Genomic DNA, 57,671 nt, shown 5'->3' on the forward strand with positions numbered 1-57,671 from the left:
GCCAGTACATATGGCCTAATGAACCTCAAGCGAGTAGTTCCAAATCTTGTAGAATGGACATCTACTGATGGGCAGGATTATGATGATTTGGAAGAAATCTATGGCGAACTGGTATTCCAATGGAACAGATACGCCCGTCACGTTTCAACCAACATTGGTGGGGTCTATCAAAACAGGCTTGCTTCTGACCAGGAGGGCTATGTATACACACCAGTATCCAAAGAATACCAAAAGGAAGCAATGGAGTTTTTGATTGAACATGCTTTTTCGACTCCAACCTGGCTGCTTGATGAAGATATACTTCGTCGAATTGAGCATAACGGAGCCATTAATCGGGTTAAGAACCTACAAGCTAGTATTCTAAATGCTACTATGAACCCTGGTGCAATGGCAAGGTTGAGTGAACAGAGTGCATTTGATAGTGATGCTTACTCGCTTTATGAAATGCTGAATGATATCAGAAAAGGAATCTGGAGTGAAGTGTATGAAAGTGAATCTATTGATGCTTTCCGCCGGGCTCTTCAGCGAGAATACATAAGTTATCTACACAACATGTTTGAAACTGACCAATGGGGTTTTGGCTCAAACCAGGTAGATGTTAAAGATTCTGATATCCGGCCTGCACTTCGATATGAACTGGTCCAATTGCGAACAGATATCAGAAATGCTCGTCCTACAATCAGAGATCGAGCAAGCCGATCTCATCTTGATGATATCACTGCGCGCATTAATGAGATTCTTGACGAAGATTAAAAACATAAAAAAGGCTCCTTTTGGAGCCTTTTTAGTATTTCTCAGATTTAGCAAGACCTTTTTTAGTAATCGAAACATGACCATATAGAAAAGGCCCCCCAATGGTTTCAATCTTAACACATCCCTTATTCTCAAGATACTCAAGAAGGTTTTTTACTTCATTACGGTCAAATTCGAGGGCTTCATTTAGTCCTTTCACAGTAACTTGTACTTCAATCTGTTTATCCGACTGACTCGCCAACTCCTTAAGTAACCGCTTTCCTTTCCGGTTAAATTCTCCGCCGATTAGCATGAACTAGTTTTTTATAACAATCTCACTTTCAGCTCACGAAAAAGTTAATTTTATATTAAGCTATTGTTATCTCCGAAAAAAAAGCCTCATTTGTAAAACCCAACATAAGATGATTCTAATCGCATTTGATGAGATATAACGTCAAATTTGGTAGTTGAATAATTATGTACAGAAAGCTAACCCTACGATATCGAATTTTCCTCATCACCTCGTGCCTGATACTTGTCGCGTATGCACTGGTGTTGATATTCGTACGCCCTAAATATCGGGAAGCTATTATAAATGAACGTACAACGATTGTATCACAGCTTCAGGAATACTCACTAAGAAGGACAGATGAGACTATTCGTAATTGGTTGAATGCGACTACTATTCTTGCAGAAGATATTCGTAGTGCTCCGGGCCAAACCGAAGAAATTGTTCGAAGAGCAATTAATTATACTCCCGGATTGGTGAGGATTACTTTGTCAGAATCAGGTTCTACTGATATGCTTGATTTCACAAGAACTATCTATCAAAACATCGACTTTCCAACCGCAGTGGATGAATGGTATCCATCTCGTCTTGATCAGCGGTTGAATATGGCCTGGTTACCCGATACTCTTGAAGCTGTCGACATCTTTATCGCACAACGCACTATCCAAATTGACTCTTTTGATGGTTCCGGCTCTCCTATTGAGTTGATATTTACCCTGGATATGTTCTTTGATGCTAAACGGCTGACCTTTGAACTGACCGACATTCCTCTTGGAACCGGTAATTACGAAGCAAATATAGTGAGCGATTTAGGTGACCATATAGCGAACTCAGAGTTTATTTTCCCAAGTGAATTAATTGGTGATGCAAGTTTTTCAGAAGAAAAAGAAGTTTCTATAGACGGAGAAAACTGGTTTTTAATGTCCTCCCGGTTCGAGACTATTCCGTTTTGGCACCTTATTGCAGTAGAGGATGATTTTATTTTAAAACCGGTAAGAGACTTACTACTCTTTTCCTTGTTTACAGGACTTGGAATCCTGGGCATCATGGTATTTTTTAGCTGGTACATCAGTAACCGGATGAATAAACCCATCAACCAAATCTTGTTGGATGTTGAGCACATAAGTAATCTCGAGTTTGATAAATCCATTCGCGAAGTAGATCTGCCGGAGTTTGGAATTATGAGAGAAACGCTCGAGAATATTAGGATTACCCTCCTCCGCTATCAAAAGATTAATGTTGAGAAGATTATTTTAGAAGAATGGAAGAACCGATATATGATGACGTATTCAGAAGATTTAATTGGGATTCTGGATAACGATGGTGGCTTCAGATTCGCGAATAATCACTTTGTTCAATTTATAGAGTCATTTGGATACAACCCTAAAGAAGTAAAATTTGATCAGCTACTTGATACCCAAAAACTTGAGCTCAGTAAGAATAGTCAAACTGTACATTATCCGAATCCTTATACAATTAAGATCAATCAGGCTGAACTGGCACATTTTAAAGATGAAAATCTCACCTACTTTTATGACTACCAGTACGTAGCCTTTATTGATGAGCAAGGCAATTCGCAAGGAGCTCTTATAGTTCTTCACGACAAAACCAATGACAGGCTTATAGATCTCAAGCGTACTGATATGATCAATATCATTGTTCACGAGCTTAAAAATCCAATAAGTGGCGTAGTTGGCCTTTCAAAGCTTATGCTCGATAACCCCTCAATGGATGAGGAAGAGTACAAAGAATTAGTCAAGGAAATCTATTTGTCAGGAGAACGGATGAATGATCTGGTAAACAGGTTCCTGGATGTACAAAGACTGGAACATGGCCGTATACCTGTAGAATTCAACCAGGTGGATTTATTCCAATTAGTGAATGATGTGAAAACGATTACTAACCCTCTGTTGTCACAGAAAAATCTGAAAATGAATATTTCCGCAAAAGGAACGAGTTTCATAGTTTCAGGTAGTAAAGACCTTTTGTTTGATGCGGTTCAAAATCTGGTAAGTAATGCCATTAAATATGGTGATCCAGATAGGGTTATTGAAGTTGAACTGATGGACAAAGACGGTCAAACTGAGCTTAGTGTAATTGATTATGGTTTTGGTATTAGTATCGAAGATCAGCAGAAAGTATTTGAGAAATTCTTCCGCGTCCGGTCGAATCTCAAATCTGCAAAAGAAAAAGGTACTGGTCTTGGCCTGGCTTATGTGAAAGAGATCATGCACAAGCACAATGGAGATATACAATTAGAATCGAACGAAGAAATTGGCAGTAAATTCACCCTCATTTTCCCTCCTTATGAGAAAAAGGACTAATTCTATTGTTCTTTCTTTGGTTTTTGTGAGTCTATTTTTTGTCGAAGCTTCTTTCGCACAAAACGGATCTGTAACCTTCCCTTCTTCCGAGTTACAACAAATGGCATTGCGCTACTCCGGAAATAGCCTGAATTGGCCGGTTTTAGTGAACCTTGCCGACCATGATATCTCTTCTAATAGTTTTACTCTTACACGATCCGATCTATTGCAGCTTGAGTCTTTTTCCAGAACTTCTTCATCAGTAACAGAAAGCCAGGAAAAAATTAAGTCACTGATATCTTCAGGAGCTACCATTTTTGCTAAAGAAGAATTGAATCAAACCAATACTCTTATCAAAGAGTATATCGATGCGGTACAAACTGGTGAAATAGAAACCGCAATTGAAGTTGGAAATGCAATTCCGGAAGCAATTGTAGAATTGGAATCCACTTTGAATGCCAATCGGCTTGTTCAAATACAAGCACAGCTTGCAGAAAAAACAGGTAATGTTGATAAGAGGCTTGGTCTCTTGGGCGGCTGGGAAGACGCATTTGAAGGTGACCTTTTTAAAGAGTCTGATGGCTTACGGACATTTATTGAAAGTTATGCTAGCCTTGAGTTTACAGATGGAAGCTCAATTACTGTTGAACCAAGTACGGTGGCTGTAATAAGGAAATCACGAATTGATAAATTGGACGAAAGTGCTGATACGGAAATAAGCCTCGTTCAGGGCGGCTTGCTTGCAAAATTATCTGCTGCCGGTAAGGAACGGAGTAAATACATCCTTAATGCGGGTGCTTCTACTTCGGAACTTAAGACTCAAAATTTTTATGCTGAATCCGATGGTCAGGAGACCGTAAAACTCACGAATTACGATGGAACAGCAAATGTGAGTGCCAATGATGTGACTATTACCATCCGTAAAAATGAAGGTACTATTGTACGTGAAGGAGAACCCCCTGCTCCTCCTATTGAGTTATTACCTTCTCCTGAACTAGCATGGGCTTCCAGCGATACAGTTATTTATAATGAGAGTATCATTTTCCCATTTAGACAGGTTGAAGATGCTGTGTCCTATCGCATCGAATACAGTACCTCTTCTTCATTTAGTGCCGAAATAAAAGAAATCACGCTCACATCCAATTCCGCCCGGATAGGAGATTTACCACTTGGAACAACCTTTATTCGTGTACAGGCAATCGACAACCTTGGTCTCAGGGGCCCGTTTTCAGAAGTTACTCGTGTAATTAGAAATGTAGATAATCAACCCCCTGCTATCTTCCTTGAGGAAGTGGCTGGCAATATTGTCTTTACTCTTGAAAATTCCTTCTTAGTACAAGGTGTTACTGAACCTGATGCTAGAGTAGAGATTAATAATGTTCGGGTACCAGTTCAGGCTTCCGGTCGTTTTATCTACCAGGTTCAAAATCTTGGAGTAGATCAAACTGCATCAATAAAATCTATTGATGGATCAGGAAACGTTAATGAATCGAAACTTAGAATTGTTCGCTTAACAGAGGATGTTCTCTTTAACCTCTCGCTTACGGGTTCAATATCCGGTAATAGCATTCGAGTAAATCAGCCTACGGTGACTATGTCTTCAAAGGCATATCCTGAATTGGAAGTCATTATTATTAATGAAGGTACCACCCGTACAGTACAAACAGATTCGCAGGGAAGGTGGGGTATCACAATGAATATGCAAGAAGGCGAACTTTCTATTACATTTAAGGGTATTCGCTCTGGGGTGAACTCCTTAACAAAATCATTTACAGTAGAAGCTAATTAACGGAACATGTTTAAACGAATAACACTTGTTATCGCTTTTTTTGTTTCTGGGTTTTCTGGGTATAGCCAGGAGATGTACCTCTCTATCTCCGGACAAAATGTAGATATTCAAAGTGGCGATAATCGCCACTTATATGATATATGGATTAAACCCGGAGCTAATGCTCAGAATGGAAGCCTTCAGATTTTTGATGCTGGTTTGGGAGGCGCCGTTGATTTAATAACTCAAGAAGATGCGAATACGGTTACTACGTTCGAATTATTCCGATTTGATGAATTATATCGAACCACAGGTAATTCAGTAGCAACGCTTTCAGGTTCACCAACCGCACAAAATAGTCTTGTTACCAAAAGCGAAGAACGTTTTAAAAATAGATGGGTTCCCTTAGCCGATATTTCACCTGGCCCAAATGGGTATATAGTTCGAGTTACTACAGATGAGGGAGATGATGTAAATAGTTTTAATTTCCGGGTTGTATCACCAACAGGACAAGTATTAAGTGGCAGCGCCTGGAAAGTGGTGGCTATCGACCTTTCAGTAGGTGTTTATCGCTCCAGTGCTAATACACTGTTTCAGTTAAAACCTCACATTCTTGATCCTGGAGCTGATGCCCCAAACCTCTCAATAAATGGTCAGGAAGACTCTCGCATAACTATTATCGATGCTTTTGGAGAAACCTACCCAGTAGCAGATTCTGATATGCCTTCTCAACGATTTGGTATTGATAATAACTGGGGACTTCAAATTGGAGGCTCTCAAAGCTGGCTAAATACCCTCACTGTATTTGGGCAACAAGAACCTGTACTCTGGGAATTCGAGCCCATTGCACTCAATGAATTAGAGAAACCTTCTCTAAGCATTAATGAAATTGAAGCCACTCGCTGTACCAATAAAAGGTTTGAGCTTTCTGGTAACGTTTTTACTCAACGTGATCTTGGAAGTGCTCAATGGATATTAAACAGTGAGGTAATAAGTACAGGTAGTGGCCCTACCATCGCATTTGAAGATCGAGGGCAAATCCCGGTTGATGTTCTTATCCCTAATGAGCGTTCTTATTTCCCGGAATATTGGGCGTATACAAAAATCGTTTTTGTTAACACCCCTCCTATTGCCCGCTTAGAATCCCCAAAAGAAATTATATCTCCTTCAGAAGTTCTCACATTATCCGCTGCTGAATCTTATGATCTTGAAGGACAAGAAGTTGATATAACATGGTTCGTAAATGGAACTCGCCGTAATACTGGTCCAAGTTTTGATTTCTCAAACACTGTCTCAGGACTTTACACTATTTCTATACAAGTAGCTGATGGAGGCACCTCATTAAATTGTAGTATTTCTGAACAAGAAGTTCAGGTACGTGTAAATACTCAGCCCTATGCCGAGATAGATGTGGCACCCGTTTCTGGTACTGACGATGAGATCGTATTGAAAGTATCAAATCAAACCGACTCGGATAATGATCAGCTGACATACCTTTGGGCTGGAATTGGAATTCCTCAAAATTCAACTGCTGAGAGCATCGTAGTTCAGCACCAACAGCCTGGTGTTTACCCAGTGCGATTGACAGTAAATGATGGTTCAGGAGCTCAAAATGCAGCCTACTCTGTCAATCAGGTGTATGAAGTTAATGCAGCACCTGTTCCTGAGTTTTCAGTACCTGGTTATGTAGCACCGGGTGATATTTTCGCTTTAAACGGCGTTGAATCAGAAGATCCTAATCAGGATCCATTAATATATATATGGACTGTAAACGATGAAGAAGTAGCTCGAGGTGATGTTTCCACTCTATCACTAAGTAATCCAGGCGATTATGAAATCAAACTTACTGTTGATGATCAGCGAGGAGTAAGCAACTCTGTTCAAAGTCTTACCCAAGTTGTTCATGTAAATGCCCCCCCAAGCCCAATTATTACAGCAGTACCAATTACTTCTACTGCAAAAGTTACTTTTGCTGCCACTCAAAGTTCTGACGCTGAATCAGAATTAGCCTCTTATGACTGGGATTTTGGTGATGGAAACAGAGCATCAGGTCCTCAGGTTGATCATACCTACCAAAGAACGGGAAGCTATACCGTAAGACTGACCGTCGATGATGGCTCAAATCTTAGAAACAGTGTTCAAACTTCAGAACACGTAATTGTTGTTAACAGCTACCCTGTCGCTTCTTTTGAAATACCTGAAGTAGTTGCACCTGGAATAGCATTTACAGCTGATGCAAGCACCAGTACCGACGCTGATGGAGCCATTAGCAAATATGAATGGGAAGCCAATGGATCGGCTGCGGGTATAGGAAGAACGAATACTATTACATTAACTGAATCTGGTTTGCATACCATTTCATTATATGTAACTGATGACTCCGGATTTGATCAGGCAAAAGGCTTTAGCTCAAAACAAGTACGAGTGAACCAGCCCCCTATTCCGGGTTGGAGAACTGAGCCTACTGAAATCGTACCTAATACCGAAATCAAATTCTTTGCTGATCAATCAGTTGATCCTGACGGTAATATAGACAGTTACTTATGGCGTTTTGAGGACGGTACAGAGCTCAAAGGAATGCAAATTCAGCGAATATTTTCGGAAGGCGGGATAAAGAGATTTACTATTACTGTTACCGATAATGACGGACTGGAAAATTCTACTTCTACAGTTGAAGGATTCGTTAACGTAAATCATCAACCTTATATCGTTACCGAAACCGTGGTACGGTCAAATTCGACAACTGTGCGGTTGGATGCTTCTGAAAGCTACGATCTGGACAATGATGCCATTACTTATGAATGGACGTTACCTGATGGCACAAAACGAAAGGAATCATCTTTTAGTTGGACTGCTCCATCTCCAGGGATTCATTTCATTGGCCTTACTTTAGACGATGGACTAGGACTTTCTAATAGTGTCAACAGTGAATCTATCAGGGTAATGGTTAACCGACCTGTTCAGGCGGTTGTTGATTCGGTTATAACTTCATGTAGTGGCCAGACGGTTTTGTTTAATAGTTCAAGGAGTTTCGATCCTGATGGTGATGCATTTAGAGCACAATGGGATTTTGGAAATGGAGTTACCTCCGACGAAGCTAATCCTTCCTATGTTTATGAAACTCCGGGCGTTTATGAAGCAAAACTTACTTTATCCGATGGATTTTCGGGTCAAAGTTCAGTAGCTAAGATTCCCGTCATTATTGAGGGCTCGCCAGTAGCAAAATTGAATTTAGCAGAAGCCACCATCTGTGTGAATACCGCGCTCATGTTCGATGGATCTGAAAGTACTGATCCATCAGGGTCCCTGCCTGCCATGAGTTGGGATATGGGTGATGGAAATTCAGCTACAGGTGCACGATTTGAGCATATCTTCACTGAGCCAGGTGAATACACGGTTACTCTTACCGTTGTAGGTTCAGGATCAGGACAGTGTAGTAATATCAGCCAGGCTACTGCAAAGGTTACTGTTGTAGAAGGCCCGGTTGCCTCCTTCGACTTACCAGAATGGATAGCACCTGGTGAACCGATCATCCTTGATGGATCTGCCTCGTCAGCAGATGGAGGATTTAGAACAGCTAAGTGGATGATTGATACTGAATCGGGAAGCCAGGAGCTGGATGGCCTCACTACTACACATACCTTTAATGAGCCCGGGGAATACTTCGTTACCCTTTACCTGGAAACAAATACAGATACTGATTGCAATACGGTTAGTCTCACAAAATCCATAAAAGTGAATGCTCCTCCCACAATTGTATGGGAACTACCAGACAATATTGTAGCAGGTGAAGATTTAGAACTTAATGCTTTTGCAAGTAGTGACCCTGATGGATTCATCAAGCAGTTCAAGTGGTATATTGATGATGGTTTTGTGAGCTATAATGCAAGCGAACTGGTAAAAGCTATTACTCCAGGACGTCATAAAGTGAATTTAGAAATCCGCGATAATTCTGCTGCATCAAATAACGTGGTTACTATGGAGAAGTATTTCTTCGCTAATAGCAGTCCTCTACCTACCATAGAAGGACCAGCTATTATTTATCAAAACCAGCAGGTAAATCTACGATCCGGACTTGGACAAGACAGGGATGGAGATTTATTAACCACCACTTGGAAATTGGATGGACAAGCCCTTCCATTCCCTCAGTTTACTGTTGATGAGCCGAGAACCTATAGAGTAACTCTGATACAGAATGATGGACGCGGACTACCAAACTCAGCTGACTCAACCATCCTAGAAATAAATCCGGTAAGAGTACCCGATGTCTCCCCTTCCTATCCTGAAAAAATTGTTGTGGGTGGAGTCTTATCTATTCCAACTATGGGTGTATCTGATTCATGGACATTCGCGAACCAGAATTTTTATGAGACTTCCTGGAGAGCAAGTGCTGCTGGAGAACAAACCTTCCATTTAGCCTGGACTCCTTTGGGAATGGAATTAAGTAGGCGTCCTTTCACGATTAATGTAGTTGAGCCTTTGAAATTCACAGAACCTGCTACTCCGTTGATTGTAGACTGGAACCCGGTGAATCCAACTACAGTAGTCAAAATCCCTGCTTTAAATCGTCCGTTATCGGAAGTTCAAATAATCTGGAAACAAGCTGGTGAAGAGATCGGAAGAGGTTCTCAATTGAGCCCTAGATTAATCCGAGGACAAAATAGATTTACTGTTGAGGTTTCTGATTTAAAGGTAAGTCAATCCAGACCGATCAGTGTTGATGTAATTGTTACTACTCAATAAGTACCTGCTTTACATTCTTTTATTTGAAATAAAAACATGGTAGCTTTTTTGGTTAGTGTGAATTGAGATAAGAAATCTGATCAAGATTCTAATATGATTTAAGTGTCATTCCTGCGAAGGCAGGAATCTAAATTTGGATGAAGAGAAAGATTTGAGTCTTCAAAACCAATCTAGATTCCTGACATACGTCGCGGAATGACCCCTTTAGTATTTATGGGTTGTTTCTTAGTTTGAATTCACCTTTTATCAACTCACTCAACTCGATTTCATTTGAAGATCGTAATTATAGGAGCCGGAGAAATTGGATATGATCTGGCTAGTGTTTTATCCAAAGAAAAGCATGACGTAACGGTTTTAGACCGAGAGAAAGAATGCCTCACCAGAGTGATCGAATCTTTAGACGTTCTTACCGTTGAGGGTAATGCTACCTCAGGTAAAGACCTGGTAAAAGCAGGAGTTGGGACCGCAGATGTTGTTATTTCTGCAACCAGTATTGATGAAGTAAATATGATTACTTCCATGATCAGTAAAAGGCTTGGAGCCAAAATGGTTATAGCCAGGGTTCGGAGCGATGAATTTACCCAGCATAATGCCCCTGTTACCTCCAGGGATTTGGGTATCGATGTTATGATACATCCGGAGTTGAGTGCTGCCCAGGAAATTGTACAGCTCTTAAAACGATCGGCAGCAAGTGATCTTATTAACCTTGCTGAAGGCCAGATGCAATTAATCGGTGTCCGGCTCGAACGTTCCTCCCCTCTTAGCGGAAAATCTTTAGAGCAGTATGCTGCTGAGTATCCTGACATCATTTTCAGGGTGGTAGCCATTGGTCGAAGAGGCTTAACATTGATTCCAAGAGGATCGATGAAATTGCAGGCCTACGATCAGATTTTTGTACTGGCTAAAACCGAAGATATCCCGGATGTAATCAAGACAACAGGAAAAAAGGAAACCGAATTAAACCGGGTTATGGTTGCAGGAGGCTCTACCATGGGAGCCATGATTGCCCGGCTGTTGTGCAAAGATCCTAAGAAAAACTGGAGCGTTAAAGTAATTGAGCCCGACTATGATCTAGCAGAAGAATTAGCCATAGAACTTAAAAATGCAATGATTCTTCACGGGAACCCTACCGACCCTGACTTACTGGCAACAGAAGGAATCACTGATATGGATGCCTTTATAGCCGTTACCGATGACGAGGAGTCGAATATCATTTCTTGTTTAATGGCTAAACATCTGGAAGTAAAAAAGACAGTAGCTTTAGTTTCTAAGCCAGATTTTATCCCCCTCAGTCAAACTATTGGACTGGACGCAGTAGTGAACAAAAAAGTAGCGGCTTCAAACGAGATTCACCGATTTGTTCGTAAAGGAAAGGTTATTTCTGTTACTGAGCTTCGTGGAATTAAAGCTGAAGTAATCGAGCTACAAATATCTTCTAGATCGAAAGTAGTTGGAAAAGAAATCCGAAAGCTCAAACTCCCTAATGGGTGTGTAATAGGTGGCGTTTTATGTGAAGGTTCGGTAGAAATAGCCACTGGTTTTACAGTTATAAAAGCAAATGACCGTGTTATGGTATTCTGCCTCCCTGAGGCTATTGATAAAGTAACCAATTTGTTTCAATAGTGGCTCAACGAGGCTCCATAAGCACCCTAAGCCGCCCTCTTATCGACTTCAAAGTTGTTTTTGGCATCCTTGGTTCTTTTATCTTTTTCATGGGTTTTGCCTTTCTGCTTCCATTGATAATCGATCTGATTTATGTAGAGCATCATTGGGATTCATGGCTGATCTCTTCTGGCATTGCTTTCGCAGTCGGAGGGGGGCTCTGGTATTTCTTTAAGCCTAAAGAAGAAGCCCGTATTAGAGAAGGCTTCATGGTAGTAAGTTTAACCTGGCTCCTTCTTTCTTTGGTGGGCGCATTGCCATTCATCATAGCTAAAGTGCTTCCTCACTACACCGATGCTGTTTTCGAGACCATGAGTGGATTAACTACCACAGGCTCAACTATAATGGGAGGCATCACCAGTAATGGTTTTGCCAACCCAATGATTGAAGAATTACCAAAAAGCTTTCTCTTTTGGCGTTCTTTTTCACATTGGCTTGGAGGCATGGGAATCATCGTTCTATCTCTGGCCATTCTTCCTTTATTGGGGATTGGAGGAATGCAGCTCTTCCAGGCTGAATCTCCCGGACCAACCGCAGACAAACTGACTCCACGTGTACAGGAAACAGCAAAGTTACTTTGGGTAGTGTATGTAGCGTTAACAGGACTAGAATTTGTTCTTCTCTGGATCCACCCGGCGATGGATTGGTTCGAAGCACTCAATCATGCCTTTGCCACCCTTGCTACTGGTGGTTTCTCAACCAAAAATGCCAATATCGCAGCTTTTGATTCTGCTTATATAGACATCATCATCGCCATATTCATGTTCCTTGCCGGGATAAACTTTGCGATGCATTTTCGGTTATTGAATGGAGACAGCAAGACCTTTTTCAGCAATAGAGAAACCCGGTTCTATGCGTTAATAACACTTATTGGAATCCTGGGCATCTCTTTTTCACTGTGGCATTTTGATGGAAGATCCTTGTTAGAAGCTCTTCGGTATGGATCCTTCCAGGTAGTAGCAATTATAACCAGTACTGGTTTTGGCACAGATGATTATGAGCTTTGGTATTCTTTTGGAGCATTCATACTGTTCCTTCTTTTCTTTACCGGAGGAAGCGCAGGTTCAACCAGCGGAGGGATTAAAATGATTCGCTGGATGATCTTAATTCGAAATACAGGAAGAGAAATCAAACAAATCATTCACCCTAAAGCGATTCTTCCTGTTCGAATTGGAGAACAGGCTATCGATGCTAATATTCAACGTACCGTACTGAGCTTTTTTATTTTATATCTATTCATATTTGCAATCGGAGCTTTTGCAATCAGTTTATTTGGGTACGATCTCCTTTCTTCAGTGGGTGCAAGTATCTCAGCTCTCGGCAATATTGGACCGGGTTGGGGTGACTTTGGGCCTACAGATAGCTTCGCACAGCTTCCATTTCTCGCAAAATGGGTACTTATACTATTAATGATGATTGGCCGACTTGAAATCATTACAGTATTGATTATTTTTTCGCCAAGCTTCTGGAAGCAATAATTTTAATCTATGCCCCCTGTCTATATAATTTTTGGAGTGAGTGGTTCTGGTAAAACTACCATTGCCCAAAAACTATCTACAGCATTAAGTATCCCCTTTTTTGATGCAGATGACTTCCATCCTGTTTCAAATGTAGAAAAGATGAAAGCTGGAGTTCCGCTTAATGATGATGACCGTTTCCCATGGCTGGAAACTCTCTCGAACAAAATAGCAGAATGGAATGAGGCTCGGGGTGCAGTATTAGCCTGCTCAGCACTAAAAGAAAAATACCGGGATATTCTTGAAGGCTCATCCAATTTGGTTCGATGGGTTTTTCTGGAAGGCTCTCATCAACTTATTGTTCAACGCATGGAAGCCAGAAAAGGACACTTTATGCCCCCTGCTCTGCTAAAATCACAATTTGAAAGCCTTGAAGAACCAATAGAATGCCTGAAAGTTTCCATTGAAAATACCCCAACTGAAATCGTGGGAGAAATCATCGAATATTTTAAAGAACATGAGTAAATCTAAACTAGGAGTGTATGGGCTCGGAGTGATGGGTAGCAGCCTGGCACTCAATATGCTGGAAAAAGGCTTTTCCATTTCAGTATTCAATCGTGATGAGGGCTCCGAAAAAGGGACAGTTTCTTCCTTTCTTGAAAAGAATTCGGGTTACGATCAATTATCAGGCTTCACAAATGAAGCAGGATTTATCGCTTCGCTTGAAAGGCCAAGAAGAATCCTGATAATGGTTAAAGCTGGTCCTGTTATTGATCTTGTAATACAACAACTTCTCCCATTTTTGGAAGAGGGTGATATACTGATTGACGGCGGTAATTCACACTTCAAAGATACCCAGCGAAGAATGGACGAGCTCTCTAAAACCCGCAATATTCATTTTCTGGGAGTGGGAATTTCGGGGGGAGAAAAAGGCGCTCGATACGGTGCTTCTTTAATGCCCGGGGGTATGAAAGAAGCGTATGAAATGGTGTCGCAGATACTCACATCCATAGCCGCAAAAGACACCTCTCAAAATCCCTGTTGTACTTTTATTGGTGAACAAGGCAGTGGGCATTTTGTAAAGATGGTGCATAATGGAATCGAGTATGTAGAAATGCAGCTTATCGCTGAATCGTACTCCATCTTAAAGCAGAACTACTCCAATGAACAGATTTCTGAAATATTCTCGGAATGGAATAAAGGTGAATTAGAAAGTTATCTTTTGGAGATCACTGCTGAAATTCTCCTGCATCAGAATGAACACGGTTATCTTATAGACCAAATTTTAGACGCAGCCGGCAGTAAAGGAACCGGATCATGGTCTACCATTGCTGCACTAGAAACCGGAGTTGTAAACACAATGATGTCTTCCTCAGTTTTTGCTCGATATGTTTCCAATAAAAAGGAAGAGAGGATATCACTATCAAAAAAAGTAAGCTCAGAATCCGTAAACTCATCATTAGAAATTCAGACGCTAAAAACCGCTTATAAAGCTGCACGGATTGTTAATCACCACCAGGGATTTGAATTAATAAGAGCGTCAGCCAAGGAATACAATTGGAGCTTAGATTTTTCTGAGTTAGCCAGAATATGGACCAATGGCTGTATTATCCGTTCCAGACTTATGGAAGAACTGTCCGAAATTTTTAAGCAATCTGACTCCCTTCTCAATCACTCTGAATCTTTTCAAGTGATCCGGGATGCTGAAAAGGCTTTATCTGAAGTCGTAAAATCAGGTATAGATGCAAGGATACCTACTCCAGCCTTTTCCTCCGGGTTCGAGTACTGGATTTCTATTACTTCAGAAAACCTTTCGTCTAATATGATACAGGCACAACGAGATTTTTTTGGAGCTCATACCTATCAACTAAAAAACGACCCAACCGGCTCGTTTTATCACACAAACTGGGAAAACAATGATTGATTGGACACTTATTGCAGCTGTATTGGGAGGCATTGGCCTGTTACTCCTTCTTATTCTTCGTTTTAAAATTCAGGCATTTATCTCCCTTCTTATTTCAAGTATTGTAGTGGGAATCCTTGCCGGACTCTCCCCTTCCGAAATGATTTCAACAATTCAGGAAGGGATGGGGAGTACATTAGGATTTGTAGCTACCGTTGTAGGACTAGGAGCTATGTTTGGAGCTATCCTGGAATATTCAGGAGGTGCCGAGGCACTAGCTAAGAGTATGATTTCCAGGTTTGGGGAGGAACGTGCTTCCTGGTCATTAATGGCAACCGGATTTATCGTAGCTATACCGGTTTTCTTTGATGTGGCCTTCATCATTCTCGTTCCAATCGTTTATGCTCTTCAGCGAAAAACCGGCAAGTCCTTGCTCATGTATGGAATTCCTTTATTGAGTGGACTTGCAATTACCCATGCCTTCATCCCCCCAACCCCTGGCCCGGTAGCTGTCGCAGATATTCTGGGAGCAGATTTGGGATGGATTATCCTATTCGGCTTTTTGGTAGGTATCCCTGCCGCCATATTGAGCGGACCTTTATTCGCAAAGTTCATAGCAAATAAGATTCAAGTCGCGGCTCCCGAATTTACCGATGAACAGGTTGAAGTAGAAAATGCTCCTTCCATTGGCATTATTCTCTCCATTATTGGAGTACCGATAGTACTCATTCTAATTAATACTTTGATCAATAGTCCTTTACTCGGTGAAGCTGCTATCCCATCGTCTATTAAAGAGTGGATGAAGATGATTGGGCACCCATTCACCGCTCTCATCATTGCAAACCTGTTGGCCTGGTATATACTTGGGATAAAGAGAGATACCCCAAGAGATAAAATGCTGGATATAATGACCCGTTCAATGGCACCAGCCGGGATTATTATTTTGCTAACCGGTGCGGGCGGGGTATTCAAACAAGTATTAGTAGACACCGGAATTGGAGAAATGCTGGCTACCTATTTTGCGGAGCAAGGCATCAGTCTTTTAGTGTTTGCATACCTTGCGGCCGTATTGGTAAGGATTTTACAGGGTTCAGCAACGGTTGCTATGATCACTGCAGCCGGTCTTACTGCCCCACTTATACTTTCAGAAACAGAAATAGAAAAAGCTCTGCTTGTGATTGCAATTGCTTCGGGTGCATCCATTCTCTCGCATGTCAACGACAGCGGATTCTGGTTGGTAAGTAAATATCTGGGACTATCAGAAAAGGAAACCTTTAAAAGCTGGACCATTTCCACCACCATTCTTTCGCTTACTGGTTTTGTAACTGTACTGCTTATTTCCCTCTTCGTGTAGACATGAGATTTTTTCTCACAAAATCGCTCTTTAATGCGCAAAAAAGCGCTTTAATTATTGATTGAAACGCAGTAGGTTAAGCCAACTTATCAGCTTTCGAGTAACCTTAACTAAACCAACCTAGATGGAAAATACCATAAACAGAGATCGGCTATTTTTGGGTAGTTGCCTGGCTCTCACTGTTACCTCACTTACATTTGCCGTACGCGCTGAAATTGAAGGAGTATTTAGCTCCGATTTTGGACTAACGGCAGCAGAAATTGGATGGGCATTTGGACCTGCTTTTTGGGGATTCACCATAGCGATGTTTGCCGGTGGATTAATTATCGACCTTGTAAAAACAAAGAATGTAATCTGGATGGCCTTCTTTATGCAGCTTATAGGATTGGTTCTTATGCTCATTTCCCGCGATAAAACTATGCTATTTGTCTCTAATGTGTTTGTTGGTCTTGGAAATGGATTTGTAGAAGCAGCATTTAATCCTCTTGTTGCAACACTCTATCCTGATGCAAAAACGAAAATGTTAAATCGCTTCCATGTTTGGTTTCCCGGGGGAATTGTAATTGGTGGCTTATTGGCCTACCTGCTTGTTGATACACTTGGATTAAGCTGGCTGGTACTTGTTGGTACCTTGTTCATCCCATTAATCTGGTATGGAGTATTATTCATGGGGCAGGAAATTCCTGAAACCGAAAGGGTTACCAGTGGAGTCTCCTATAAAGACATGTTGAAAAATACGGCAGCTCCGTATACGATCATTCTTATTGTTTCTGTGATGATTGCTTTTGCTTCTATTCCAAGCCTAAGCATCGACTTTGGTTCTAATATTACTTACATCATCGTAGTTGGATTTCTGGCGCTAATAGTCATCGAAGGTAAAGTTGTAAATAAGATTGGGTTACTCTTCCCTTTCATCTTCATTTGTATGTTCTTAACGGCAAGCTCCGAATTAGGAACCAACCAGTTCATTAACGCATTGTTGACCGATGGTGGAGTAAATCCAATCCTTATCCTGGTATTAATTACCGGAATTATGGCGGTTGGTAGATTCTTTGCCGGGCCAATCATTCACCGCTTAAATCCTACAGGCGTGTTACTAGGATCTGCAATTCTTTCTACAGCTGGCTTATACTTACTGAGTACGGTAAGCGGAGTAGCGCCAACTTTGATATCTGCAGTAGTATTCGCACTTGGTATTTGTTATTTCTGGCCAACCATGATTGGTTTCGTTGCAGAATATGTGCCAAAAAGTGGTGCACTTGGTCTTTCCATTATGGGTGGAACCGGGATGGTAGCTACCTCTCTCATTCTACCAATTATGGGAGAATCTATTGATACTGCCGGGCCACAGGCTACTCTTGGTTATATGACCATTCTTCCCGCCATACTTATCGTCCTGTTTGCAGGATTATTTGTATACATGAGAGGAAAAACCGGAGAAGGCGAAGCAGCCCACTAGGGTAAACTCTCATACTATTTAAATGAAAGGCAGCTAAGCAATTAGCTGCCTTTTTTATTTTGAGATAATAGTAATTCTATACACTTTTAGTCATTGTCTCAAGAGATTTACAAGAGACTCAATTTTAAACAAGATATACGAAAGAGAGTCAAGCATTTCCGATTTCTATATCACAAAAACACTGGGAAAAACCATGAGAACTAAACTTTTTCTACTCACCCTGCTTTCAACTTTCTGCTTTAAAACTGTATCTGCTCAAAGCCTTTGGGATTCTACAGGGACTAACATCTATTACAATGCCGGAAATGTTGGAATTGGAACCAGTAGTCCTTCAAAACCCTTTCATATAATTAGCTCAACAGAACATCACCAGATTCGACTACAAGGAACTAACGATAAACATGCCTGGATTCAATATTACCCAAGTGGCAGTGATGTTTTAAATTGGCAGACAGGAGTAAATACGTATGGTTTTAGTATATATGATGTTTCTAATACCGAGTATAGATTAACAATAAATAATTCTGGAAATATAGGGATTGGTACTGCAACTCCAGAAAGTATACTTCACTTATATGGTACAGGAGGATCAGCTTCCGGTTACAGAGTTTCAAATAGTTTTGATAATGTAAATGGGTATTTCTCTAACGATTCTGACAATTCTAATTACATAATATCCTACCAAAATACCGGAGCAACAGAAATTGAATTGCAATCAGATGGGGATGTAATTCTGGGGCAAGCTGGAAATGTGGGTATTGGAACTAGTACACCTAACTCTATTTTGCATATAAAAAGTGATACTCCTGATGCACCGGGAACCTTAATTGTCCAAGGTAAGCAAAACGATAGTACTTATAATTCAGCAGAAATTGTTCTCAGTACAGAATTTAATACAGCAAATACTCAGACAGGAACGCAGGCTGGAAGGAAAGCACTCATCAAAGCGACGGCTAACTCGAGTTGGGGTCAAAGGGTAAGTTTAGGTTTTTACACTTCGGGAGTTGCGTCAAGCTACCCGGAAGAAAGAATGGTTATTTCTCCAGATGGAAATATCGGAATCGGAACTGATTCACCTGAGAATGAACTCGAAGTCAACGGTACCATCCGCTCTAAAGAAGTAGTTGTAGAAGCCACAGGCTGGCCGGATTTTGTATTTTACTCTAATTACAATCTCCTTCCCCTAGAAGAAGTGGAACAATACATTGCTGAAAACAACCATCTTCCTGAGGTACCAAGCGAAGCAGAAGTATTAGAACATGGAGTCAAGCTTGGAGAAATGGACGCTACCATTCTTCAAAAAATCGAAGAGTTAACCTTGTACATGATTGAGCAGAATAAGATCAACAAGCAACAGCAAAAGTTGATTGATGTCCAATCAACAATGATTGAAGAGTTAAAAAAGGAAGTCTCGGAACTCAAAAAGAACTGAGTTAAAAAAGGCAGCTAAATACTTAGCTGCCTTTTTTTATTTAAATGGTCTCAAACAAATTATGATCAAAGAAGGACCACCTCAATCATTCAAAAGTTTGAGAATAGCCTCACCCACTGCCGTAGATGATTTATTATTCTGACCGGTTATTAGCTCCCGGTCTATTACCAAATGAGGGGCCCAATCCTGCTCACCTTTAGAGTAATCTCCTCCGGCATTGGTTAACGCATCCTCTGGCCAGTAAAACAACTCATCTCCTCCCAGGTAATACCTAGTAGCAATAGTTTCTTCTGAGTTACTAAAGACAGTCATTTTATAACCTTCATAAATCCATCCTTCGCCTGGCTTTGCCTTTTTTCCAGCTCTCATTTCGACCTCGAACTCTTTGCTATTTGGCAAAGCAGATAAGAGTGCTACCGGCCCATGACATACCAGGCCTGTTGGCTTTGACTCAGCGTGAAAGTGATTCAGAAACTTACTTAGATATTCGTTTGCCACTAAGTCGCCCAATGGAGCATGACCACCTGGAACAAATATAGCGTCAAAGTTCTCAATACCTATTTGATCAATACGAGCAAAACTTACAACCGGACTATGCTCCTTATCGGTTAGCATTAATCGATTGAACAGCGCTCTATGCGCATTATAATTTTCCTGACTCGTATCCAAAAAATGATCCGGCGTATCTGACACCGGATCTAATGTCGGAGCCAGACCTGTAGGCGTGGCAAAAGTCACCGTATATCCTGCATCTAAAAAGATCTTGACAGGTTCCATCAATTCGTTCAGGTAAAACCCAGTTTGGTAATCGTATCCTCCTTTTAGTTTCATTTCTGAAACCTCAGATATTATTACCAGGATATTTCCTGCAAATACTACTTGAACATTAATAAGAACGGTTAATACTATTAGAAATAATTTTTTCATAACGTCATAATTTTGTTATTAATTGGTTGGGATGATTCTTTGGCTAAATGGCTAACCAAAGAAGCCTGAATTTCTACCAGGCTATTTCTTCTCCATCGTGCACAAACTTTCCCGTAAAATCGGCAGATGATAAACTCACTGAAGTCTTCGCTCCCTCCGGTGCTTCCAGCGGAGCATTTTTACCTCCTAAATCCGTCTTCACCCATCCAGGATGAGCCGAATTCACTTTAATGTTTGAATCCTTCAAAGCTGCCGCTAAATGCACTGTGAATGAATTCAAAGCAGATTTGGATGCATTATAAGCGAAGGGCTTAATTCCACTCCATGGAGAGCTTTCATCACTTTGGACGGTATTAGATCCTAAAATGCTTGAGACATTTACGATCCTGGCTTCCTTACTTTTTTTGAGTAGTGGTAATAGTTTTTGAGTAAGGCTTACAAGGCCGAAGAAATTCACATCGAATGTTTCTTTTAATACTTCGGCTTTCACAATTTCAGAAGAATTAACACCTGTTGGCTCTCCGCTATGCATGATCCCTGCATTATTTACCAACACATCAAGCTTACCATAGGTAGTATCGATATGCTGTACTAAGGAATCTACTTCAGCTTCGCTAGTAACTTCTAGTTGTACTAATTCCACATCTAATCCTTCTTCTTTCAATTTTTGAACTGCTTCTTTGCCTCTTTCCTTGTTTCTTGAAGCCATTAAAACAGTCAAACCTTCTTTTGCTAATTGTCGAGCAGTCTCAAGGCCTAAGCCTTTATTGGCTCCTGTAACTAATGCTATTGTATTCATTTGACTATAGTTTTTTAAAGTTGACGGAGCAAGATTATTGAATTGATGATATCAAATGAAATAGCTTATTTTGCCTCATGTTATAATTATTTTTATATCTATGGTTAATCTTGAATGGTATAGAACCTTTAAAGCAGTCTACAAACACCGCAACTACTCAAAGGCTGCGGAGGAGTTATTCATGAGCCAGCCAGCGGTGACTAATCAGATGAGTAAGCTAGAGGCTTATGTTGGGCACAAATTGTTTATCAGAAAATCAAAAGGTGTTGAAGCTACTGAGAACGCTAAATTCCTTAATAACTTGATTATTGAATCTCTTGATACTTTGGAAGAAGTGGAATCAATGTACAGCCGAAACGTAAGGAAAGAGGAAAAACTGTACGTTCTTGGAATCAGTGAACACCTATATAAAAGTTTCCTTTCCAACAAGTTCACCGACTTCAAACACTTGTCTATTCGATTTGAAGAGAGAAATGAAATTCTAACCGACCTGGTCAATCAACAAGAAATTGACGCCGCGATAATTCATCATGAGGTACAAACCTTTGATATACTCTCTCATAAAATTCTAAGCTCTCCATTAGTAATTGTTGGTCACCCCAATATTGACACCAACGAAATTAGTATTCACACTGAGAATCAAGACCTTCGAAAAATTCAACATTGGCTGGAACAACAGATCTGGTTCTCGCACATGTCTACCAATCCCTTCATTAAATTGTTCTGGTTGCATTGCTTTAATAAGAAAAGGCCTAAAGTTTTCACCAACTATATCATTCCCAATGAATATTTCATGCTTCAAGAACTGACCAAAACAGAAGGGATTTGTGTGACCTTATTGAAAAATGCAAACGAGTTCCTTGAGGATGGAACATTACAACTCATTTGGCAATCAGATTCATATCCGGAAAGAAATTATTTTTTAATAGCTCATAAAAAGCAAAAACACCTTTTTGAGTTATTAAAAAACCTATTTGGAGAAACTGCCCGCTACAAATGAAGTGGTAAGTGATATATCCAGATTTAGTCACCGTTTTATTTTGAGATAATTGTAATTCTATAGACTTTAAGGCCAGTGTCTCAAGAGGTTCAAGAGACTTAATTTTAACGATGATATAAGAAAGAGAGTCAAGCTTTTTTCTATTTCTATATCGCCAAACACTAGGATAAAACCATGAAAACGAAACTTTCTCTATTCGCACTACTTTCAATTTTTTGCTTTCAAACTGTATCCGCTCAAAATGTGGGGTGGTTCTATGGATCTACAGATGGGTCTGATGCCATTGACTTAAAACTGGGCTACCGGAACTCTGGTAGTTCAAACAACTTCACGCTTTCCAGTAGATATGTGAATGGAGCTGCATACTTAGACTATAGATCATCTGCATGGAGTAACTGGACAACCTGGGAACGAAATAGCTCGACAGGAACAAAAAATATTTTAAGATTTGGTGGCTCCGATGGATTAGGCCATTACCTAACCATTTTTGATAAGGATAGTGGAGCAACAAGTATGGTCAAGTTAAATGCTAATGGAGATTCATTTTTTAGTAATGATCTTGGTATCGGTACTACTTCTCCTAGTTCAACGCTTCATATACATGGCGATGGAGGTTCTGCTTCTGGCTATAGCATCTCTAATAGTTCTGAAAGTGTTAGAGGTTATTTCCGTGATAATACTGCTGATGCAGATTATGTAATCACTTATTTGGGTTCTGGAGAAGCAGAAATTGAGCTACAATCGGATGGAGATGTAATTCTGGCACAAGCTGGAAATGTTGGGATTGGTACTACAACACCCGGAAATGAACTTGAAGTCAACGGCACCATCCGTTCAAAAGAAGTTATTGTTGAAGCTACTGGCTGGCCGGATTTCGTTTTCTACCCTGACTATGATCTCCTTCCTCTCGAAGACTTAGAGCAATTCATAGTTAAAAACAATCATCTTCCTGAAGTACCAAGTGAAGCAGAAGTGAACGAAAATGGCGTCAAGCTTGGAGAAATGGATGCTACACTTCTTCAAAAAATTGAGGAATTAACCCTGTACATGATTGAGCAGAATAAGATCAATAAGCAGCAGCAAGAGTTGATTGATGTCCAGTCAGAAATGATCGAAAAGTTAAAGCAAGAAGTCTCAGAGCTCCACGATAAATAACAGAAAACTCAAGGCAGCTAAGCAATTAGCTGCCTTTTTTATTTTGAGATAATAGTAATTCTATAGACTTTAGCTAGTCATGTACCCATGAAAGGATGAAAAAACTATTTCTTGATGATATTAGAACTATTGACATGATTTATGACAAATCCATGGAACAGGAATTTGACATAGTTAGAACTTATAGAGCCTTTGTTGACTATATCAAAATAAATGGACTGCCTGACTTTATTAGTTTCGATAATGATTTAGGACTTGATGAGAATGGTGAATTAGCACCTGATGGTTATGCTGCCGCTAAATGGCTTGTTTATGAGTCTGGGCTCGATTTAAGGAATTTGGAATTCAAAGTACATTCTGCAAATCCGGTAGCCGCTAAACAAATTGATGGGTTATTAACTAATTATATCAATCATTTAAAAGAGAAATGAGTTGGGACATTATACTATTTAACTCGAAAGAGACCATAAGTTCCATCGAACAACTGGATGAAGAGAAATTAGAGCCTATTGACTTCACAGAAATCTTCGAAAATTCATTTGATGATATAGTCAAAGATGACAAATATCGAGAAATAAAAGGGAAAGATTATTCGATTACATTCTATACTGATAGTGAATTAGTAAGTAATAAAATGTTGAGTCTATATGGAGAAAATGGATTATTTGAGTTGATAGAACTGGCAAAACGACAAGGTTGGCAAATTTTCGATACAGGATTGGGAAATATGATTGATTTGGATAACCCAGGGAATAATGGATATGAAAACCACAGGAAGTATGTGGAGCAAATAATAAAAAAATAAAAACGGTGTACAACAAGGTGTGGTTGCACTTCGGATATGCCCATACGCAGACTGTTAAAACCTAATCCAGTCTTTATCCTCTAACAATTGGATAAGGGCTGGCAAAAAGGTAACGGATGTAAGAAGAGTCATACCTATTCCAATTACCGCCATCACTCCAAGCGACTGTAAGCCCGGATGAGCAGTAAAGAGCAGTCCTGCAAAACCGAGCATAGTGGTGAAAGACCCCATGGTAATATGTTGTCCTGTACTTGAGAGTACCTCCCACATGCTGTTCTTACCCTCATCCCGGTAGCGATGTGCTAAGTGAACCCCACTGTCCTCCCCTATTCCAAGGATAGCTGGAAGTACAACCAGGTTATAGAAGTTGAACTGAAGATCGAAAATCATCATGATACCAAACATCCATAGTAAACCAACCAATAATGGTAACATGGAGATCAGTGACCATCGAAAAGATCGGAAAGTAAAAATCATAAAAAGGTATATGATCAGGAAGGTAGCTCCCACCATATAAGGACTTTCTGTCCTCATCAAATCTAGCATAGACGCTGCAACAATACTGGTACTTGCCGCATGATAGGTTTTACCTCCGTCCAGTCTTACTTCTCCTACATCATCTTTGAAGGCAATAGATAAGCGACCATCCGAAAGCCCTACCGAAGGATATATGATTACAAAACGCCCTACTTCTCCATCTTTGGTGATAAACCTCGATTTCAGATAATCGGGGATTTGATCAATAGTGAGCGGTTCGGTGGTCTGAGAGGCACGACGAAGTTTATCAAGGTCTTCATCTTCTTCATTTACTATAAATGGATCCTGAAGTAAATCTCTGATATTTGCAATTGTTGCAAGCTTGGCTTCCTCTTCCTCTGAAGTAGATGGAAATCGCTCCTGTAACGACTCAATACTCAAAATGGTAGGCGAGGTCGTGTCTTGATCTTTGATCTCCTGTAAAGCAAACATGAGCTCTTTGACCTCTTCATCTGAATCAGCAATGATGTAGGCTGGATTTCTTTTGTCCGAGTCTTCCGCCTGTCGGGCTACTTCGCGAAACTTCTCATACTCAGGAAATCGTGGCTCAAGTTCACCTGTATCATATTGAAAGCTAAGATTTCCACTTAAAGCAATTACCACTCCTGAAATGAGCAAACCAATGACTACCACTGTGCGAGCAAATGGGTATCTACGCTTTTGAATGTTATGGAATTCTTCGTCATGACTGAACAGGATCAGGTTAAAGCGTTCAAAAATGACTAGCAAAGATGGGAGCACATACAGCATCGCAACCAGTGCAAGCATAATCCCAGTACCTGAAATAAAGCCAAATTCTGAGAAGCCTCTGAAATCAGCAAACATAAGCACATACAATGCACAGGCTGTAGTGAACGCGCTTACCAATATGGCTTCACCGGTTTTATCATTGGTAGCATAAATAGCAGTTTCCACGTCCATCCCACTTGAGCGTAATTCTATGTACCGGGCGTAATAATGAATTCCATAATCGATCCCAAGACCAAAAAGAATTACAAAAAGCACTGAGGTCATGGTATTCAGCATTCCCAGATAGAAATAGGTAATACCAAAAGTCCAAAGAAGACTAATAAGCAAGGGCACTCCAATGATGAGAACAGGAATAGGCATCCGAATGATATGGCTCCATAACGAATACTCCTGATCTCCGTTTGAGCCTCTTCTGTAATGAATGTATTTCTTGATAAAGAAGTACAACATCACCAGCAACACAACACTGCTGATACCGGATGCAAAACTTCCAAGCACATCATTCATAATAGAAGTCAATTCTTCTAGATGTCGCTTTAACCTGCCTCCATATTGTACCTGCATCTCAGGATGGAAGGAAGCAGGATTGAGCGCTGTAATCAACGAGTCGTACGTCTCAAACATGTCTTCCAGATACTTAATATCACTCTTGGAGCCTGTAGGGAAGAACTTAAGCACCATTATGGTACTGTCTTCACTAATGGGGTATTCTGATGGAACTAAAGTCTCATAACTTTCCTGGAAGCCCTCTGCCCTGGTATCCTCTTCTTCATCATCTTCTTCAAAATCAATATAAAGAGGGCTCGCTTCTAATTTAGCCTGTTCGATTTCGTCTTCGAGCCACTGAGTAATATCCACCAGTTCCTGGTTACTGGCCAGATATAAGGCATTATCTTTTAATACTTCTGTGTCTTTCTTGTACTCAGCTCTTTTAAAATAAACATCCTGATACCTTTGGTAATAAAGTTCTAGTGTTTTCGGGATGAGCGCTTCTGCAAAAGCTTTGTTCGCTTCAAAACTTGGAGAATTGATCGCCACCTGCATTTCCGTCTCCCCACCAACGGTTTCTTTTAATTCCTCCAGAGCCAGGACATTGGGGTGATCGGCAGGTAGTAAATTCGCTATGTCAGTATCAACCTTAAGTTGTGAAGCATAATATCCGCTGAGAGCCGCCAGTGCTAAAGAGAAGATAATCACTAAAAAAGGATGGCGGATATTAAATGTTAAAAGAGGCCTGAACAGCCCAAGAAGTTGCTTCATTTATATATTTAACTGACTAAATCGTTGATAATACGGATTTGATTTAATTATCGGGAGAAGAGCTTAAGAAAATGTCGTCATAATCTGCTTTTGAATTTTTATTCGTGCTATCACCATCACTCAAGATCAATATTGCTAATGGGGTATTAGGTGGACGATCAGCGAATAGACGTCTGTAATCTTCCACTATATTCCGTTGAAAGGAATGCCATTCTCCCAGCCCTTCTTCACCTGTTCCCATAACTACAATCTTTTGGTTGCCGTGAAATATGGATGCTTCCTCACCCACAGGAAGGCTGGAACTCCAGGTATATCGAATGGATTTAGGAACTTTTCGGAATAATACTTTTCCCAAATCAAAAACTACATAGATACTTGCAGCGGTATCATTTTTTTTCTTGTCCGTTTCCTTGGCTCCATCGGGGATGTCATGAATACGCCATTTCCAGTTCAGGATTGGAGTTTCATAAATATCTACATCAGACTTAGCTAATGGATAATTTAAATGTTTACCTCTTACACCGTCAAAACGTAGGAACTTATTCGTTCCCTCCTCCATAACTGTATAGTTATATGTTTTGCGCAAATCTCCTGTGTAGGTAATTGGCCTTGCCTCTCCTTTTTGGTTGTACCAATTTTCCGGAAGATCACCAATAAGCTCATTTTCAAAATCCTCTATATCAAAGAAGATCACTTCTCCCGAATCTGATTGAGAGAATGCCGGCATCGAAAAGAGCAATGCAAGAACAAAAATTATGGCCGCTTTTTTACCCATGTAGATGTTGTAGATCATATTGAATTAACAGAAGAAAGAATATAAATATTAATTCCTCGATTTATTGTATCTCTAAAAACCTTAACTTCGCATATCCATTATTTATTTCATGATTATTAATGTCTAATCAAAAGCGGATGATGAGAATAACGCTCATCACTTTTCTACTTTCCGGGATTCTACTCGCCACTCATGAAGGAGAATACTGGCCCTTCAGTATATATCCTATGTTTTCTAAAGCTGGTAATCCATGGACCCGTGCAATCGTAACCGATGTCTCAAATGTTGATTCCTCTGATGTTTGGCAAACTACCTCACTAAATGAAATCAATGGAACTGTTGAGAGTATCCTAGATGCCGGTGTAGATCAGATTGATTTCTCAAATTTTGTGTCCAAAACAAAGAACTGGGATGAAAAAAGAGTTCAGGCTCTGCGAACAATGCTTGGAGAGCAACATTTCCAAAATGAAGACTGGATGATTTTTAAAGTGAGAGGTCAGATGGTTGGCGATGATAGTGTAACCGTTCAGGTTACCCCTTATCTGCTCTTTAAATCAGATACCACTCTTTTCAACCCTAATTTGTCAAACGAGGATTATTTTAGCGAATGAAATTAGGAGCATATATAGTAAAGAATCTCTTTGGAGAGCCGGAAGAACTCACCAAAGCTCACGTCATTTATTTCAAGATTTTTGAGCTATTTATGGTATATGAGGTTATTTGGCACTCATGGTACTGGGGAATTTATACCCTTAAGATTAGAGATGTAGTTCTCCCTCTTGGCCTTGCACGATTGGTTGATATCTCGTTTATGCATAATGAGTTCATGCCGATTATCGTGGCCTCTTTGACCACTATTATTGTTTTGGTAGCCTTTTTTAGAATCGGCTCAAAGTGGCTATATGCCATAGCGCTGTTGCTATTTCATATTTTATATGTGGCCCGTTTCTCTATTGGAGAAATTCCTCATAGTGCAAACTTAGTTGGAATGGCATTATTTAGTTTTGCTATAGGATTGGGATTCTTCGATAAGAAAAATGAGCGATATCGATTCATTATTGGTATCACCATCTTTTATATCGGAGCAGGTTATTTCTCTGCTTCCATATCAAAATTAATTGGTACTGGAATTACATGGGTAGATGGCAGGCATTTGTGGCTTTGGATTGCTGAAAAGGGAACAGACATACTTTCTAGGGAAGGAGAATTCCAATACACCTTTGTTCAAACCCTGGCACTAAATAGTATCCCTATAGCTACTATGATCTTGATTGTCGGTATTCTGACCGAGTTTTTCGGAATTCTTTTCTGGTTCAACAAAGCAAGACCATTTATCGCTTTATTTTTAATTGGAATGCATTTTGGAGTTACGCTTAGTATGAATATCCGCTTTGATGCTTTCATGATTGAGCTCTTTATTCTTGGCTTTCCCTGGCCCGAATGGTATAATCGGTACCAGCATAAAATCCGCGGCTTTTTCGAACCGGATAAAATTCCCATTTAAGTTTTCTTTATGGCATATTTTGATGAGTTGAACCTCAAGATAGTTGACAATAAGTACATCTATCCCCCGGTAATTATACTTGCTGTATTATTTGGAGTACTATTCTCTTTTGTAGATTTCCATCTTGCAGTAGTTATTACTCTACCGTTAGTAGTACTGTATTTCTCATTGCTTATTTTTCATACTTATCGAGGAATAATTAAGGAAATCAGATACCAGGACGAGCGTAATCAGGCTCTTTTTAACATTTACTCTTTAGTTAAACCAACAGCGCCTCTTCCCTATTTATCTGGCTGGGCAGCTTTCCCGGAATTGATAAATACGATTCTGGGCGAAGTAAAGACATTAAAGCCAGATTATATAATCGAAATTGGAAGTGGTTCTTCAACCATTATTACTTCTTACCTATTGCAAGAGCATGGACAAGGATTCATTCACTCCCTTGATCATGATGAGTTTTATGGAGGTAAGACCAAAGCTCAATTAGCTCAACATGGACTCTCTGATTACGCTGAGATTCATTTTACCCCCCTGGTTGATCAATCTGTGGGAAGTAACAAGTACACCTGGTATGATCTCTCAGCTTTTAAATTAGAGGAAAACAGTGTTCAACTTCTTGTAGTTGATGGTCCTCCTGAGAAAACTCAACGTCACGCTCGCTATCCAGCGTTACCTCTTTTAGAGAAGTATTTGGATAAAAATGCAGTAGTAATTCTGGATGATGCCGGAAGAAAAGAGGAACAGGAAAGCGTGCAAATGTGGCTAAAAGAGTTCCCAGGATTTGAGCATGAATTCATTCCTACCGAAAAAGGAATTTCCATTCTCAGAAGAAAAGCCTAGTTACTTCCATAAGAAACTGAGCTTCATCATCTCTTTCACATTATTCCAGTCTTCCTTCTTAATCGTTTTAGTTACACTGCCTAATAGAGAATAGCCTGTTAAAAAGAATGCCGAGCTAATAAGGATATTTGGAATCCATTCCACATAGGTATCCAGACTATTACTTAAAAAGTAAGTCATTGCTCCTACAATAATGGAAACCAGGGTAATTCTACCATATTGAGGTAGCGGAAGTACTTTATAAGCTGGGATATTTAGATGGGTACCTATTCTTCTTAGCAGGAATACCCAGTTAATTATATTTGCGAGCAAGGTTCCAAAAGCTGTTCCATTGATACCATAGAAATAGGTAAGCGGAATACTAAAGAGGATGTTCAATACTACAAGGAGAATACTTAATCGTAACACTCCTTTCGTATCCCCAAAGGCTTGAAGTATACTCCCGTAATGGGCTACCCTGATGAGGATGATGAGATTATAAATCTGGAATGGGATTATCGCATTTCTATAACTGGTCTCATCTGTCTCAAAGATATTAATGAAGTAAGGAGCAAGCACAACAGCCAGAATAGTTAAGGGAATAACAACCAATGCTACTTTATTTATCCCTTTATGCCATATATGAATGAGTTCATTAAAACTTCCTTTAATCTTTAGTTGTACATATCTGCTAATTAAAACTGTTCCAACTGCAAAAGGGATAACTTTAATTATTGGAACTTCCTGTGCACCAACAGAGTATTCCGCAAAAGCTACATCTGTTAAGAAAAAAGCTACGATAAATTTATCCGCATATTTATTAAACTGATTGACGAGCGAAGATATTCCAAGAGGGATTGAAAAATAAACCTGCTCCTTAAGATTTCCTGAGGGGGTACGAATTTCTCCCGGGGGGATAACTAATAGCATCCAAATCATAGACCCAATAAACCGGATTATAGCGTACCCTACTAACGAATAAATGGCTACCTCGATAGAATACCCCAGAGAAATAGGAACAATAAGCGCCAAGAAAGAAATCAAACTAGTTAAAATCTGATACCACCCGGCTTCTTTTTGTCTATCCAAAGCAAGTAATATATTATGAACAGGCCAAGTAGGAATTTCGAACACAGCCATAATGGCTATAAAGGGCAACAAGCTTTGAATTGCAATAATAGCTGTTTTATCAAAACCACTTATTAGCTCAGGAGCGAATAGTTGCACTATCATAATTACTCCACCAGCCAAGAGCCCAGTTAGTACCAGTAAACCAGTTGTTTGAAGCGCAAAAGCTTTCCTGAAATTTTTTGCAAGATGCTCAAAGTAATAAAAGACGCTTTCCGGAAACCCAAGTGTAGCGAGATTACGTGCCACCTCATATATCATTAATAGATATCCAAGTATTGCATATTCTGTTTTCCCTAATACCCTTACGACAATAACAGCAGTTGTTAAGTCAATGAGTGAAGTAAGTATCCTCGAAAAAACCACAACCATGGTTTTTTGTTTCAAAGAGTTATTACTCATTACTTATCACCTCATCTAAGAGTTCTGCAAGTTGTTTCGAAGTATGTAGTGCAGAAAATTTAATAACAGCTTTTACCTCTGTTTTAACTGAAAAAGAGATCTTCTCTCCTTTTTGTAAAGCTTCGACCGATTTAATTAATAGGTCAGCAGCTTCAACTAATCTATCTTTAGAAAACTGCACTCCCCTACCTGTCTCTTCTAAAATAGTCGCAATTTCATCGTTTTGAACAAGAGAAAGAATGGGCCTATTGGATACTAGGTAGTCTAATAACTTGGCAGGTACAATCTCTTTTCTATCGGGATGTGTGCTTAATAATAGGATATCGGCATTTGCAATTTCTTTCTGAACTAATTCGAAGGGAACTTTATCCCTTACAATAAAACGATCATGAACACCGGCTTCGATTGCTGCATCTAAATCTTCTCCTGATAACTCAGCGTAGGAATGAATATTGATATACTTAAGTACTTCTGGATTTTTTTCTTTTACAATAGCCAAGACCTCAATAATTAAAGAGGCTGTAGACAATTCCCGAAAACTTCCCATAAAGAAAACCTCCAAATTCTTAGAAAGAATTGCAGGTATTGACTGATAGGGCTGCCCTTGAAAGCTATTATAAATGGTAGTAGTTCTTCCCTTTAGTTTAGGGTATTCGTTGAGATAGAGCTTCTCTGTTTTCTTTGCCGTAAATGTCATGTAATCCGCTTTCCTAACCATCCAGGCTTCAGCCCTTTTCTCAATGTTGCGGGCAAAAAATCCTTTTTTAGGGAACCTCACTTTGCATAATGTCCATGGATCTCTGAAGTCTGCTACCCAGGGCAGTTTTAATTTCTTTGCTATTTTTCCGGCTATATACCCTCCAGACCAAGGATCAGAAGTAGTCCAAACTACATCGGGTTTAACTTCTTCGATGACCGATTTGATCTCACCCTTCATAGCCCAAAAAAATGGCAACCACGTATCTACAGGGAAATTTGAATCTATCCAATCCGCAAATGAATTGTTCTTTTTCTTTTTGACTTCGTTTGCTGACTTCGGGCTTTTGTTATCCTTGTAGGTTCTATCTATCGGAGATCTGAGTTTAAAGATCGGAATATCTTTTAGCTCCTCTTGTTCGTTTTTTGTCAGTTCAGAGCTCGAGTCATCAATGCATAGTACAGATGGTTCCCATCCATACTTCTTTAAATGTATTGCAAATTTATAAGGCCTAAGTGATCCAACCCTCCTTCTGGGGACGAAATATGGGGCTATTATAAGTACGCGCTTCAAAACAGGGTCTCTTTACCCTAATGACTTAACTAGTGGCCTGTTCCTGCACTTCATGAGGTGCAGAGTTCTGAGCTCTTAGATTAAGATCATTATTCACAAGCCTTTTCCATACCTGTTCTGAAAAACTAAAGAATGGAGTTTTCTGATGATACCAACCAAAGTGTAGACAATAAGGAGTAGTCATAAGATAATCACCGCTGCCGGGTATCAAGGTAAAAACACTAGTCAGAAAATTTCTAAATGTAGATGATTTCAATCCTCTAAAGGAGTACACAAAATCATTGTTATAGTATTTACATTTCACGTATTGGAATTCATCATCGTGCTCGGTGAGATCGTCGATATAATCCAGTTGAGGGCTATTATGCCCCTGCAACCATGGGTAAATAGGAATATTCAGCTTTGACATAGCCATCGCCAGACTCCATTCACATGACTCTTCGGTTCGACCTTGTTCCATTTTTCGGCTTCTGAAATGTGTTTCATCCTTTTTCGAAAGCATTTCACCAGCCATCAAACACACTTTCTTTGTTAGGTCATAATCCTTGGCATACATCATTCCTGACTGTACACGGCTCAAATAGGTTAATCCAAACTTCTTCAGCGTTTTCCTTCTTCTTCCAAAAAAAACATCCTTCAATACTCCGACTCCTTTTGCAGCTCCAAAAAAGCTGTCTGAAATCAGATTACCGGTAATAGTAAAATCAAACGAAGCGAACGACTGCCAGAGATTGTCGGGATTTTTACACCAAACAATATCGCTATCAAGAAATATGTTACGCTCGAAGAATAAGTAGTGATAAATGTTGTGCTTGAACCCAACAATAGAGGCATGTTCCTCAGGCAATGGATGGATTATATCAAAAAGATGAGTAAGACCTTTCTCCTCAAGAATAGCACGTTGCTTTTCACCACAAGCTAATGCGACCGGTCTTTCCCTGTCATATCTTCTTAGACTAACAACCGAAGCTACTGCGTGCTTTAAATATTTTGGATGCCCATAGCTAACATAAACGTAGCCTTCTTTACCCGCTTTTTCTTTTTTGTATGATTGTAGCACTGTCTGTTTTTTTGAAAAGATACGGCTTATCCAAACGCATTGAAAGCGTTGAATAATTACTGGGCCGCCCTTTTCCTAAGGCTATCCATAAGTGCATCAAAACCTCTTCGTGCAATGATTCGCTGGAATTGATTTTTATAGGATTCTGCAGTCCAAAGATCATCGACACTCATATCAGTAATAACCCATTCTTCTCCTTCAAGTACCATCTTATAATCTACAGGGGTGCGAACCTCGTCTAACTCAGCCATCGTTTTAACAAGAGCTGAGCCATCCTCAACTTCGATAGAGTTATAGGTAACTACTGCCCGGTATATTTCGAGCTTATTCATTGAATGATCTCTAACAATAGTGCTGAACAAATCGATAAACTCTGTTCTACTTTCTGCAGAAATTTCATTATAAGTATCAGCAAGAGCCGTTTTGGCCATAGCTTCAAAATCGATGATACCATTTATAATCTCCTTGAGATTTTCTCTTTGCTCTTCAGAATATTCCTGCCCCTCCGGCCCAAGTAGTTCTTTTATTTGATCATCACGTTCAGTTAGAAGAGTTCTGATCCCTTGCTCATTTTCTTGAGCAATTACCTGCATTGAACTTATTCCAATACAGAAAACAGCAAATATAGTTGTGATTACCTTTCTCATAAATCCGTAATTAATTATTCCTCGTGGCTGTTAACGGTATACCAGCTGATTTATTTAACTTTGCAACTGTTGAGTTTAATTCAAAAATGCCTTCCATTTCTGATAGTCGAAGTTCTAATTCTTGCCTAACAGCATCAACCAGATCTTTTGAGTCACCGAATCCAAAATCATAGTCTAATTGCTCCATTCTGAGCCATTCTTTTGCAACTTGAAGCGCTTCTCCCGTCTTTTCGACCTTAACTTCAGCAAGAGCAGCCTTTCGATATGCATCATTTACTTCAAGAATAATCAGATCTTGTTGAGAATCCTTAAGATAATTTAACCGGCTAACTTCCAGTTTGCTGCGCTCAAAAGAAGTTTTTGCCTGAAAGAAGTTCAGGTTTTGACGAATGGTAAATCCAATCGCCGTATTAAATGTATTCTCCGGAGTAGAGATAAATGGATTGGGTTGTCTGGGTCGGATAGGAGTACTCGCAAATGTAGTGGTAAAACCCAGATACAAACCCGGAAGGTTTTGGGACTTTAGTGACTCGATATATTCTGTTAGTGCTTCTTTCCCTAATTCTAAAGCAAGTAGTTCCGGGCGATTGTCTTTTGCACTCTTTTGATAGAACCCAAGATGCTCCATTTTTAATTGTACCGGATCCAAAAACCTCACTTGAGGCTCATAAATAATTCCCAAAGCATTCCTAAGTGCATAGTTCCAGGTCTCTTTAACGTAATGTAAACTTTGAGCTACTTCCTCTCTTTGAATATCAAATTGGGCCTTAAAAATGCGAAATTTATATTCATCGGTATCATCCGCCTCTTCCGGGTTCTCTTCTCTTTGTTTTTCGAGAGCACGTTCTATTTGCTCAATTTTATCTTCAGCATCAGTGAGAAGCCGTTCAATTTCTAAAGCAAATACATAGCTATAATATAAATCATAGAGTATTAGCTCGATCTCAGCCTGTGTGGCATTATACTCTTCTTCTGTAGCACGAGCAGCTATTTTAGCAGCATTAATTGCTTTGTTTATTGCTCCCCAGGTAAATACAGGCTGTACCCCTTGTAAACGTACGCGGGTGTAGAGCCCTACTTTACTCCAATCATTAGTTGCATCTGGGTCGAGATATATTTGGTCATCGGCATAATCTCCCGGTGAATCAACACTTGGAACTATAGCATGCTCACTTCTTAAAGACAATGAAGGTAAAAACCTTTGATCCTTGGCCATCTGAGTTTGGTTTTCGGCCAGCTCAATATTAGTACCAACAACCTTCATTTGCCCCGAATTCTCAAGAGCAATAGCCAGGAACTCAGGAAAACCTATTCTAAGTGTATCTTGCGAAAAACCTGATCCAGAACTAACCAGTATCAGTGTAAGTAAGAAGAAAAGCGTTTTAACTTTCATAATGATGGCGTTTTAACGCACCCCTTTAGCTTTTATTTAAAACAAAAATAGCCCCTTTGGGGCTATTTAATGCGGAGAGTGAGGGATTCGAACCCCCGGTACCTTGCGGTACAACGGTTTTCAAGACCGCCGCATTCGACCACTCTGCCAACTCTCCAATAAATCAATTACCGCTTAACGCCTGAGCTCCAGAAACAATTTCTGAAATTTCAGTAGTAATAGCACTCTGTCTAGCCTGGTTGTACTTGAGCCGAAGATCTTTTTCAAGGTCCTTTGCATTTTCTGTAGCACTATCCATAGCCGACATCCTAGCACCCTGCTCTGAAGCATTAGATTCTAACACTGCTTTCCAAAGCTGCATATTTAAATGCAAAGGTAACAGCTTTTCCAGAATGGCTTCTGCATCAGGCTCGAAAATATAATCAATCGCTTCTTTAGAAACACCATCGTCGGTGCCAGCAATAGCTTCAGGATCGATAGGAAGTACTTTCTCCACCTTTCTGTTCTGAGCGATCACTGATTTGAATTCATTATATGCCAGATATACCTGATCAAACTCTTCATTAATGAAACGATCAGTTACTTCACTCATGATTGTTGAAGTTGGAGCATATTCCAGACTATCAAAAAAACCGGGATGGCTTTCGACTACATTATATTTTCTTTTCTCAAAGTATGCTGTCGCTTTCTTACCAATTGTGATTAATGATAATGTGCCTTGATCTCGGTGTGCCGAAAGATTGGTTTCAATAGATTTTTCTACTTCTTTGAAGAGATTATTATTGAAACCACCACACAAACCTCTATCCGAACCGACAACAATCATTACTACCTGCTTCACATCTTCAGGGTTTCTCATGATTGGATTATTAGCAGAATTACTCCCTACTAACCTTCCAACAACATCCTGAATCTTTGAAGCATAAGGGCGAGTACGAACCATTCGTTCCTGAGCTTTCCTAAGCTTAGCAGCAGCAACCATTTTCATGGCTTTGGTAATCTGCTGGGTATTATTTACCGTACTAATTCTGTTTCGTATGTCGCGTAAATTTGGCATCTATCAGGCTTCCTGAGCAGCTAAAAGTTGATCGATTACTGTATTTGCTGTAGCAATTACTTCAGCTCCAAACTCATCACTAAGCACACCGCTTACTGCCAATGCTTCCATCTCTTTATTGTATTTGGTTAATACATTTTCGAGGAATTGAGATTGGAATTCGCTGATCTCGCTTACAGGAAGCTTATCTAATAATCCTTCGGAATTTACTTTCAAAAGAACAATTTCTTGCTCTACAGGAAGTGGCTGGTATACATCCTGCTTCAACAATTCAGCAGTACGCTCACCACGACGTAATTGAGCCTGGGTAGCCGGATCAAGATCAGAACCGAACTTAGCAAAAGCTTCAAGTTCTCTGTACTGAGCCAAATCAAGTTTTAATGTACCAGAAAGTTTCTTCATTGACTTCACCTGAGCAGATCCCCCTACCCTCGATACCGAGATACCTACGTCAATTGCAGGGCGGATACCTGAGTTGAATAAATCGGTGTCAAGGAATATCTGACCATCAGTAATCGAAATTACGTTAGTCGGGATATAAGCAGAAACATCACCTGCCTGCGTTTCAATTACAGGAAGTGCTGTAAGAGATCCACCACCCTTTACTTTTGGCTTTAATGAGTCAGGAATGTTATTCATCGACTGAGCAACACCATCATCATCAATAATTTTTGCTGCACGCTCTAATAATCGACTGTGAAGATAGAATACATCACCAGGATATGCTTCACGGCCAGGAGGTCGCTTAAGTAGTAGTGACAACTCACGGTAAGCCACTGCCTGCTTTGATAAATCATCATAAATAACCAGGGCATGACGGCCTGTATCTCGGAAGTACTCACCTACCGTTGCTCCTGCGAATGGAGCGATATATTGCATCGGAGCAGCTGAACTTGCTGGTGCGCTGATAATTACTGAATATTCGAGCGCTCCGTTTTCTTCTAGTACCTTTTTGATTCCCGCAACAGTAGAAGCCTTTTGGCCTACAGCTACATAAATACAGAATACTGGCTTTTCAGAATCCTGAGTAGCTTTTTGATTTAAGATAGTATCAATAGCTACTGAAGTTTTTCCAGTTTGACGGTCTCCAATAATAAGCTCTCGTTGACCTCGTCCAATAGGAATAAGTGAGTCAATCGCCTTAATACCAGTTTGAAGTGGCTCAGCTACAGGCTCACGGTAGATTACTCCGGGAGCTTTTCTTTCAAGTGGAAGCTGAATGGTTTCACCAGTAATAGGTCCTTTACCATCTACCGGATTTCCAAGTGGATCAATTACGCGACCTAATACTCCTTCACCAACACTGATAGAAGCAATATCTTTAGTTCGCTTTACGGTATCCCCTTCCTCTACAGCACTTGAAGATCCAAAAAGTACAATACCAACATTGTCTTCTTCAAGGTTAAGTACCATACCGGTAGCTGCGTTACCATTTTCATCCTTCGAATCTGGAAGAACTACTAATTCTCCGGCTTCTACTTGAGAAAGTCCATATACACGTGCAATACCATCACCTACTTCAAGTACGGTACCTACATCATATACATCGGCTTCATTGTCAAAGCCTGATAGTTGTTTACGTAATATGGCTGAAACTTCGTCGGGTCTGACTTGGCTCATTGTTTTTTAATTTCTGAATCGTTCTAATTCAATTCCATGGAGGTTTCCAGGAATGTTTGTTGAAGTTGCTCGAGCTTATGTTTTACAGTTCCGTCAATAACTGTATCATCGATTTTCACCATCAACCCACCTTTTAATTCAGGTTGTTCTTTCAAATCTAACTCTACTTTTTTCGATGTAGAGTTCTCAAGCGCTTTTTTTAGATTGGTAACCTGTTTTGCATCTAGTGAAGTAGCGGTTCTCACTTCTACCTCAATAATACCAGCGTATTGATTGTATTGATGGATAAAGGCAACGGTAATCTCGTGGAGAATAGCCGCACGTTCCTTCGAAGCAATCAATGATATAAATTCAGCAGTAAGTTTGTTCACTTCCTTGCTGAATAATGTTGAAAGAGCGGCTTTCTTGTCGTCAGGTTTTATAATTGGGCTTTTAAGAAATGCTATTAATTCCTTAGAGCCATCAATCGTATTTTTGACAAACAAGATATCTTTAAGGATGGGATCAACCACCTTTTGCTCTTTTGCTGTTTCTAATAAAGCTGTAGCGTAACGTCGAGCTGCTTTAGATACCAACATAGGTTATCAAATTAATTTTTTGACAAATCGTCGATAAAGTTATCGACCAATTTGTTGTTCTTTGTTGCGTCTAATTCTGAATCAAGAATAGTTTCTGCAGCTTTGATAGCCAGATTGGCTACTTCTTGCCTAAGTTCGGTAAGCGCTTGCTTCTTTTCTTGTTCGATAGACGCTCTTGCTTGTTCTACAATTTGAGCGGCATCTTCTTTGGCTTTCGCAATTAGGTCGTCACGGAGGTCATTTGCCTCTTCTTTCGCCTTTTTGCGGATTTGCTGTGCATTTGCTTCAGCTTCACGGAGTGCTTTCTCATTATCTTTTGAGATTTGCTCCGCTTTGGCCAATGCTTGTTCAGCAGATTCCAAAGAATCTTTAATCTTGGCTTCCCGCTCATTTAGCGATTTCATGATTGGCGGTACTGCATACTTCATCATCACCAGGATAAATATAATCATGGAAATCAAAATCCAGATCGCAAAACCAGGGTTAAATGATAGGATACCGCCTCCGCCTGCTAAAAGGAAAGTCATGGAAATGCCTTATTTATTGTCCGATTCCAAGAGCAAGAAGGATACAAATCACCGCACCAAGAAGGGCAACACCCTCGATGAAAGCGGCAGTAAGAATCATAGCGCCACGAATTTCGCCTGACGCTTCTGGTTGTCGTGCAATACTTTCAGTTGCACCTTTACCGATCATTCCAATTCCAATTCCAGCTCCTAAAGCTACGATTCCAGCTCCAATGCCAGCTGCTAAAAGTCCCATAGTGTTCTATTTTATTTTGTTATGGTTATTTATGAATAAAATTTCTTACGCAACATGTTCTGCGTTGTAGTGCTCTTCTGCATGATCATGATCTTCAGCTGCCATACCGATAAATACAGCTGAAAGAAGTGTAAAAATATAGGCTTGTAATAAAGCTACAAACACTTTCAATGCATATAGTACCACAGTTAGAGTAACCGAAAATACACTAACACTGATCCCTGCTACATTGCCAAATATGTCAGCAAAAATGAAGATCAACCCTAAAATCGCGATGATCATAATCTTTCCTGAAAGCATATTTGCAAATAGTCGGATTGCCAGAGCAAATGGTTTAGTGAAAACCCCCAAAATTTCTACTGGAGTAAGAATAGCTCTTACCCATGTTGGTACTCCCGGGAACCAAAAAATATGTCCCCAATAATCTTTTGTTCCACTAAACTGAGTGATGAAGAAAGTCATAACAGCTAAAGTAGCTGTCACAGTAAGATCAGCAGTCGCGGTAGCCGCCCATGGCAGCAAACCAAATAAATTCATAAAAGCAATACCCATGAATACTGTGAACAGATAAGGCATATATCTATCAGCTTTATGGGGATCAATGTTTGAACGAGCCACGTCATCTCTGATGAAGACAAATAGTACTTCAAAAATGTTTTGAAGTGCGCCTTTTGGCTCTACGTCTCTTCCAACTCCTTTTTTATATCTGTTGGCCATTGATACGGTAAGCCAAACGGCCAGAATCATACCTAGCCAAAAGTAGATCAAATGCGATGTAATGGAAAAATCCATGATAATGCTACCTCCATCTGCAGGCGTAGCTACCTGATCAACATCTATAAAATTACCCTTTTTTATAAGTGCCTTTGTACTCATTGCCGCATCAAAACGTGTAGCTCCTTGCGCGTCTTCCCAAACAATCATCCTTGGCAGGTAAACTTTGCCCCAGGGCACCTTTAAATAATCGTGATCAACAACTGTCCCCATAACATCTAAAACGGGCTCCTCGTCTCCGTTCGCTGCGTCTGCTGCCAAGATGTTTACGTGATTAATTGCTAAAAATAGTAGGGTAAGAAATAGGCGACGCAGGGTCTTGATCATTACTTTTTACTGCTTTTTTCTACTAGTAGTTTATTGAAGAAAATCATTTCCGTCATAGAATAACAAAGATAGGAAATTATGAAACTAACTGTAAAGTAGATTTCATCAATTTTTGTCGCTCCAAGCAGAATTGAGAAGACTATCAGAACTAAAAAGAACCTACCAATTACAGAAAGAAAAAAAACCTTATTGAAAACCTCCCATTCTCTTTCAAAGAAAGAATCTATTACCCATGCACTTACTAGAATGGACCCCAATCCTAAAAAGATGCCCGACACTACTCCGATAGATTGTGTTTTATTCAATAAAAAAAATGCTGCTACAATAAGTGGCAACATTAATAAGCTTACCTTTAAAAGTTTAGGAAGCATTTTTGCTATTCTTTTTTATTCAGTTTTCTCGCTATTCGAAAAATACTATTAAAGAAGAGTAAAATTCCGACAAAAGCTCCAGCCAGTAGTAACCATGGACTGGTTCCGAAATATTGGTCGAAGAGATACCCGACAAAAAGAGGAACTGCGAGCGTAGCCGCTATTTCCGCTCCTAGCCCAATGTATTCTCTGTATTTTTTGGGAAGATAGCGCTCGCTCAACCTGTAGCTTTTGCTTTTAATTGGGTCCCTTTCTCGTAGTCTGCGTCGCTGGACTGAGAAAGTACTTTGGTATTATCACCCATTCTACAAGCTCCATTAACCTGGGCCCCCTCTTCAACAACCAAGGTTTTGGTATGTATATTTCCATCTACTACTGCATCTTTTCTAAGAATCAAACGGTTCGAAACTCTGACCTCACCTTCAACTCTACCAGCGATATCTGCATCAGAAGAAGTAACATTTCCAACTACTTTTCCTTTACCTGTAATTATCAACTTACCTTTTGAAATGGCCTCCCCTTCAACAGTACCTCCAATTCGAATATCAGAATGGGCGTGAATATTACCTTTAAGCTTGGTTCCTTCACTTATTATGTTAACTGAGGGTGATGTATTTTGTTGATTATTCACTTTGGTAGAGTTTTTATTTCCGTTAAACATGATACTACTGAATTAAATAAATTGTTGGGTCTTGAGGAAATCCATTTTTCCAAATCTCAAGATGTAAATGAGGGCCGGTACTCGAAACCCCCACATCGCCAGTGGTCCCCAGTATATCCCCTTTTATAATAGCATCTCCTACTTTTTTAGTAATAGAGGAGCAATGCTTATACATACTCATAAGCCCACCTGAGTGCTGAACTGCAATTACATATCCATCATTAATAGTCCAGTTCGCTGTAATAATTGTGCCATCTGCGAGCGCTGATATTGGTTCATTTTTACTCGTGGCGATATCAATTCCGTAGTGAGATTCTTCAGGTTCAAATCCCCTTGTGAGAGTGCCTTGAACAGGATATGCAGTGGGAAAGTCTGGAGCCCTCTCAAAAATGTTGGAAAAGAAAACACCCGAGGTATTTAGCTCTGTAGCTGAGAGCTCATTATTGAATGTAGTAAGAGGAACTTCCAAATTTTGTTCTTCATCGAATAAAGAAGAGAATCGATTGTCTAGTACAAGAGTAGTATCTAAGCTTAGGCGAATTACACGTTTCATTTCAGACAATTGATTGTCTCGTGTAATGAGAGAATCTTGCAGCGCTATTACTCTTTCAGTAATTCCTTCGACTCGAGATCTAAGCTCATCATCTTTATTGCTGTATAAAAGCGAACCTAATGGAGTAAACATAAATAAAAGAGCAACGAACATAGAAACTGCTACACATGTAACACCAAAAAAAAAGAATAATCGATTAGGAACCAGTTTAAAAGATTCATCCTCTCCTGGTTTACTATCATCTAACAGTATGATTGTTAACCGTTTAAATCTCCGTTGATATAATTGCTTTAGTAGATCTAGCATAATGTGATTATCCGCTCTTCAATATGCATTAATCATTTTGAAATTTCATTAAATAACTCGGCTAATTGAGCAGTTAATACTTTTCTGTCAAACTTTAAGACAAACTCATCATTCGTTTGTGGCATTGTTTCTTCTTCTAAGTGCTTAATAACCTTTTCAATGTTTGAATAAACATCGTTAACACTTTCCGGATTGGAAATAAATGCCTTGCCATAGTTTTTTAACGTTTCTTTAGCGTCTCCTTCAGGCAGAAGAGCCAAGACAGGTTTTTTTGAGGCCATATATTCATAAGTCTTTCCAAAAGATATAGCTTCAGGCCGTTTTTTGTGATTGTTATTCATCCAAAGCACATCAGCTATTAAAAGGTTTTTTACTGCTTCTTTATGATTTACCTGACCATAGTACACAGTCACATCACTTAGCCCTTTTGCTTCGATAAGTTTTCGATCCCTCTCCGAAAGAAATCCCTGAAAATGAAGCTCAATAACAGAACTATATTTTGGATTCTCCTCGATAAATCTTGACATGGCCTCCAGAAAAATTCCAGGACCGCTTTGAACATAAAATGTACCGCTATAAAGAAATGATATTTTTTTTGGATCAGAATTGAGTTTCGGGAGTACAGAAAAGTCTTCAGAATCAAATCCCTGGGGAATGATTTCTATTCTTGTTGAACATCTTGATGAAAGTGAATCAGCGATATACTTATTTATGGTTATTAGGCAATCTGCATTTTCTATCGTTTTACTTTCAAGACTTCTCATTCTTGAATAATGAAACCTGCTTGGATAGTTAATGAAATGACTGTTAAGCCAGTCATCCCTAAAATCCATTATTAATGGGATATCGAAAATTCTCTTGAGCTTATCGGCTAACATTAAGTTTGAATATGGAGGTGCTGATGCAAAAATCAGATCGATATCTCCTTTTCTTAAAAGCTGTTGTGCCTTTTTATACCCCTCGTTAATCCAACCTTTCTTATTGTCGGGAAGCCAAAAGAAAAGCGAAATCTTTCGGAGAAATGATTCTAGCCAGGTAGGAAAAACTAGTTTTCGTTTTCCTGTTCTATGAAGGGGAGTATTCCCTCTAACTCTATGGATTTCGATCTCCATTTCGTCCAGTTCTTTCTGGAGGGATTCATCAAAAGAATGGTATGCCCCCGGCTCCGGACAAATAACTATGGGATTCCATCCGAACTCTCTTAAATACTTGATGAATTTCAGCGGACGTTGCACGCCACTCCCACCCATTGGAGGAAAGTAGTAGAGAATAAATAATACGCTTTTCATCCCTACCCTAATTACACAGAGTAATTAGGTGCCTCTTTAGTAATTTGAACCGAGTGTGGATGACTTTCTTTATAAGAAGCCGCAGATATCTGAACGAATTCAGCTTTCGTTTTTAACTCATCAATAGATGACGTCCCACAATAACCCATTGCCGCCCTTAGTCCACCTGACATTTGATGTACCACTTCTCCCAGGTATCCTTTATAGGGTACTCTTCCTTCGATACCCTCTGGTACCAGTTTGTTTATATCATCTTCAACATCCTGGAAGTACCGGTCCTTCGAACCTTTTTTCATTGCCCCAATACTTCCCATCCCCCTATAGGATTTATACTTCCTTGATTCGTAAATAATAGTTTCGCCCGGGCTTTCATCCACTCCCGCGAACATTGACCCCATCATTACCACATCTGCACCTCCGGCTATTGCTTTCGGAATGTCACCTGTTTGCTTGATTCCCCCATCTGCAATAACACCAATTCCGTTATTCTTGCAAAAATCTGCGACTTCCATAACTGCACTTAATTGCGGTACACCTACTCCGGTAACTACCCGCGTAGTACAAATTGAGCCAGGGCCTACGCCAACCTTTACTACATCCGCTCCAGCATCAGCAAGTGCTTCAGCCGCATCTCTGGTTGCAATGTTACCACCGATAACATCAAGGTCAGAAAACTTTTTCTTTATAGCAGATACTGTATTAAGTACTCCTTGTGAGTGACCATGGGCAGTATCAACGGTAATAATATCAACACCTGCATTAACAAGTGCTTCAACTCGATCAATGGTATCAGGTGTTACCCCTACTGCAGCACCTACTCTTAGTCTTCCCATTTCATCTTTACAGGCGTTAGGGAAGTTCATTTTCTTTTCTATATCCTTAAATGTGATAAGTCCGACAAGCTTATAGTTTGCATCTACTATTGGAAGTTTTTCAACTTTGAATTCTTGGAGAATTTCTTCTGCCTGGTGAAGGCTGGTACCTTGTTTTCCGGTAACAAGGTTTTCTTTTGTCATGATATCACCCAGTTTTCTGGTCATCTCAGACTCGAAGCGCAAATCGCGGTTGGTAACTATCCCAATTAAGATCCCTTTTTTATCTACAATCGGAATACCCCCAATTTTATGAACCCTCATCAAATTTCTTGCATCCTGAACAGTAGCGTTTTCACCTAAGGTCACGGGATCAACGATCATACCACTTTCACTTCTCTTAACTAGCCGGACATGCTCCGCCTGGTCTTCTATGGACATATTCTTATGCAACATTGCAATACCCCCTTCTCTGGCAAGTGCAATAGCCAATCGATATTCTGATACGGTGTCCATTGCCGCACTCATTATGGGAACATTCAATGTAAGCTTTGAAGTGAGTTTTACTGATAAATCAACTTCTCGGGGTAATACTTGGGAATAGCCAGGAACAAGAAGCACATCGTCGTATGTGAGGCCTTGCCTTGTGATGCGCTCGAATGAAGACGAGTCATTCATTTTATACATGAAACAAGAGAATTTTGCTTGCGGTTTTTCAAAGATAAGGATATCTGTATGGAAGTGCTTTATCGATTAAACTATTTTTTGGCACTAGCGTAGCAAACACCGAAAAATTTAACAGTGGCATTTTGAGCGAATTGTATTCAAAAAAAGAGATTAGCAAAATTCTTTCCAGAGCTTCTGAAATCCAACAGAGAAAGGATTTATATGGAGATAAAGAGGGGCTCACGGAAAGTGAATTGGTCGAGTTGGCGGCTGAAGTGGGAATTGAAAAGGATTCATTACTTGAGGCCCTTGAAAATGTAAAGCTTCCCAATTCAAAAAATGAGTTCAACTGGTTCAAAGGAACTGCTGCCGTTCAGGATATCCAATTAATTGACGGTGAAATAACTGTTCAAAACTGGGATCAGATCATAAGAGAAGTTCGAAGAACCACAGGTGGAGTTGGAGAATCAAGCAAACAAGGAGATTCCTTTGAATGGGTACAGCGATTTAAAGAGATTGGATTTCGTCATATTTCCTTTACTCCTACAAATGGAAAAACTAAAGTCCAGTATGTATATAAGTGGAATGGCTTAAAGTTTATGACCGGTTTTTTCAGTTTTATGTTTGCTTTTGCTATAGCCGTAATTGCATTTGAAAACTCTACATTCTCTAAAACTTTGAGCTTACCCATCGCTTTTGCTATAGGAGGAATAGGTTCATACCTCAACCGCCTTTATCTCAAACCTTATTTCGAAAAGAAAAAAGCAACAATGCATAGAGTTATGGATGTTATTAGGACTGCATTAAAGAAACAATCTTCCCCTGAGATTGTGATTGAGGATCAGGAAGTCTATAACTCAGAGGAATCTGATGGAATCAATATCAATAAGGTTTCTACTAAAGAGGCTTAATCTTTAGGGCCTTAGTTAGTCGGTCATTTTATTCAATTACCAAAAACGGTAAGGCTAAAGTATCTCGTATGAAAGCATAGTCTGTACTTCCCTCCACCCAAAAGAATATTGAGATAACAATATTTGTTTCACCCGGATCAAGAGCCTTTATGTTAAGGTTTATTTCTTCTCCTCTCATTATTTCAAAATCCGGGTATTCAAAAGAGGAATAATTTTGCCCCCCACTCAAATTTGCCTCAACTATGGAAGGGTCTTGAACCATCATTGAATAATAATCGGCTGGAAAAATCCCTTCATTGCATACACAATCAGGATTTCCGGTACACTCAACATCAAGCTCTACATATTCATCTAACCGAATAGAAGTAAATTCATCACGCTCTAATATAATTTCATTAACAGGCTGTTTTACTACAAGGCTTACACTCGTAGTTGAAGTGGCTCCAAAAAGCCCACAAGAACCTGAGCAACTATTATTTAAAACAGCATAAAATAGAAACACCAAAAGAAGTAAGAATTCTTGAAATCTATGGCAATTCATAAGTATAAAAATGACATATATAGCATCAATCTTTCTAATGAAATAAAATAGAGTTTGCTACATAACAATACACTACGCGCTTTGAAAAACTCTACTAAAGAGGCTTGATCTTTAAGGCATCGATTGCCGCTTTTAGTGTACAGATTCCATCCTGAAAACTGCTCACCCAAAAGTAAATACTATTTCTTCTTTGCTCTACATAAGGATCATTTGTGCAAAAAAGTCCTTTTAATTCCTGAACCATGAACTTCACATCTTCATAGATTTCAATTTTTAGTTCGTCAGGAAGTTTAGACCAACCAAGTAGCGAAAACGCTTCCTGCATCTCTGAATACTCTTCTGAACTCTCTTTTTTAATTCGCTGAAGTAGTGGGGTTACAAAAAGTTTAACTGAACTGGTAGAACTTGTGTTGTAGTTGCTAAGTGCGTTTGCTGGTGTCATGATTGTTTGGCTTTGTTTTTTTGATTTGACCAAACTTAAACATCTGGAGTGACATCATTATGTCACTCAATTTCAAGGAAAAATCTCACATCTAAATGCTAGATATAAGTAAGACGTAATCTCTTTTAATAAAGAAGCTTTGTACTACTAATTAAATGGAGATCATTATGTTTTTATCAAAACGTGAACGAGATGGAGCTTCTATTAACGGCTCATCAATGGCAGATATCGCCTTTCTTCTTCTCATTTTCTTCCTGGTAACTACCACCATCAATGTTGATACCGGTATAGCTATGGTTCTTCCTCCACCACCTGAGGATATTGAAATAGATATACCCGACCGCAATCTTTTGACCATTTTCGTCAATTCGAAAGGTGAAATCTTACTGGATAATCGAAGGGTTGAGTTTGAACATTTGAAACCAGAACTAAAACTATTTATCAATAACTGGGGTACGGATCCTGAGCTTTCCGATTCCCCAGAACGAGCTATTATCTCATTGAAAACTCAGAAAGAAACTCCCTACAAAATCTATATTGATATGCTGGATGAGCTAATGGGGGTGTATGTGGAACTTAGGAATGAAGCTTCTCTAGCCAGGTATGGAGTAGAATTCTCAAGATTATCGGAAGGAAGTGCAAGTAGAAATTATATTAAGGAGCTATATCCTAAAAGAATTTCTTTAGCACAGTAATTATTCTGATTAAATAAGAAAAGGATCCTTTTGCGAGCGTAGCGAAGCAATCTCAAAAACAGGGAGAGTAAATCAGGAGATTGCTTCGTCGATTTCCGCAGTTATATTTAATTTTATCCGCGACTCCTCGCAAAGACCTTTCCTAATCAATCAGGGTAAATACTCTTCTTGGCTGCGAGGAGAGTATTTTTCATGAGCATGGCTACTGTCATTGGACCTACCCCACCAGGTACAGGAGTAATCCAGCTCGCTTTTTTCTTAACGGCTTCATAGTCCACATCCCCGACTAGTTTATACCCTTTTGGTGATGTTTCATCGGCAATACGATTAATACCAACATCAATCACCACTATCCCTTCTTTTACCATTTCCGGCTTAATCAAATGAGGCTGGCCTGCAGCAACTATCAGTATATCTGCATTGATGGTATGCGCAGTAAGGTCTCGAGTATATTTATGGCAAATGGTGGTCGTAGCTTTCCCGGCTGAGTTTTCACGAGATAACATCACAGCCATTGGAGATCCTACGATATTGCTTGCTCCTACTACCACTGCATGTTTTGACTTGACTGGAATGCTATAGTATTTGAAAAGCTCCATAACTCCTGCCGGAGTACAACTTCTGAAACACGGTTGATCAACCGATAATCGCCCTACATTCATAGGATGAAAACCATCTACATCTTTTCGGTGATCAATACTTTCAATTACATCATATTGAGAAAGGTGTGAAGGAAGTGGCATTTGAACCAGTATACCATCTACTGAATCATCATTATTTAGGTCTCGAATTACCTCCTTAAGCTCCTTTGCTGAAATAGTGTCCTGCAATTCAAGGGTATTGGTCTCTATTCCCACGTCTTGACAGGCTTTGGTTTTGGTACCTGTATATACAATAGAGGCAGGGTCATCTCCGACTAACACCACTTGAAGGAAAGGCCGACGATTCCCTTTCGACACCCATTGCTCCACATCCTCACGAACGCTTTGACGAACTAGCTCAGCTACTTTTTTACCGTCTATAATTTCTGCACTCATAATTACCGCTCGATATTATATTTTTTCATTTTATTGTACATATGGCTCCGCTGGATTCCAATTGCTTCTGCCGTCTTCGAAATATTCCAGTCGTTTTTTTCCAATTGTCTTGTAAGGAAGATTTTTTCAGATCTATCTTTGAATTCCTGAAAATCATTTACAGAATCAGATAGCCCCTTTAATTCCTCACTTTTTGATTCTTTAGTGAGGAACATCTGTTTAATTATTTTCGCTGAAATTTGATCTTCAGGTGTTAAAATAGCCAGTCGTTCCACTGCATTCTGTAATTCACGCACATTTCCGGTCCAACTATATTCTGTGAGTTCTTTTAACCCATCTTCAGTAAAATTTACAGCCGAAAGGGAGATATCTTCAGCTTTAAGTTTCTTTAGATATTCACTGGCTATGGTTGCTATGTCCTCCTTTCGCTCCCTTAATGGAGGCACCTGTACAGGAATTACACTAATTCGATGAAATAAATCTTCTCTGAAGTTTTTTTGCCTTATTTCTTCTTCCAGATTTTTGTTAGTAGCAGCAAGTACACGTGTATCTATAGAAATAACCTCACTTCCTCCTACTCTGGTAATTCTGTGTTCTTGTAATGCCCTAAGTACTTTTGCCTGGGCATCCAATGGCATATCCCCTATTTCATCAAGAAATAAGGTACCACCAGTAGCTTGTTCAAACTTCCCTGCCCGGGCAAAATCAGCTCCTGTAAAAGCTCCCTTTTCATGTCCGAATAATTCACTTTCTATTAACTCTGATGGAATGGCTGCACAATTTACTTCTACAAAAGGACCATTACTCTTTGCGCTCTTCTCATGGATCCAGCGAGCTACCAATTCTTTTCCCGTACCGTTTTCTCCTGTAATAAATACCCTCGATTTTGTAGGTGCTACTTTGTCGATAACCTCTTTTACTTTGGTAATAGCTTTACTGGATCCTATGATTTCCTGGACTTTAGGAAGCTTCTTTTTTATCTGTTTAACTTCCTGGCTTAAGTCTCTGAGCGACAATGCGTTTCTTACAGCAACTAATAAGTGATTTAAATCAGGGGGCTTTTCCAGGAAATCATGAGCTCCTTGCTTGGTAGCTTCTACCGCAATTTCAATAGTACCATGTCCCGATATCATAATGACCGGGAATTCATGCCCTTTTTCTCTAATTCCTTTTAGGGTTTCAAGACCATCCATTCCCTGCATTTTAATATCGAGTAAAACAAGGTCTACTCGTTCTCTTTCAACTAATTCAAGTGCCTGAGCCCCACTTTCAGCGATTGAAACCTTGTAACCTTCGAACTCCAGAATCTCTTTCAGAGTACTTCGAATAGCTCGTTCATCATCGGTAACAAGAATATGTGCTTTTGAATCAGCCATCCTCAAAGCTAATCAATATTTCTCATACAGGTAGTTCAAAATCCGTTCATGTACGGCATCAATAGGCCTAACCTTACCGATAAAGTTATTTGCCGCCATACTAACAATCAGTTCTCTACCGGATGAAGTAGTCATATACCCACTTAGTGTCCTAACACCTCCCACGTATCCGGACTTCCCTTTAAAATTATTTTGAAGAGTTGTTCCTCTCATCCGATGACCAATGGTTCCATCTACTCCAGCAATGGACATACTATTATAAAAAGCTGAGAACTCGGGGTGATTCTGCATCTTATAAAGGAATTCAGATAGGATTGAAGTCTTTGTAAAATTTCCTGAGGCCATTCCGGACCCATCCTTCATGATTACATAGGTAGTATCAATTTCCAGATTAGCCAGAAAATTTCTTACCTCTTTGACTCCATCATCGAAAGTTCCTGGGACCCCAAACTTCTCTGCTGCGAGCGTTTTAAGAAGCATCTCGGTATAGAAATTATCGCTTTCTTTGTTAGTCCATTCTATTAACCGAGAGAGAGGTTCTGAGGTGTGAGAAGCCAGTGTAACCAAGTCTGAGAAGCTTTCAGTAGCAACATTTTCTCCATACACTTCTTGTGGGTTCAGATTTAGCATATAAGCTTGCCTTAAGAAACCCTCGAATGAATCAATAAAAAATACTTGAGCTTGGTTAATAGACAGCGATTCTTCTTCTAGATAGCCCTGAGGGAGTTTACTTTTTAATAGAATTCTGTGGCTGCCCAGTTCTCTCCTGTAAAACTCATCATATTCTCGATCAGCTTCTACTATTTCTTGTTCGTTTATAAATTCAAATAGACTCCCATACTCTGGAAACCAGGATATTCTAGGTTTTGCACCGATTTCACCATCTGCGTCAACGACCAAATCAACAGCATTGTTATTAAAAGACAGAGGCGAAATTTCTACTCCATAGTAGAAGCTCAAATCATCCCAATCCCAACCTTTAGGATATCGTTGATTATCAAAGTAGCTTACATCAACTTTAATGTTTCCACTGTAAGACTTGATACCGTTATTCGTTAACTGTCTCAAAAAAGAGTCAAAAACATACTCTCTGTCTCCATCATACATAAAGCCACTAATACTAGGATCACCAGAACCTTTTATAATCAAATCCCCTTCCCAAACTGAATCCTTCAAACTACCCTGCCCATAAATGTTGGTAGTAAATCTGAAATCACTTCCTAATCCATCAAGAATAGCAGCCGTTGTAAATAACTTTTGATTGGAGGCCGGAATTATAAGTTTGCCTGAATTGAATTCCTCTAGAATAATCCCATCACTATCCCTCACACTTATCGACCAAAAAGCTTCCTGATTGGCAGCATTTTCAAGTATCGAAGTTAAATCCTGAGCCAGAGACAGATTCGCAACAGAAAGAAGGAATACAAAGAATGAGTTGCGAACTAAATGAATCATAGATTAGTGAACGAAATACTTTTCTTCTTCCTCTTTAAATGCTTCCAGAATTACTTCTTTTGTAGTAGAAGAAAGAATTTTTTCTCTGAATGAAGCACTATTCATCAGCCTCGAAATTCTGCTCAACAATTTGATATGGTGGCTATGCTTAGAATCAGGGCCTACTAATAGAAAGATGAGCTCTACAGGTTCATTATCAATTGAGTCGTAGTCTAACGGAGTACTTAATTTTGCAAAGGCAGCATAATTGTCATCAATCGCTTTTGTTTTGCAATGTGGAATCGCAAGTCCTTTGCCCACTCCTGTACTCATAACGAATTCTCTTTCAAACACTCCTTCCCTAACCTGCTCTAATGCATCTTCATCCATCTTAGAAGAAAGTAGATCAATCATAGAATTAATTACCTGCTTCTTGTTCTCCACTTCTAGATTAGGAACCACTGTGTCTGCATCAAGTAAAGAAAATAAATTCATTAAGTTATGGATGGAATTAAAGAGTTAACGTTTCAATCAACAGGACTTAGAATATAGGGAGTGAATAGTTATTCAAACAACGGCTTTTTACCAAACATTCTTAACAGATATGACTCCTTTATTAGCATACAGAATACGTATATTTGCGCATGTCCTGGCTGAGATCATCTATTTCTATTTTTAAAAAAGACCTCCAAATCGAATTTAGAACGCGGTTTGCCTTTAATATGGTATTAGCTTTTTTAGTGGCTTCCATGTTATTGATTCTTTTTACACTACGTGCACAACAATTAGATCCCACTCCAAAAAGTGGATTAATATGGATTGTTGTACTATTTGCCGCTCTTTCGGTACTTGGGAGAAGTTTTATTTATGAAACCGACAAGAATACCTATCCATTGCTTCAGGTTTATGCACGGGGCTCGAGTGTTTTTTTAGGAAAATTATTCTTCAATACTTTTTTCACCCTGTTTATAAACCTGGCAACTTTTTTCTTATACATATTCTTTGTGGATCTAAGAGTAGTATCCATTCAAGCATTTATTGGAATACTTCTGCTGGGTACTCTCGGACTCTCTTCTGTTTCTACTCTTACTGCTGCAATAGTATCACAAGCAGATCGAAAAGGAGCCGTTTTTTCTGTTCTTTCAATACCGCTTTTTGTTCCCTTAATCCTCCTTCTTACAAGAGTTACCAAAGCAGCCTTTATTGATGGTAATATCGAAGGTATTCAGGGAGATTTACTCGCTTTAGTTGGCTTTGTGGGTGTTACCATCACAACCGGAACGATACTCTTCGACTATATCTGGGAGGATTGATGAATATTAGTTTCGGAAATAGAAGACTGATCGGACAACACCGGGCAAAGAAACAATTAGAAAGAATCCTTTCTTCTCAAAGGGTTAGCCATGCATACTTATTTTCAGGACCAGCGGGTGTTGGTAAAACTGCTTTCTCCTTGGCTTTAGCAGAAGCGATAAATGGGATTGATCACTTGAGTGATTTAAGCGATTACAAATCAAGCCAAAAATCTTCCTGGTTTACTCACCCGGATATCCACGTGTTCATACCGAAGCCTACTTCAGCAAAAATTGAGGAATTGAGGCCAAGGCTAGAGTTACTTGCTTCCGATCCATATGAAATTATTGGCTTCGCGCAACGCCCCTCACTTACTTCTGATCAATCCTCAAAAAATCTTCAGGCTTTTTACCCTGTGGATTATTTCCGTGAAGAAATCCGTAAGGTCTCGCGCCTTCGCCCAAATGAAGGGAGCCGGGTTGTTATCATCATTACGCAGGTTGAAACTATGCGTAAAGAAACGGCTAATGCCTTTTTAAAACTTCTTGAAGAGCCTAATGACCGACTCATGTTCATTCTTACTACAGAACATTATGAGCAGCTCCTCCCTACTATTACTTCCAGATGTCAACACATTCCTTTGTCGAACTTACAGGAAGATGAGATACGAATGGGCTTGATTGAGATTGATGAGGTTGACGAAAAGGATGCTTCCTACCTGGCTCGAGTCTCAGGAGGAAACTATTCTCAAACTCGATTTTTTAATGCAGATCGTCTAAAAGAAGATCGGGAAAACATGGTTAATTTCCTTCGCTTATCCTTTAGTCAGGATGCTGTAGGAATTTCACATATGGCTCAAGACTGGCAGAGTTCGCTAAACATTGAAGGAATGCTGGCATTACTAAATTTGATGGAGATGTACATCAGAGATCTTATGATTTATAGAGAGACTTCAAACAAAACATTAGTTGCCAATATTGATCAGATAGATTCCATAGAAAAATTTGTTGCGGCTTTAGATAATGCACTGTTAGCAGAAATGATGGAGGAGATAGATAAGCTACGTCCAATGCTTCAGCAGAATGTATCTCCTAAATTAGCTTTTACTGCCCTTGCTTTGAGGTTCTCTAGTCTAATGCGTGGTAAACAACCCTATATTGGTGAGGAAGAACCCTGGAAACACTTACCAGCCTTTGTAGAATGATGGAATTAGAGTTTTATAAAATGGAAGGCGCCGGAAACGACTTCGTTGTCCTTGACAATAGAAAATTAGGTTTGCCACTTGAAGAAATAATCGCCCTTTCTCCTCAACTTTGTGACAGAAAATTCGGAATAGGAGCGGATGGATTATTAGCTCTGGAGAACTCATCGTTACCAGATGTTGACTATACTATGATATACAGAAATGCAGACGGTAGTGATGCCGGAATGTGTGGAAACGGAAGCAGGTGCCTTGCTCTTTTTGCTGCTCATAACGGATTTAATAAAGAACAAACTTTTAATGTTCATGAAGCTATTTACAAAGCTACAGTCGATATAGAACAAGAGCAGGTGAGTGTAAGCTTTCCGGATGTAATAGCTCCAAAAAAATTGAACATCAATAAGAAAAACTATCTTCAGGTATACACTGGAACGGAGCATATAATCAGCTTTGAGGATTTGGATAGGCTCGAAATTGAAGATGAATTAGTGGAAGAAGGTCGATTTATCCGAAACCATCCAGTACTTAACCCTCCGGGTACCAATGTCAATTTTGTATGTCCAAATGAAGACGACTCCATGTATGTTCAAACCTACGAGCGCGGCGTGGAGGATTTAACACTTGCTTGTGGTACGGGGGCCATTGCCTCAGCAATAGGGACTCATTTTATGCAGGAATACAACACAGGAGAATTTAGTTTTGAAGTTATCGTTAAGGGAGGAACGCTCTCGGTTCATTTCAGCTTCGATGAAGCAACAAATACCTATTCAAATATAAAACTCAACGGGCCTGCGCGTTTTGTCTATGCCGGTATCATTAATTTGTAGATTACTAACTATTCCCTTCTTCCTATTTCTGGTATCCTGCTCGAATACAGAAAACCAATTAGTATCCACCCCAGTAACAACCACAGATAATACAAGCCTTCTTCTGGTTCCGAATCAATTAAAAGCTCCTCCGTCTATCAAGGGTGTGCAGCTTTATAGAAAAGGCAATCAGGCCAGTCTTCCTATTATCGAGCTGAATAGTGAGAACAAATTGATTCTTGAATTTGATGAGCTAACCACTCTATCTGGTCAGTTTATCATTCAGTTCAGCCATAGAAATCAAGACTGGTCAAAAAGCGGATTACCTGATCCATGGATAATGGAGGGTATTAATGAACTTGTGTTATTTGGTGGTGAACCGAATAGGACTAATAGGCCAAACTACTTTCATTATTCATTGGAGTTTCCAACCAGAGAAATTGAATTCAAAGTTAGTGGAAATTATTTATTACATGTATTGGACTATAACTCCGGTACAGAATTATTCAGCCTCCCCTTTTTTATTTCAGAACAAGAAGGTGAGCAGGTTCATCAAGTTGAAACTCTATTCAACCAGGGACAGAATGGACAGGCTTTAGACCAGTTATTCGGAGAATACCGTTATCCTGACTTTGTTGAGTTCCCCCAATTCAATTTGTCTTACACTTTTACTCAGAATCGTTTTTGGGGACAATCTCGAAAAGCTGATCAATATAGTTTCACAAATGAAGGGGAAACAGAATTTCACATTTCGAGAGGAAACGCCTTTCCAGCAAGTTTTGATTTTACCAGTCTGAATCTCTCTGAACTAAGTCTACAAAACCCTTCTATTTTTAGCATAGACCCAACAGCAATTCCAACCGAAGTAATTTTAAAAGATGATTTTCTAAACTTCCTTTCCGACCCCTCTCCCACCTTTAATGCTGAATTTGGGCTTCCTGATAAAAGCCTTCTTGCTAGATATTCAGAGGTCAGCTTCCGATTAAACACTGGTGGAAATACAACGATTAACGATTTCTACCTGATCGGAGATTTTAACCAATGGAGCATTTCTGATAGAGAAAAATTGAGATATAACCGAGAATTAGGGGTCTGGGAAACAAAACTGCTCATCAAGGAGGGGAATTACTCTTACAAGTATGTAACTCTTGAGGGAAAAGAAATTGACCCCATTCTATTAAGTGACTCCATAACAAAACGGGATCAGGAGTATGTGAGCTTTGTATACTACCTTGATCCCGATTTACAATACGATCGCTTGCTACATGCCAAGCTTTTTCAATAGTCGGTATTAGAAGTCTATACCAATTGAGAAATAGTGGATTGGATTGCCTTCAAAACCATTTCTACCATAAGACCATCCTATATCATATCGGAAAGGAAGTCCGAAAACGATGGTTCTTAATCCAAATCCCGAACCAATAAGAATGTCTCCATCTAAAGCGGTAATAGGATTTCCATCATTACCTATTATCGGTTCACCATTGGTTGGTACTTCTGTTGTGAAGTTATCCGCATCTTCATCGTAATAAATGATTCGCTCCTCACCGATTCTAAAACTAAGATCAGCATCATTAACATTAAAATTAATTGTTTCATTGGCCAGGTTAACCAAAGATACATTGATGTTTTGTCCCCAAGCAGTACCAACATCAATAAAGAATGCTCCTGTAATGTTGTAAAGAGGTAGTATAGGAACTGCTCCAGGAACTAAAGCCGCAAATAATGGGAACCTGAACTCAGTATTGATGAGTGCAAATTTGTTTCCATAAATAGTATTGTACTCATGACCTCTCAGAGGAACAGCAGGTAACGTAAAGAAAGTATCAGCAAGGCGCTCTAAAGGAATTCCATTGTCTGACCATCTTTGATTAATCCATCCTAGCATACCTCCAAGGAAATACGTTTGCGAATCACGGCCGAATGAAGCACCACTCGAACCTCTAAGTGCGAGTGAATAACCTAAACCTATATTGAAATAGCGCCTGAAATCACCAAGAACAGATGCAAAAGCCGGGGAATCTTCTCCAACACCAGGACTCCCTGATATACCGATAGAATATCTGGTTCCACCCATGGGAGTAATAAAGCCCGGAATATTAAGAGTAGCATCTTTTGTATAGGTAACTTGAGGATACAATAATGAACTCTTTAGATTCTCTGAATTAATAACCGTATTCGGATCAATAAATAAAGCGGTAAATGGAGTAGTAACTACATTGTAATCTCTGGTTAACCCTATCCATGTAAGGCTGGCATCTACCCTTCTGAATTTGTCAATTGGGTATTGCAAACTTAATCCCCCACCAAATGTTCTGAAGCGTAATAACTCTCCTCCAAAAGTCTGGTATTGTCGTGATGAGTGGAAATAGGAAAGAAATACATTCGTTCTCTTTTTCAGGTATCCGTATTGAATAGAATAATTACTATTTCTTAAGTCAGTTTGGAAGTTTGATCCCAATGAAAGCTGGTGATCTCCTAATAAATCACTAATCAAAAATTGAATTGGTGCATAAGCTCCATAGGTTGACAATCCGACCGAAGGGCTGTAAGCAACATCGGTACTGAACCTTAGCCGGTAATCTCTTGGTACGTACCTTCCATCGTCGGTGACATTGTCTTCAAGATCAAAAATAAACTCATCTATTAGAGTAAGTGTACTATCCAAAATTACTTCTTCTGAGAACACATAATTTCTGAAATCAATCTCACCACTTTGTTCAAAAGTGCTGGCCCGTTCTTCATCAGTCATTTGAGCCTCTTCTTCTTCCTTCTCAATTTGAGTCCTCTCAACAGCATTCACAATCCCGACATCAAACATTTCCC

53 protein-coding genes and 1 tRNA gene (2 of these 54 cut by a window edge) are annotated in these 57,671 nt (G+C 39.6%); 24 read left to right on the top strand and 30 right to left on the bottom strand.

All coding sequences use genetic code 11. The features are described from left to right. Window positions 1–753 carry the 3' end of a DUF5117 domain-containing protein gene (locus tag ED557_01865; protein RNC85542.1) on the top strand. 1,701 nt of this gene lie to the left of the window's left edge, so 753 of the gene's 2,454 nt are visible here — the last part of the coding sequence; its start codon lies beyond the left edge, outside the window; the stop codon is at window positions 751–753. Window positions 754–784: 31 nt separating this feature from the next. Here the strand turns inward: ED557_01865 and ED557_01870 are convergent, their stop codons facing one another. Then, complete coding sequence (locus ED557_01870; GenBank protein RNC85543.1) at window positions 785–1,045, bottom strand: hypothetical protein; 261 nt, start codon at window positions 1,043–1,045, stop codon at window positions 785–787. Between the two features lie 164 nt (window positions 1,046–1,209). Between ED557_01870 and ED557_01875 the strand changes: the two genes are divergently transcribed. From ED557_01875 to ED557_01920, 10 genes are all read left to right on the top strand, one after another. Continuing rightward, on the top strand, window positions 1,210–3,345 hold the full coding sequence (locus ED557_01875; protein RNC85544.1) for a sensor histidine kinase: 2,136 nt from the start codon (window positions 1,210–1,212) through the stop codon (window positions 3,343–3,345). Then, the gene (locus tag ED557_01880; GenBank protein ID RNC85545.1) at window positions 3,329–5,113 is read left to right on the top strand and encodes a hypothetical protein; all 1,785 of its coding nucleotides are present in this window, start codon (window positions 3,329–3,331) and stop codon (window positions 5,111–5,113) included. Before ED557_01875 ends, ED557_01880 begins: the two co-directional genes overlap by 17 nt. A gap of 6 nt (window positions 5,114–5,119) precedes the next feature. After that, window positions 5,120–9,835 carry a PKD domain-containing protein gene (locus tag ED557_01885; protein ID RNC85546.1) on the top strand — a complete coding sequence of 1,572 codons (4,716 nt, stop codon included), beginning with the start codon at window positions 5,120–5,122 and terminating at the stop codon, window positions 9,833–9,835. Between the two features lie 270 nt (window positions 9,836–10,105). Further along, the gene (trkA, locus tag ED557_01890) at window positions 10,106–11,458 is read left to right on the top strand and encodes a Trk system potassium transporter TrkA (GenBank protein ID RNC85547.1); all 1,353 of its coding nucleotides are present in this window, start codon (window positions 10,106–10,108) and stop codon (window positions 11,456–11,458) included. Window positions 11,459–11,547: 89 nt separating this feature from the next. Beyond that, window positions 11,548–12,975, top strand: a complete 1,428-nt coding sequence (locus tag ED557_01895; protein RNC86143.1) for a TrkH family potassium uptake protein — start codon at window positions 11,548–11,550, stop codon at window positions 12,973–12,975. A 9-nt stretch (window positions 12,976–12,984) separates the two neighbouring features. Then, window positions 12,985–13,479, top strand: coding sequence for a gluconokinase (locus ED557_01900; GenBank protein ID RNC85548.1), 495 nt, complete (start codon window positions 12,985–12,987; stop codon window positions 13,477–13,479). Then, window positions 13,472–14,878 carry a decarboxylating NADP(+)-dependent phosphogluconate dehydrogenase gene (gene gnd, locus ED557_01905; protein ID RNC85549.1) on the top strand — a complete coding sequence of 469 codons (1,407 nt, stop codon included), beginning with the start codon at window positions 13,472–13,474 and terminating at the stop codon, window positions 14,876–14,878. Before ED557_01900 ends, gnd begins: the two co-directional genes overlap by 8 nt. After that, window positions 14,871–16,211 (top strand): gluconate transporter, encoded by a 1,341-nt coding sequence (locus tag ED557_01910; GenBank protein ID RNC85550.1) that lies wholly within the window; start codon window positions 14,871–14,873, stop codon window positions 16,209–16,211. Before gnd ends, ED557_01910 begins: the two co-directional genes overlap by 8 nt. A gap of 124 nt (window positions 16,212–16,335) precedes the next feature. After that, a complete protein-coding gene (locus ED557_01915) occupies window positions 16,336–17,670 on the top strand; it encodes an MFS transporter (protein ID RNC85551.1) in 1,335 nt (444 codons plus the stop codon). A 193-nt stretch (window positions 17,671–17,863) separates the two neighbouring features. Then, window positions 17,864–19,102: a hypothetical protein gene (locus ED557_01920; protein ID RNC85552.1), complete on the top strand. Its 1,239-nt coding sequence runs from the start codon at window positions 17,864–17,866 to the stop codon at window positions 19,100–19,102. A gap of 81 nt (window positions 19,103–19,183) precedes the next feature. Here ED557_01920 and ED557_01925 read toward each other — a convergent pair whose 3' ends face one another. Both ED557_01925 and ED557_01930 read right to left on the bottom strand, forming a co-directional pair. After that, the gene (locus tag ED557_01925; protein RNC85553.1) at window positions 19,184–20,029 is read right to left on the bottom strand and encodes a type 1 glutamine amidotransferase domain-containing protein; all 846 of its coding nucleotides are present in this window, start codon (window positions 20,027–20,029) and stop codon (window positions 19,184–19,186) included. Window positions 20,030–20,102: 73 nt separating this feature from the next. Further along, entirely contained in the window at window positions 20,103–20,828 is a 726-nt protein-coding gene (locus ED557_01930; GenBank protein RNC85554.1) for an SDR family oxidoreductase, read from the bottom strand. Window positions 20,829–20,898: 70 nt separating this feature from the next. Between ED557_01930 and ED557_01935 the strand changes: the two genes are divergently transcribed. The 4 genes from ED557_01935 (at window position 20,899) to ED557_01950 (ending at window position 23,788) form a co-directional block, all read left to right on the top strand. Next, complete coding sequence (locus tag ED557_01935) at window positions 20,899–21,828, top strand: LysR family transcriptional regulator (protein RNC85555.1); 930 nt, start codon at window positions 20,899–20,901, stop codon at window positions 21,826–21,828. A gap of 174 nt (window positions 21,829–22,002) precedes the next feature. Further along, the gene (locus tag ED557_01940; GenBank protein ID RNC85556.1) at window positions 22,003–22,983 is read left to right on the top strand and encodes a hypothetical protein; all 981 of its coding nucleotides are present in this window, start codon (window positions 22,003–22,005) and stop codon (window positions 22,981–22,983) included. A gap of 95 nt (window positions 22,984–23,078) precedes the next feature. Next, window positions 23,079–23,414: a hypothetical protein gene (locus ED557_01945; protein ID RNC85557.1), complete on the top strand. Its 336-nt coding sequence runs from the start codon at window positions 23,079–23,081 to the stop codon at window positions 23,412–23,414. After that, on the top strand, window positions 23,411–23,788 hold the full coding sequence (locus ED557_01950; GenBank protein RNC85558.1) for a hypothetical protein: 378 nt from the start codon (window positions 23,411–23,413) through the stop codon (window positions 23,786–23,788). The genes ED557_01945 and ED557_01950 overlap by 4 nt, the downstream gene beginning before the upstream one ends. A gap of 54 nt (window positions 23,789–23,842) precedes the next feature. Here the strand turns inward: ED557_01950 and ED557_01955 are convergent, their stop codons facing one another. Both ED557_01955 and ED557_01960 read right to left on the bottom strand, forming a co-directional pair. After that, window positions 23,843–26,335 (bottom strand): hypothetical protein, encoded by a 2,493-nt coding sequence (locus ED557_01955; protein ID RNC85559.1) that lies wholly within the window; start codon window positions 26,333–26,335, stop codon window positions 23,843–23,845. Window positions 26,336–26,378: 43 nt separating this feature from the next. Beyond that, window positions 26,379–27,128: a DUF3047 domain-containing protein gene (locus ED557_01960; protein RNC85560.1), complete on the bottom strand. Its 750-nt coding sequence runs from the start codon at window positions 27,126–27,128 to the stop codon at window positions 26,379–26,381. Window positions 27,129–27,250: 122 nt separating this feature from the next. Here ED557_01960 and ED557_01965 point away from each other — a divergent pair, with 122 nt between their 5' ends. Genes ED557_01965 through ED557_01975 form a run of 3 tightly spaced genes read left to right on the top strand, consistent with a single transcriptional unit; the run spans window position 27,251 to window position 29,454 of the window. Beyond that, a complete protein-coding gene (locus tag ED557_01965) occupies window positions 27,251–27,721 on the top strand; it encodes a hypothetical protein (GenBank protein ID RNC85561.1) in 471 nt (156 codons plus the stop codon). Beyond that, window positions 27,718–28,614 (top strand): hypothetical protein, encoded by an 897-nt coding sequence (locus ED557_01970; protein RNC85562.1) that lies wholly within the window; start codon window positions 27,718–27,720, stop codon window positions 28,612–28,614. Before ED557_01965 ends, ED557_01970 begins: the two co-directional genes overlap by 4 nt. Window positions 28,615–28,623: 9 nt before the next feature. Continuing rightward, a complete protein-coding gene (locus ED557_01975; protein RNC85563.1) occupies window positions 28,624–29,454 on the top strand; it encodes a class I SAM-dependent methyltransferase in 831 nt (276 codons plus the stop codon). Here ED557_01975 and ED557_01980 read toward each other — a convergent pair whose 3' ends face one another. The 18 genes from ED557_01980 to guaB form a co-directional block, all read right to left on the bottom strand. Next, entirely contained in the window at window positions 29,455–30,963 is a 1,509-nt protein-coding gene (locus ED557_01980; protein ID RNC85564.1) for a polysaccharide biosynthesis protein, read from the bottom strand. Then, window positions 30,956–32,233, bottom strand: coding sequence for a hypothetical protein (locus ED557_01985; protein RNC85565.1), 1,278 nt, complete (start codon window positions 32,231–32,233; stop codon window positions 30,956–30,958). The genes ED557_01980 and ED557_01985 overlap by 8 nt, the downstream gene beginning before the upstream one ends. A gap of 25 nt (window positions 32,234–32,258) precedes the next feature. Then, entirely contained in the window at window positions 32,259–33,293 is a 1,035-nt protein-coding gene (locus tag ED557_01990; protein RNC85566.1) for a hypothetical protein, read from the bottom strand. Window positions 33,294–33,349: 56 nt separating this feature from the next. Beyond that, a complete protein-coding gene (locus tag ED557_01995; protein ID RNC85567.1) occupies window positions 33,350–33,940 on the bottom strand; it encodes an ABC transporter substrate-binding protein in 591 nt (196 codons plus the stop codon). Window positions 33,941–33,950: 10 nt separating this feature from the next. Then, complete coding sequence (locus tag ED557_02000; protein ID RNC85568.1) at window positions 33,951–35,333, bottom strand: TolC family protein; 1,383 nt, start codon at window positions 35,331–35,333, stop codon at window positions 33,951–33,953. A 72-nt stretch (window positions 35,334–35,405) separates the two neighbouring features. Next, a tRNA-Ser gene (locus tag ED557_02005) sits at window positions 35,406–35,490 on the bottom strand. Window positions 35,491–35,496: 6 nt separating this feature from the next. Then, the gene (gene atpG / locus ED557_02010; protein ID RNC85569.1) at window positions 35,497–36,390 is read right to left on the bottom strand and encodes an ATP synthase F1 subunit gamma; all 894 of its coding nucleotides are present in this window, start codon (window positions 36,388–36,390) and stop codon (window positions 35,497–35,499) included. 3 nt (window positions 36,391–36,393) lie between these two features. After that, window positions 36,394–38,010 carry a F0F1 ATP synthase subunit alpha gene (locus ED557_02015; GenBank protein ID RNC85570.1) on the bottom strand — a complete coding sequence of 539 codons (1,617 nt, stop codon included), beginning with the start codon at window positions 38,008–38,010 and terminating at the stop codon, window positions 36,394–36,396. A gap of 23 nt (window positions 38,011–38,033) precedes the next feature. Continuing rightward, the gene (atpH, locus tag ED557_02020; protein ID RNC85571.1) at window positions 38,034–38,588 is read right to left on the bottom strand and encodes an ATP synthase F1 subunit delta; all 555 of its coding nucleotides are present in this window, start codon (window positions 38,586–38,588) and stop codon (window positions 38,034–38,036) included. A gap of 11 nt (window positions 38,589–38,599) precedes the next feature. Next, on the bottom strand, window positions 38,600–39,115 hold the full coding sequence (gene atpF, locus ED557_02025) for an ATP synthase F0 subunit B (GenBank protein RNC85572.1): 516 nt from the start codon (window positions 39,113–39,115) through the stop codon (window positions 38,600–38,602). Window positions 39,116–39,128: 13 nt separating this feature from the next. Then, complete coding sequence (gene atpE, locus ED557_02030; GenBank protein RNC85573.1) at window positions 39,129–39,350, bottom strand: ATP synthase F0 subunit C; 222 nt, start codon at window positions 39,348–39,350, stop codon at window positions 39,129–39,131. Between the two features lie 45 nt (window positions 39,351–39,395). Beyond that, window positions 39,396–40,451 (bottom strand): ATP synthase F0 subunit A, encoded by a 1,056-nt coding sequence (gene atpB / locus ED557_02035; GenBank protein RNC85574.1) that lies wholly within the window; start codon window positions 40,449–40,451, stop codon window positions 39,396–39,398. After that, window positions 40,451–40,822: a hypothetical protein gene (locus ED557_02040; GenBank protein RNC85575.1), complete on the bottom strand. Its 372-nt coding sequence runs from the start codon at window positions 40,820–40,822 to the stop codon at window positions 40,451–40,453. The genes atpB and ED557_02040 overlap by 1 nt, the downstream gene beginning before the upstream one ends. Before the next feature lie 5 nt (window positions 40,823–40,827). Next, the gene (locus ED557_02045; protein ID RNC85576.1) at window positions 40,828–41,064 is read right to left on the bottom strand and encodes an AtpZ/AtpI family protein; all 237 of its coding nucleotides are present in this window, start codon (window positions 41,062–41,064) and stop codon (window positions 40,828–40,830) included. Continuing rightward, the gene (locus tag ED557_02050; GenBank protein RNC85577.1) at window positions 41,040–41,483 is read right to left on the bottom strand and encodes a polymer-forming cytoskeletal protein; all 444 of its coding nucleotides are present in this window, start codon (window positions 41,481–41,483) and stop codon (window positions 41,040–41,042) included. The genes ED557_02045 and ED557_02050 overlap by 25 nt, the downstream gene beginning before the upstream one ends. Window positions 41,484–41,487: 4 nt before the next feature. After that, window positions 41,488–42,342 carry a M23 family metallopeptidase gene (locus ED557_02055; GenBank protein RNC85578.1) on the bottom strand — a complete coding sequence of 285 codons (855 nt, stop codon included), beginning with the start codon at window positions 42,340–42,342 and terminating at the stop codon, window positions 41,488–41,490. 32 nt (window positions 42,343–42,374) lie between these two features. Beyond that, on the bottom strand, window positions 42,375–43,631 hold the full coding sequence (locus ED557_02060) for a glycosyltransferase (protein ID RNC85579.1): 1,257 nt from the start codon (window positions 43,629–43,631) through the stop codon (window positions 42,375–42,377). A gap of 11 nt (window positions 43,632–43,642) precedes the next feature. Continuing rightward, window positions 43,643–45,130, bottom strand: a complete 1,488-nt coding sequence (guaB, locus tag ED557_02065) for an IMP dehydrogenase (GenBank protein RNC85580.1) — start codon at window positions 45,128–45,130, stop codon at window positions 43,643–43,645. A 122-nt stretch (window positions 45,131–45,252) separates the two neighbouring features. Here guaB and ED557_02070 point away from each other — a divergent pair, with 122 nt between their 5' ends. Beyond that, complete coding sequence (locus ED557_02070) at window positions 45,253–46,020, top strand: hypothetical protein (protein RNC85581.1); 768 nt, start codon at window positions 45,253–45,255, stop codon at window positions 46,018–46,020. Between the two features lie 28 nt (window positions 46,021–46,048). On the opposite strand, the gene ED557_02075 is transcribed toward ED557_02070, so the two are convergent. Beyond that, the gene (locus ED557_02075) at window positions 46,049–46,525 is read right to left on the bottom strand and encodes a hypothetical protein (GenBank protein RNC85582.1); all 477 of its coding nucleotides are present in this window, start codon (window positions 46,523–46,525) and stop codon (window positions 46,049–46,051) included. A 130-nt stretch (window positions 46,526–46,655) separates the two neighbouring features. After that, window positions 46,656–47,003 carry a hypothetical protein gene (locus ED557_02080; GenBank protein RNC85583.1) on the bottom strand — a complete coding sequence of 116 codons (348 nt, stop codon included), beginning with the start codon at window positions 47,001–47,003 and terminating at the stop codon, window positions 46,656–46,658. 167 nt (window positions 47,004–47,170) lie between these two features. Between ED557_02080 and ED557_02085 the strand changes: the two genes are divergently transcribed. After that, window positions 47,171–47,698: a biopolymer transporter ExbD gene (locus tag ED557_02085; GenBank protein ID RNC86144.1), complete on the top strand. Its 528-nt coding sequence runs from the start codon at window positions 47,171–47,173 to the stop codon at window positions 47,696–47,698. A 146-nt stretch (window positions 47,699–47,844) separates the two neighbouring features. Here ED557_02085 and folD read toward each other — a convergent pair whose 3' ends face one another. The 4 genes from folD to ED557_02105 are packed head-to-tail and all read right to left on the bottom strand — an operon-like array spanning window position 47,845 to window position 52,040. Next, window positions 47,845–48,735: a bifunctional methylenetetrahydrofolate dehydrogenase/methenyltetrahydrofolate cyclohydrolase FolD gene (gene folD, locus ED557_02090; protein ID RNC85584.1), complete on the bottom strand. Its 891-nt coding sequence runs from the start codon at window positions 48,733–48,735 to the stop codon at window positions 47,845–47,847. 2 nt (window positions 48,736–48,737) lie between these two features. Then, window positions 48,738–50,111 carry a sigma-54-dependent Fis family transcriptional regulator gene (locus ED557_02095; protein ID RNC85585.1) on the bottom strand — a complete coding sequence of 458 codons (1,374 nt, stop codon included), beginning with the start codon at window positions 50,109–50,111 and terminating at the stop codon, window positions 48,738–48,740. A 12-nt stretch (window positions 50,112–50,123) separates the two neighbouring features. Then, window positions 50,124–51,566, bottom strand: a complete 1,443-nt coding sequence (gene dacB / locus ED557_02100; protein ID RNC85586.1) for a D-alanyl-D-alanine carboxypeptidase/D-alanyl-D-alanine-endopeptidase — start codon at window positions 51,564–51,566, stop codon at window positions 50,124–50,126. Window positions 51,567–51,569: 3 nt separating this feature from the next. Further along, window positions 51,570–52,040, bottom strand: a complete 471-nt coding sequence (locus ED557_02105; GenBank protein RNC85587.1) for a PTS sugar transporter subunit IIA — start codon at window positions 52,038–52,040, stop codon at window positions 51,570–51,572. A 149-nt stretch (window positions 52,041–52,189) separates the two neighbouring features. Between ED557_02105 and ED557_02110 the strand changes: the two genes are divergently transcribed. Genes ED557_02110 through ED557_02125 form a run of 4 tightly spaced genes read left to right on the top strand, consistent with a single transcriptional unit; the run spans window position 52,190 to window position 56,130 of the window. Further along, window positions 52,190–52,858, top strand: coding sequence for a hypothetical protein (locus ED557_02110; GenBank protein ID RNC85588.1), 669 nt, complete (start codon window positions 52,190–52,192; stop codon window positions 52,856–52,858). Continuing rightward, window positions 52,858–54,042 (top strand): AAA family ATPase, encoded by a 1,185-nt coding sequence (locus ED557_02115; protein ID RNC85589.1) that lies wholly within the window; start codon window positions 52,858–52,860, stop codon window positions 54,040–54,042. Before ED557_02110 ends, ED557_02115 begins: the two co-directional genes overlap by 1 nt. Then, window positions 54,039–54,866: a diaminopimelate epimerase gene (locus tag ED557_02120; protein RNC85590.1), complete on the top strand. Its 828-nt coding sequence runs from the start codon at window positions 54,039–54,041 to the stop codon at window positions 54,864–54,866. The genes ED557_02115 and ED557_02120 overlap by 4 nt, the downstream gene beginning before the upstream one ends. Beyond that, a complete protein-coding gene (locus tag ED557_02125; protein RNC85591.1) occupies window positions 54,844–56,130 on the top strand; it encodes a DUF5103 domain-containing protein in 1,287 nt (428 codons plus the stop codon). Before ED557_02120 ends, ED557_02125 begins: the two co-directional genes overlap by 23 nt. 6 nt (window positions 56,131–56,136) lie before the next feature. Here the strand turns inward: ED557_02125 and ED557_02130 are convergent, their stop codons facing one another. After that, a protein-coding gene (locus ED557_02130) for a hypothetical protein (GenBank protein ID RNC85592.1) crosses the window boundary here: on the bottom strand, window positions 56,137–57,671 show its 3' end. Its footprint extends 1,843 nt past the window's final position; the window shows 1,535 of its 3,378 coding nt (coding positions 1,844–3,378); its start codon lies off the right edge, out of view; it ends in the stop codon at window positions 56,137–56,139.

It is taken from the genome of Balneola sp. (genome assembly GCA_003712055.1).
In the GTDB taxonomy this organism is placed as follows: domain Bacteria; phylum Bacteroidota; class Rhodothermia; order Balneolales; family Balneolaceae; genus RHLJ01.

Coding starts and splice junctions, on each gene's coding strand:
- ED557_01870 (RNC85543.1), bottom strand. CDS start 1,045: ATGCTAATCGGCGGAGAATTTAACCGGAAAGGAAAGCGGTTACTTAAG.
- ED557_01875 (RNC85544.1), top strand. CDS start 1,210: ATGTACAGAAAGCTAACCCTACGATATCGAATTTTCCTCATCACCTCG.
- ED557_01880 (RNC85545.1), top strand. CDS start 3,329: ATGAGAAAAAGGACTAATTCTATTGTTCTTTCTTTGGTTTTTGTGAGT.
- ED557_01885 (RNC85546.1), top strand. CDS start 5,120: ATGTTTAAACGAATAACACTTGTTATCGCTTTTTTTGTTTCTGGGTTT.
- ED557_01895 (RNC86143.1), top strand. CDS start 11,548: ATGGGTTTTGCCTTTCTGCTTCCATTGATAATCGATCTGATTTATGTA.
- ED557_01900 (RNC85548.1), top strand. CDS start 12,985: ATGCCCCCTGTCTATATAATTTTTGGAGTGAGTGGTTCTGGTAAAACT.
- gnd (RNC85549.1), top strand. CDS start 13,472: ATGAGTAAATCTAAACTAGGAGTGTATGGGCTCGGAGTGATGGGTAGC.
- ED557_01910 (RNC85550.1), top strand. CDS start 14,871: ATGATTGATTGGACACTTATTGCAGCTGTATTGGGAGGCATTGGCCTG.
- ED557_01915 (RNC85551.1), top strand. CDS start 16,336: ATGGAAAATACCATAAACAGAGATCGGCTATTTTTGGGTAGTTGCCTG.
- ED557_01920 (RNC85552.1), top strand. CDS start 17,864: ATGAGAACTAAACTTTTTCTACTCACCCTGCTTTCAACTTTCTGCTTT.
- ED557_01925 (RNC85553.1), bottom strand. CDS start 20,029: ATGAAAAAATTATTTCTAATAGTATTAACCGTTCTTATTAATGTTCAA.
- ED557_01930 (RNC85554.1), bottom strand. CDS start 20,828: ATGAATACAATAGCATTAGTTACAGGAGCCAATAAAGGCTTAGGCCTT.
- ED557_01940 (RNC85556.1), top strand. CDS start 22,003: ATGAAAACGAAACTTTCTCTATTCGCACTACTTTCAATTTTTTGCTTT.
- ED557_01945 (RNC85557.1), top strand. CDS start 23,079: ATGAAAAAACTATTTCTTGATGATATTAGAACTATTGACATGATTTAT.
- ED557_01950 (RNC85558.1), top strand. CDS start 23,411: ATGAGTTGGGACATTATACTATTTAACTCGAAAGAGACCATAAGTTCC.
- ED557_01955 (RNC85559.1), bottom strand. CDS start 26,335: ATGAAGCAACTTCTTGGGCTGTTCAGGCCTCTTTTAACATTTAATATC.
- ED557_01960 (RNC85560.1), bottom strand. CDS start 27,128: ATGATCTACAACATCTACATGGGTAAAAAAGCGGCCATAATTTTTGTT.
- ED557_01965 (RNC85561.1), top strand. CDS start 27,251: ATGAGAATAACGCTCATCACTTTTCTACTTTCCGGGATTCTACTCGCC.
- ED557_01970 (RNC85562.1), top strand. CDS start 27,718: ATGAAATTAGGAGCATATATAGTAAAGAATCTCTTTGGAGAGCCGGAA.
- ED557_01975 (RNC85563.1), top strand. CDS start 28,624: ATGGCATATTTTGATGAGTTGAACCTCAAGATAGTTGACAATAAGTAC.
- ED557_01980 (RNC85564.1), bottom strand. CDS start 30,963: ATGAGTAATAACTCTTTGAAACAAAAAACCATGGTTGTGGTTTTTTCG.
- ED557_01995 (RNC85567.1), bottom strand. CDS start 33,940: ATGAGAAAGGTAATCACAACTATATTTGCTGTTTTCTGTATTGGAATA.
- ED557_02000 (RNC85568.1), bottom strand. CDS start 35,333: ATGAAAGTTAAAACGCTTTTCTTCTTACTTACACTGATACTGGTTAGT.
- atpG (RNC85569.1), bottom strand. CDS start 36,390: ATGCCAAATTTACGCGACATACGAAACAGAATTAGTACGGTAAATAAT.
- ED557_02015 (RNC85570.1), bottom strand. CDS start 38,010: ATGAGCCAAGTCAGACCCGACGAAGTTTCAGCCATATTACGTAAACAA.
- atpH (RNC85571.1), bottom strand. CDS start 38,588: ATGTTGGTATCTAAAGCAGCTCGACGTTACGCTACAGCTTTATTAGAA.
- atpF (RNC85572.1), bottom strand. CDS start 39,115: ATGACTTTCCTTTTAGCAGGCGGAGGCGGTATCCTATCATTTAACCCT.
- atpE (RNC85573.1), bottom strand. CDS start 39,350: ATGGGACTTTTAGCAGCTGGCATTGGAGCTGGAATCGTAGCTTTAGGA.
- atpB (RNC85574.1), bottom strand. CDS start 40,451: ATGATCAAGACCCTGCGTCGCCTATTTCTTACCCTACTATTTTTAGCA.
- ED557_02040 (RNC85575.1), bottom strand. CDS start 40,822: ATGCTTCCTAAACTTTTAAAGGTAAGCTTATTAATGTTGCCACTTATT.
- ED557_02050 (RNC85577.1), bottom strand. CDS start 41,483: ATGTTTAACGGAAATAAAAACTCTACCAAAGTGAATAATCAACAAAAT.
- ED557_02055 (RNC85578.1), bottom strand. CDS start 42,342: ATGCTAGATCTACTAAAGCAATTATATCAACGGAGATTTAAACGGTTA.
- ED557_02060 (RNC85579.1), bottom strand. CDS start 43,631: ATGAAAAGCGTATTATTTATTCTCTACTACTTTCCTCCAATGGGTGGG.
- guaB (RNC85580.1), bottom strand. CDS start 45,130: ATGTATAAAATGAATGACTCGTCTTCATTCGAGCGCATCACAAGGCAA.
- ED557_02080 (RNC85583.1), bottom strand. CDS start 47,003: ATGACACCAGCAAACGCACTTAGCAACTACAACACAAGTTCTACCAGT.
- ED557_02085 (RNC86144.1), top strand. CDS start 47,171: ATGTTTTTATCAAAACGTGAACGAGATGGAGCTTCTATTAACGGCTCA.
- folD (RNC85584.1), bottom strand. CDS start 48,735: ATGAGTGCAGAAATTATAGACGGTAAAAAAGTAGCTGAGCTAGTTCGT.
- ED557_02095 (RNC85585.1), bottom strand. CDS start 50,111: ATGGCTGATTCAAAAGCACATATTCTTGTTACCGATGATGAACGAGCT.
- dacB (RNC85586.1), bottom strand. CDS start 51,566: ATGATTCATTTAGTTCGCAACTCATTCTTTGTATTCCTTCTTTCTGTT.
- ED557_02105 (RNC85587.1), bottom strand. CDS start 52,040: ATGAATTTATTTTCTTTACTTGATGCAGACACAGTGGTTCCTAATCTA.
- ED557_02110 (RNC85588.1), top strand. CDS start 52,190: ATGTCCTGGCTGAGATCATCTATTTCTATTTTTAAAAAAGACCTCCAA.
- ED557_02115 (RNC85589.1), top strand. CDS start 52,858: ATGAATATTAGTTTCGGAAATAGAAGACTGATCGGACAACACCGGGCA.
- ED557_02120 (RNC85590.1), top strand. CDS start 54,039: ATGATGGAATTAGAGTTTTATAAAATGGAAGGCGCCGGAAACGACTTC.
- ED557_02125 (RNC85591.1), top strand. CDS start 54,844: ATGCCGGTATCATTAATTTGTAGATTACTAACTATTCCCTTCTTCCTA.